This is a genomic window from Agrobacterium sp. P15N1-A, assembly GCF_044626815.1.
In the GTDB taxonomy this organism is placed as follows: Bacteria; Pseudomonadota; Alphaproteobacteria; order Rhizobiales; family Rhizobiaceae; genus Agrobacterium; species Agrobacterium leguminum.
In genome coordinates, this window is the sequence record NZ_JBIUPF010000005.1 from 398,473 (window position 1) to 442,880 (window position 44,408).

41 protein-coding genes and 1 pseudogene (1 of these 42 running past the window's edge) are annotated in these 44,408 nt (G+C 59.9%); 14 read left to right on the forward strand and 28 right to left on the reverse strand.

Translation table 11 applies throughout. The annotated features are described in order from the left end of the window. Together ACIK7D_RS19220 and ACIK7D_RS19225 are read left to right on the forward strand one after the other, a co-directional pair. Positions 1-381 carry the end of an SUMF1/EgtB/PvdO family nonheme iron enzyme gene (locus ACIK7D_RS19220; RefSeq protein WP_400157099.1) on the forward strand. It extends 537 nt beyond the left edge of the window, so 381 of the gene's 918 nt are visible here — the last part of the coding sequence; its start codon lies beyond the left edge, outside the window; the stop codon is at positions 379-381. Positions 382-530: 149 nt separating this feature from the next. After that, entirely contained in the window at positions 531-1,232 is a 702-nt protein-coding gene (locus ACIK7D_RS19225) for a Crp/Fnr family transcriptional regulator (RefSeq protein WP_400157100.1), read from the forward strand. A 33-nt stretch (positions 1,233-1,265) separates the two neighbouring features. On the opposite strand, the gene ACIK7D_RS19230 is transcribed toward ACIK7D_RS19225, so the two are convergent. The 11 genes from ACIK7D_RS19230 to ACIK7D_RS19280 all read right to left on the reverse strand — a co-directional run bounded on the left by ACIK7D_RS19230 (position 1,266) and on the right by ACIK7D_RS19280 (position 12,928). Continuing rightward, positions 1,266-1,661, reverse strand: a complete 396-nt coding sequence (locus ACIK7D_RS19230) for a c-type cytochrome (protein ID WP_400157101.1) — start codon at positions 1,659-1,661, stop codon at positions 1,266-1,268. A 69-nt stretch (positions 1,662-1,730) separates the two neighbouring features. After that, on the reverse strand, positions 1,731-2,291 hold the full coding sequence (locus ACIK7D_RS19235) for a gluconate 2-dehydrogenase subunit 3 family protein (protein WP_400157102.1): 561 nt from the start codon (positions 2,289-2,291) through the stop codon (positions 1,731-1,733). Next, positions 2,291-3,976 carry a GMC oxidoreductase gene (locus ACIK7D_RS19240; RefSeq protein WP_400157103.1) on the reverse strand — a complete coding sequence of 562 codons (1,686 nt, stop codon included), beginning with the start codon at positions 3,974-3,976 and terminating at the stop codon, positions 2,291-2,293. Before ACIK7D_RS19240 ends, ACIK7D_RS19235 begins: the two co-directional genes overlap by 1 nt. A gap of 148 nt (positions 3,977-4,124) precedes the next feature. Next, positions 4,125-4,979, reverse strand: a complete 855-nt coding sequence (locus tag ACIK7D_RS19245) for a sugar phosphate isomerase/epimerase (RefSeq protein ID WP_175422201.1) — start codon at positions 4,977-4,979, stop codon at positions 4,125-4,127. A 128-nt stretch (positions 4,980-5,107) separates the two neighbouring features. Then, entirely contained in the window at positions 5,108-6,277 is a 1,170-nt protein-coding gene (locus ACIK7D_RS19250) for a Gfo/Idh/MocA family protein (RefSeq protein WP_137005491.1), read from the reverse strand. An 11-nt stretch (positions 6,278-6,288) separates the two neighbouring features. Next, positions 6,289-7,338, reverse strand: coding sequence for a sugar phosphate isomerase/epimerase family protein (locus tag ACIK7D_RS19255; protein ID WP_400157104.1), 1,050 nt, complete (start codon positions 7,336-7,338; stop codon positions 6,289-6,291). A gap of 33 nt (positions 7,339-7,371) precedes the next feature. Next, positions 7,372-8,394 (reverse strand): LacI family DNA-binding transcriptional regulator, encoded by a 1,023-nt coding sequence (locus ACIK7D_RS19260; RefSeq protein WP_400157105.1) that lies wholly within the window; start codon positions 8,392-8,394, stop codon positions 7,372-7,374. Positions 8,395-8,397: 3 nt separating this feature from the next. Beyond that, positions 8,398-9,366, reverse strand: a complete 969-nt coding sequence (locus tag ACIK7D_RS19265) for an ABC transporter permease (RefSeq protein WP_065117786.1) — start codon at positions 9,364-9,366, stop codon at positions 8,398-8,400. A 1-nt stretch (position 9,367) separates the two neighbouring features. After that, complete coding sequence (locus ACIK7D_RS19270; protein ID WP_400157106.1) at positions 9,368-10,312, reverse strand: ABC transporter permease; 945 nt, start codon at positions 10,310-10,312, stop codon at positions 9,368-9,370. Then, positions 10,309-11,802 carry a sugar ABC transporter ATP-binding protein gene (locus tag ACIK7D_RS19275; protein ID WP_400157107.1) on the reverse strand — a complete coding sequence of 498 codons (1,494 nt, stop codon included), beginning with the start codon at positions 11,800-11,802 and terminating at the stop codon, positions 10,309-10,311. Before ACIK7D_RS19275 ends, ACIK7D_RS19270 begins: the two co-directional genes overlap by 4 nt. A 103-nt stretch (positions 11,803-11,905) precedes the next feature. After that, positions 11,906-12,928 carry a substrate-binding domain-containing protein gene (locus ACIK7D_RS19280; RefSeq protein WP_078053299.1) on the reverse strand — a complete coding sequence of 341 codons (1,023 nt, stop codon included), beginning with the start codon at positions 12,926-12,928 and terminating at the stop codon, positions 11,906-11,908. 305 nt (positions 12,929-13,233) lie between these two features. Here ACIK7D_RS19280 and ACIK7D_RS19285 point away from each other — a divergent pair, with 305 nt between their 5' ends. Beyond that, positions 13,234-13,629, forward strand: coding sequence for a cupin domain-containing protein (locus tag ACIK7D_RS19285; RefSeq protein WP_080820451.1), 396 nt, complete (start codon positions 13,234-13,236; stop codon positions 13,627-13,629). Positions 13,630-13,733: 104 nt separating this feature from the next. Here ACIK7D_RS19285 and ACIK7D_RS19290 read toward each other — a convergent pair whose 3' ends face one another. Further along, complete coding sequence (locus ACIK7D_RS19290; protein WP_400157108.1) at positions 13,734-14,633, reverse strand: LysR family transcriptional regulator; 900 nt, start codon at positions 14,631-14,633, stop codon at positions 13,734-13,736. 136 nt (positions 14,634-14,769) lie between these two features. On the opposite strand from ACIK7D_RS19290, the gene ACIK7D_RS19295 reads away from it, so the two are divergent. Further along, positions 14,770-15,543, forward strand: coding sequence for an SDR family oxidoreductase (locus ACIK7D_RS19295; RefSeq protein WP_400157109.1), 774 nt, complete (start codon positions 14,770-14,772; stop codon positions 15,541-15,543). 150 nt (positions 15,544-15,693) lie between these two features. Further along, positions 15,694-16,572 (forward strand): hypothetical protein, encoded by an 879-nt coding sequence (locus ACIK7D_RS19300; RefSeq protein ID WP_400157110.1) that lies wholly within the window; start codon positions 15,694-15,696, stop codon positions 16,570-16,572. A 15-nt stretch (positions 16,573-16,587) separates the two neighbouring features. Here the strand turns inward: ACIK7D_RS19300 and ACIK7D_RS19305 are convergent, their stop codons facing one another. Beyond that, positions 16,588-17,616, reverse strand: a complete 1,029-nt coding sequence (locus ACIK7D_RS19305; RefSeq protein ID WP_400157111.1) for a LacI family DNA-binding transcriptional regulator — start codon at positions 17,614-17,616, stop codon at positions 16,588-16,590. 139 nt (positions 17,617-17,755) lie between these two features. Here ACIK7D_RS19305 and ACIK7D_RS19310 point away from each other — a divergent pair, with 139 nt between their 5' ends. The 7 genes from ACIK7D_RS19310 to ACIK7D_RS19340 all read left to right on the forward strand — a co-directional run bounded on the left by ACIK7D_RS19310 (position 17,756) and on the right by ACIK7D_RS19340 (position 24,200). After that, on the forward strand, positions 17,756-18,790 hold the full coding sequence (locus ACIK7D_RS19310; protein ID WP_400157112.1) for a Gfo/Idh/MocA family protein: 1,035 nt from the start codon (positions 17,756-17,758) through the stop codon (positions 18,788-18,790). 12 nt (positions 18,791-18,802) lie between these two features. Next, entirely contained in the window at positions 18,803-19,705 is a 903-nt protein-coding gene (locus ACIK7D_RS19315; RefSeq protein WP_080820441.1) for a sugar phosphate isomerase/epimerase, read from the forward strand. Positions 19,706-19,767: 62 nt separating this feature from the next. Further along, on the forward strand, positions 19,768-21,000 hold the full coding sequence (locus ACIK7D_RS19320) for a sugar ABC transporter substrate-binding protein (protein ID WP_078053305.1): 1,233 nt from the start codon (positions 19,768-19,770) through the stop codon (positions 20,998-21,000). Positions 21,001-21,115: 115 nt separating this feature from the next. After that, positions 21,116-22,018, forward strand: a complete 903-nt coding sequence (locus tag ACIK7D_RS19325; RefSeq protein ID WP_003504594.1) for a carbohydrate ABC transporter permease — start codon at positions 21,116-21,118, stop codon at positions 22,016-22,018. After that, a complete protein-coding gene (locus ACIK7D_RS19330) occupies positions 22,015-22,842 on the forward strand; it encodes a carbohydrate ABC transporter permease (protein WP_400157113.1) in 828 nt (275 codons plus the stop codon). Before ACIK7D_RS19325 ends, ACIK7D_RS19330 begins: the two co-directional genes overlap by 4 nt. Further along, entirely contained in the window at positions 22,839-23,924 is a 1,086-nt protein-coding gene (locus tag ACIK7D_RS19335; RefSeq protein ID WP_400157114.1) for an ABC transporter ATP-binding protein, read from the forward strand. Before ACIK7D_RS19330 ends, ACIK7D_RS19335 begins: the two co-directional genes overlap by 4 nt. Positions 23,925-23,978: 54 nt before the next feature. Then, positions 23,979-24,200: a hypothetical protein gene (locus tag ACIK7D_RS19340; RefSeq protein ID WP_127756858.1), complete on the forward strand. Its 222-nt coding sequence runs from the start codon at positions 23,979-23,981 to the stop codon at positions 24,198-24,200. A gap of 19 nt (positions 24,201-24,219) precedes the next feature. On the opposite strand, the gene ACIK7D_RS19345 is transcribed toward ACIK7D_RS19340, so the two are convergent. The 8 genes from ACIK7D_RS19345 to ACIK7D_RS19380 form a co-directional block, all read right to left on the reverse strand. Continuing rightward, positions 24,220-24,846, reverse strand: a complete 627-nt coding sequence (locus ACIK7D_RS19345; RefSeq protein ID WP_400157115.1) for a dual specificity protein phosphatase family protein — start codon at positions 24,844-24,846, stop codon at positions 24,220-24,222. A gap of 48 nt (positions 24,847-24,894) precedes the next feature. Continuing rightward, entirely contained in the window at positions 24,895-25,809 is a 915-nt protein-coding gene (locus ACIK7D_RS19350) for an inositol monophosphatase family protein (RefSeq protein WP_164865415.1), read from the reverse strand. A 61-nt stretch (positions 25,810-25,870) separates the two neighbouring features. Beyond that, positions 25,871-26,992 (reverse strand): ABC transporter substrate-binding protein, encoded by a 1,122-nt coding sequence (locus ACIK7D_RS19355; RefSeq protein ID WP_137005474.1) that lies wholly within the window; start codon positions 26,990-26,992, stop codon positions 25,871-25,873. A 48-nt stretch (positions 26,993-27,040) separates the two neighbouring features. Beyond that, positions 27,041-28,189 (reverse strand): ABC transporter substrate-binding protein, encoded by a 1,149-nt coding sequence (locus ACIK7D_RS19360; protein ID WP_127756862.1) that lies wholly within the window; start codon positions 28,187-28,189, stop codon positions 27,041-27,043. A gap of 14 nt (positions 28,190-28,203) precedes the next feature. Beyond that, entirely contained in the window at positions 28,204-29,328 is a 1,125-nt protein-coding gene (locus tag ACIK7D_RS19365) for an ABC transporter substrate-binding protein (protein ID WP_400157116.1), read from the reverse strand. Positions 29,329-29,361: 33 nt separating this feature from the next. Next, a complete protein-coding gene (locus tag ACIK7D_RS19370; protein WP_003522023.1) occupies positions 29,362-30,495 on the reverse strand; it encodes an ABC transporter ATP-binding protein in 1,134 nt (377 codons plus the stop codon). Further along, the gene (locus tag ACIK7D_RS19375; protein WP_400157117.1) at positions 30,495-32,348 is read right to left on the reverse strand and encodes an ABC transporter permease; all 1,854 of its coding nucleotides are present in this window, start codon (positions 32,346-32,348) and stop codon (positions 30,495-30,497) included. The genes ACIK7D_RS19370 and ACIK7D_RS19375 overlap by 1 nt, the downstream gene beginning before the upstream one ends. A 294-nt stretch (positions 32,349-32,642) precedes the next feature. Next, entirely contained in the window at positions 32,643-32,837 is a 195-nt protein-coding gene (locus tag ACIK7D_RS19380; protein WP_400157118.1) for a hypothetical protein, read from the reverse strand. 24 nt (positions 32,838-32,861) lie between these two features. Here ACIK7D_RS19380 and ACIK7D_RS19385 point away from each other — a divergent pair, with 24 nt between their 5' ends. Next, positions 32,862-33,848, forward strand: coding sequence for a LacI family DNA-binding transcriptional regulator (locus tag ACIK7D_RS19385; RefSeq protein ID WP_020811113.1), 987 nt, complete (start codon positions 32,862-32,864; stop codon positions 33,846-33,848). Between the two features lie 48 nt (positions 33,849-33,896). On the opposite strand, the gene ACIK7D_RS19390 is transcribed toward ACIK7D_RS19385, so the two are convergent. The 4 genes and pseudogenes from ACIK7D_RS19390 to ACIK7D_RS19405 form a co-directional block, all read right to left on the reverse strand. Further along, positions 33,897-35,540 (reverse strand): Na/Pi cotransporter family protein, encoded by a 1,644-nt coding sequence (locus tag ACIK7D_RS19390; protein WP_080820422.1) that lies wholly within the window; start codon positions 35,538-35,540, stop codon positions 33,897-33,899. 85 nt (positions 35,541-35,625) lie between these two features. Beyond that, positions 35,626-37,308 (reverse strand): annotated as a pseudogene (locus ACIK7D_RS19395) (metallophosphoesterase family protein); the annotation flags it as partial. Then, complete coding sequence (locus ACIK7D_RS19400) at positions 37,302-37,910, reverse strand: dual specificity protein phosphatase (RefSeq protein ID WP_080820420.1); 609 nt, start codon at positions 37,908-37,910, stop codon at positions 37,302-37,304. The gene ACIK7D_RS19400 and the pseudogene ACIK7D_RS19395, both read right to left, overlap by 7 nt. A gap of 63 nt (positions 37,911-37,973) precedes the next feature. Next, positions 37,974-38,813: an inositol monophosphatase family protein gene (locus ACIK7D_RS19405; RefSeq protein ID WP_080820418.1), complete on the reverse strand. Its 840-nt coding sequence runs from the start codon at positions 38,811-38,813 to the stop codon at positions 37,974-37,976. 341 nt (positions 38,814-39,154) lie between these two features. On the opposite strand from ACIK7D_RS19405, the gene ACIK7D_RS19410 reads away from it, so the two are divergent. Next, positions 39,155-41,140: a putative bifunctional diguanylate cyclase/phosphodiesterase gene (locus ACIK7D_RS19410; RefSeq protein WP_400157119.1), complete on the forward strand. Its 1,986-nt coding sequence runs from the start codon at positions 39,155-39,157 to the stop codon at positions 41,138-41,140. 292 nt (positions 41,141-41,432) lie between these two features. Here ACIK7D_RS19410 and ACIK7D_RS19415 read toward each other — a convergent pair whose 3' ends face one another. The 3 genes from ACIK7D_RS19415 to ACIK7D_RS19425 all read right to left on the reverse strand — a co-directional run. Beyond that, positions 41,433-42,533, reverse strand: coding sequence for a hypothetical protein (locus ACIK7D_RS19415; protein ID WP_400157120.1), 1,101 nt, complete (start codon positions 42,531-42,533; stop codon positions 41,433-41,435). Further along, positions 42,530-44,098 (reverse strand): DUF4150 domain-containing protein, encoded by a 1,569-nt coding sequence (locus ACIK7D_RS19420; RefSeq protein WP_400157121.1) that lies wholly within the window; start codon positions 44,096-44,098, stop codon positions 42,530-42,532. The genes ACIK7D_RS19415 and ACIK7D_RS19420 overlap by 4 nt, the downstream gene beginning before the upstream one ends. Further along, positions 44,095-44,408, reverse strand: a 314-nt coding sequence (locus ACIK7D_RS19425) for a DUF2169 domain-containing protein (RefSeq protein ID WP_400157122.1), incomplete at its 5' end; no start/stop codon positions are given. The genes ACIK7D_RS19425 and ACIK7D_RS19420, both read right to left, overlap by 4 nt.

A 44,408-nucleotide genomic window follows, 5' to 3' on the forward strand; every position in this document is an offset into this window, starting at 1 on the left:
TTGCGCTGGCTGGCGGATTACGAGCGGCAGACCAGCCGCAAGGCCTCGGGCAACCCCGTTCCGCAATCCTATGGCAGCTTCGGCGAAAACGAATATGGCCTTGCCGATTTCGGCGGCAACGTCTGGGAATGGACATCGAGCTGCAGCCACCGTGTGACGCTCGGCAAGGATGGTGAGGCGATCGATAGCGTCGCCTCCTGCGGTATCCCGGTCGCTTCGGGAAAACACCGGGCGGCGATGAGCGCCTTCGTCAAAAACCCGAAAAGCGGCGGCTGCGCCGTTGGCGTACCGCCTGATAATCTCGGGTTCAGGCTCGTAAGAGACACACGCTGGTACGCGCCACTTCTCGAAAAGCTTCATGTCACCACCCTGTTTTCTTGATAATCGTCAATTAAAACAAGCGCTTGATTTATATCATTTGAACTTCTGCCGCCGGTGATAGTGCTGTATGCTGACAATACAGAAAAGGCCGATCCCCGATTGCCAATGCAATCACCTTGAGGATCGTCCGATCACCGGAGAGGGTGCAAGTGAAGATTGACCGAAGCGTCATCCGGTCGCTGGCCTTGTTTGCCAAGATGGCCGACGATGAGCTGGACGGACTGCTGACCCACGCCACATCCCGGCTGGTGCCGCCGGGCGAAGCCATTTTCGAGCAGGGCCAGTCGGCAACGCATTTTTTCCTGCTTATCCACGGCCGCCTGAAGGTGACGCAGGTGACGCATGACGGCCAGCAGATCATCGTGCGCGTGGTGCATCCCGGTGATCTCTTCGGTTTCGCAAGAGCCCTGCAACGGTCCGATTATCCCGGCACAGCCACGACGGCGGCCGAAAGCGTCATCCTGTCATGGCAGACGGACCTCTGGCCGCAATTCGTCGAACAGAACCCGCATCTTGCCGTCTCCGCCATGCAGACGATCGGCCAGCGTCTCGAGGAAGCCCATACGCGCATCCGCGAAATGTCGACGCAGGAAGTGGAGCGCCGCGTGGCCCATGCCGTACTGCGCCTTTCGCAGCAGGCGGGCCGCAAGGAGGAAGACGGCATCCGTATCGATTTCCCGATCTCGCGGCAGGATATCGCCGAAATGACCGGCACGACACTGCACACGGTCTCGCGCATCCTCAGCAGCTGGGAAACCAAGGGGCTAGTACAGGGCGGGCGGCAGAAGCTTCTCGTCTGCAATCTGCCGGGCCTTGCCCAGCTGGCGGAAGGCGAAACCAGCCAGGTGTAGCGCGCAGGCGCCTGCCGGGCACTCCCGCTGCTGTCACTCGCCCGACTTCGAAGCCGCGCTTTCAATATAGCCGATGAGATTGTCCAGATCTTCCGGCTTGCTGATTCCGGCCAGCGCCATCTTGTTTCCGGGTATTTTCTTTTTCGGCGCGCTCAGGAAATCCCGCAATTCTTCGGGCGTCCAGACAAGACCGTCCTCGCCCGCTTTTTTCATCGCTGCCGAATAATTATAGTCAGGCGCGCCGCCCGCTGCGCGGCCGATGATGCCGTTAAGCTGCGGGCCGACCCGGTTTTTCGCGCCCTCGCCGATGGCGTGGCAGGCGGAACAGCGCTTGAAGACCGCCTCCCCCTTGGCAACATCGCCTTCCGAAAGAGCGGGAATGGCGCTTGCAGTCAGCATTGCCGCCGCGATGATTATTGTCTTGCGCATCGTGTCATCCTTGTCTTGCCGCATAAATACGACCCGCCCGCAAAGCGGACGGGCCGGAGGTTGCTCTTTTCAGGTCGTGCCCCAGGCGGGCGTGCCCTTCTTATAGGGAACGCGATCTTCGAAACCGCCGGGAATTTCGTCATAAACGAGCACTTCCGTAGCGCCGATCTTCGAGGTGAAGAAACCAAGCAGCGTCAGCTGCTTGACGAGCGTGAAGGCGTGGGGCTTTGCCGGCGACTGTTCCGCCTTGGCCTGCTTGTCCAGCGCGGCAAGCAGCGCCTGCCGCTGTTTTGCCGTCAGCTCCAGAAAGCCCTTCTTGTGGTCGGTCTGGCTGCGCTTCTCGATATCGGAAATTGCCGAAAGGAAGAGCGTCCGTTGTTCGTCAGTGTAACAATCGGCCGCATAGACGGCCATGAATGCTCCCACTTCAGCATCCTTCGCACCCGGCGTGGAGGTGCGGGGAATGATGGTTTCCGCCACCTCGTCCATAAACCGGATTTCTTCCGCGGTGAAGACATGAGCACCACCGGCTGGTTTGGTAGCGTTTTCCGCAGCCGTCAGAATATCCGCGCCGATCAGCGGAAGGCCGGTGGCAATGGCTATCAGTTTCAGCAGTTCGCGTCTGTTCATCACAGGTTCCCCTTCTTGCGTTCGGAAACGGCAAAATCGGCCGCACGCGCCGTCAGCGCCATGTAGGTCAGGGACGGGTTGACGCAGGAGGCCGAAGTCATGCAGGCGCCATCGGTGACAAAGACGTTGGGCGCATCCCAAACCTGATTGTTGCCGTTGAGGACGGAGGTTTTCGGGTCGCGCCCCATGCGAGCAGTTCCCATTTCATGGATGCCCATGCCGGGGGCGTAACTACCCCGCGAGGGCTTGACGTTCTTGATACCAACCGCCTCGAACATCTCGACGGCGTCATTGACCATGTCTTCGCGCATATCGAGTTCGTTCTGCTTCATCTCGACATTCATTGACAGGACCGGCAGGCCCCACTTGTCCTTCTTCTCATGATCCAGTTTCACGCGGTTCTCATGATAGGGCAGCATTTCGCCGAAGGCGGTCATGCCGATGGTCCAGCCGCCCGGCTCGGTCAGGGCCTCCTTGTAGTCGGCGCCGATGTTGAGTTCGGCGATTTCCCGCTCCCAGCGCGAACGGCTGGCAGAACCCTGATAACCGAAGCCGCGCAGATATTTGCGCTTGTCGTCGCCGGTGTTGCGGAACCGAGGGATGTAGAACCCTGCCGGGCGGCGGCCCTTGAAGTAGAAGTCCTCGAAACCTTCCACCTGGCCGGTGGCGCCCATCCGGAAATGGTGGTCCATCACGTTGTGGCCGAGTTCGCCCGAGCTGCTTCCAAGTCCGCCTTCCCAGACATCGGTGGCCGAGTTCATCAGCACCCATGTCGAGTTCAGCGTCGAGGCGTTGAGGAAAATGATGTCGGCGGTATATTCATAGGTCAGGTTCGTCTCGGCATCGATGATCTCGACGCCACGCGCCTTCTTCTTGTCCTTGTCGTAGAGGATTTCCTTGACGATGGAGAAAGGCCTGAGCGTCAGATTGCCGGTGGCGACCGCCGCAGGCAGGGTCGAGGCCTGCGTGCTGAAATAACCACCGAAGGGACAGCCCAGCCGACACTTGTTGCGGAACTGACAGCGCGTGCGTTCCTGATCGGGAAGCTCCTGGGTAATGTTGGCGCAACGCGAATTGATGAGGTGGCGCGTACCATTGAACGCCTTCTTCAGCCGGCTTGCGACATCCTGCTCCACAAAATTGAGCGGAATGGGCGGCAGGAATTCGCCATCGGGAAGAATATCCAGCCCCTCACGGCTGCCGGAAATGCCGGCAAAACGCTCGACATAATCATACCAGGGAGAAACATCCTCATAGCGGATGGGCCAGTCAACGGCGATACCGTCTTTCGCATTGGCCTCGAAATCGGTCTGCGACCAGCGGTAGGTCTGGCGTCCCCAGAGCAGCGAGCGGCCGCCGACGTGATAGCCGCGGAACCAGTCGAAGCGCTTTTCTTCGACATAGGGCGTTTCCTGCTCATCGGCCCACATGCCGAGCGTCGCCTCTTCCAGCAGGTAATCGCGGCTGAGAACGGGGTATTTCGCCTTCATCTCCTGCGTGGCGCGGTTGCGGTGGGGATAATCCCAGGCTTCCTTGTCGGCATTCTGATAGTCGGTGACGTGCTCGATATTGCGGCCGCGCTCCAGCATCAGGACCTTCAGGCCCTTTTGCGTGAGTTCCTTTGCGGCCCAGCCTCCACTGATGCCCGAGCCGACAACAATCGCATCATAATGATTGTTTGCCATGATAACTCCTCCGATGTGACTTGGAAAAAACGACGAGACGAAGCACTTCCCGTCGCGGTGCGGCGGAAACTGGCCATGCGTCTGTCGAACCTCATGCGCCCCGGCGAAACCGGCCGCCGGGGAGCGGTTCTGGTTTTACTGGCAGTGATTACTGAAGGGTCGGAAGACGTTCATTGAGGAACGCATTGCCCTTGGTCACGACAGCTTCGGCATCGAGCGGAAGGTCGTGCTCAAGGATGAACCACTTGACGCCGGCCTGCTTGGCCGCCGGCAGAATTGCCTTCCAGTCGAGAACGCCGGTGCCGAGTGTGGCAAAGCCGCGCTCGTTTTCCGCCGTGCCCGCAGGCGCGTTATCCTTGGCATGGATGGCAAATACCCGGCCCTTCAAGGTGCCGAGGAACGCGGCCGGATCATTGCCGCTGCGCGCAACCCAGGCGACGTCGAGTTCGCTCTGCAATTTCGGACCGGCAGCATCGAGCAACAGTTCAAGCGCCGTCTTGCCGTCGAACTTGACCATTTCAAAATCATGGTTGTGATAGGACATGGCAAGGCCCGCCGCAGACAGCTTGTCCGCATAACCGCCAAGCTCCTTGCCGAAGGCAGTCCAGCCGGCGGCATCGGTCGGGCGCTGTTCGGGCTTCAGGAAAGGCACGGTCACGACAGGATTGCCGACGGCCTTCTGCTCGGTGATGACCTCATCGAGATTGCCGCGCAGCTTGTCGATCGGCACATGCGAGGAAATGACCTTGATCTTGTGCTTTTCCAGAAGCGTGTTCAGTTCGCTGGCGCTGACCTTCTGCATATCCACGGTTTCCACGGCGGAAACGCCGGCGCGGTTGAGGATGGCAAGCTGCTCCTCAAGCGTTCCCGCATTGCGCAATGTGTACATCTGCGCGGCAATCGGCAGCGTCTTGCTGTCATCGGCAAAAACCGGGTTTGCAATACCGGCCGCCAATGCGACGACGACTGCCATGCTTGCGAATTTTGACTTGAACGTTTTCAAACGCGTAACTCCCTTTCCGTTTGATCAATGTGACGACACGCCTGCCCTGCTTTTCCCGGCCTTCTGGCCGGGTCATGCCGGGCACCGCCTCCTGTGCCCTGCGTCGTCCGTCCTCGGTATGCGATGATCTAGATGTCGATCCCTACCCAGGACGAGGTCCGACTGGACCGGACGGCCGCATCGATGAATGCGAGACCCGCAAGGCCGTCCTCTATGCCGGGATAAATCACTTCCCCGGCGGCCGTTTTTCCCTCCCTCTTTGCGATGATTGCATCAGCGGCTTCGCGGTAGATCGTCGCAAAACCCTCGAGATATCCTTCCGGGTGCCCGGACGGCACGCGGCTGACACGGTTGGCGGCATCGCCTGCGCCTGCGCCGTTGCGGGTGATAAGCCGCTTAGGTTCGCCATAAGGCGTGAACCCCAGCTCGTCCGGCACCCGGTGGTGCCATTCAAGCCCGCCTTTATCGCCATAGACCCGCAGCGACAGCGCGTTTTCATTGCCGACCGCGATCTGGCTCGCCCAGAGCATGCCTTTTGCGCCGCTTGCATAACGAAGCAGAATATTGGCGCTGTCATCCAGCTGCCGGCCCGGAACGAACGACGTCAGATCGGCATAAAGGCTGCTTGGGATTTCACCCGTCACAAAGGCGGCGGCGTTGAAAGCGTGCGTGCCGATATCGCCGATTGCCCCGCCAGCGCCGGAACGGCTGGGGTCCGTGCGCCATTCCGCACCCTTTGCGCCGGTCTTTTCAACGGCTTCAGTCAGCCAGTCCTGCGCATATTCGGCCTGAACATGGCGCAGCTTGCCGATTTCGCCACTCGCCACCATTTCCCGCATCTGCCGCAGCATCGGGTAGCCGGTGTAATTATGCGTCAGAACGAACAGGCTGTCGGACGCCCTGACGATCTCGGCCAGCGCTTTTGCTTCCTCCAGCGTCGCGGTAACCGGCTTGTCGCAGATGACGTGGATGCCGGCTTCCAGAAAGGCCTTGGACGGGGCGAAATGCAGATGGTTCGGCGTGACGATGGCGACCGCCTCGATACCGTCCTCGCGTCCAGCCTCGGCCGCCGCCATGTCCTCGAACGAGGCATAGGAACGCTCCGGTGCAATGCCGAGCAGAGTTGCCGAAGCGGCTGCACGTGCGGGATCGGAGGAAAGCGCACCGGCCACCAGTTCGTAACGGTCATCCAGCCGGGCCGCGATGCGATGCACCGCACCGATAAAGGCGCCCTGACCACCGCCGACCATGCCGAGACGAATACGGCGGCTATCGAATTTTGCTATCGTGGAGGACATGAAGTTTCCTTTCAGAGACCGAGGAGGCGACGATTGGCGGCGTCATCGACGCCGCTTTTGGCGAAATCGTCGAAAGCCCGTTCGGTCACGCGGATGATATGGTTTTCAATGAAGGCGGCACCTTCACGCGCGCCGTCTTCCGGGTGCTTCAGCGCGCATTCCCACTCCAGCACCGCCCAGCCGTCGAAATCATATTGGGTAAGCTTGGAAAACACCGCGCCGAAATCGACACGCCCGTCGCCCAGCGAGCGGAACCGCCCCGGCCGGTCGACCCAGCTCTGATAACCGCCATAAACGCCGGAACGGCCGGTCGGATTGAACTCGGCATCCTTGACGTGAAAGGCACGGATACGCTCGTGGTAGATGTCGATGAAATCGAGATAATCCAGCGCCTGCAGGACGAAGTGGGAGGGATCGTAGAGGATGTTGGCGCGCGGGTGATTGCCGGTAGCCTCGAGGAAACGCTCGAAGGTGATGCCGTCATGCAGGTCCTCACCCGGATGCAGCTCGTAGCAGAGATCGATGCCATTCTCCTCGAAGGCATCGAGAATAGGTGCCCAGCGCTTGCCCAGCTCCGCAAAGGCCAGTTCGACAAGACCTGCAGGGCGCTGCGGCCAAGGGTAAACGAAGGGCCAGGCGAGTGCGCCAGAGAAGGTGGCGTGGCTCTTGAGGCCGAGATGCTGCGAGGCTTTCGCCGCATATTTCAGCTGGTTGACCGCCCATTCCTGCCGCGCCCTGGGTTTGCCGCGCAGTTCAGCGGGTGCAAAACCGTTGAACATTTCGTCATAGGCCGGGTGAACGGCGACAAGCTGGCCCTGAATATGGGTCGAAAGCTCCGTGATCTCGATACCCATTTCCGCCAGACGACCCTTGATATCGTCGCAATAGGTCTTGGATGCAGCGGCTTTCTCAAGATCGAAGAGCCTGGGATCGGTCGGCACCTGAATGCCCTTGTAACCGAGCGAAGCCGCCCATTGGCCGAGATTGTCGAGCGTGTGGAAGGGGGCTTTGTCCCCGACAAATTGCGCGAGGAAAATCGCCGGGCCTTTGATCGTCTTCATGTCCTTACACTCCTTGCATTCACAGTCTGGCCGCTACCGATGCGGCGGGCGGCAGGGCGCGACCGAGCCGCGCACCACCAGTTCCGTATCCAGCACGATGGTTTCAGCCGTGCGTTTTCCGTTCAATCTGTCCACCATCAGCGCCATGGCCCTGCGGCCCATTTCCTGGCGGGGCTGGCGCACCGTCGTCAGCGGCGGCTCAAACGCATTGGCGAAGATGATGTCGTCGAAGCCGATGACGGAGACGTCGGCCGGAACCGAAACCCCACGCGCCCGCAACTCGCTGATCGCGCCAATGGCCATCTGGTCGCTCGATGCGAAGATCGCGGTGAAGGCGGTGCCGCCTTCGAGAAGGCTGCCTATTGCCTGACGTCCGGCCTCGATGCTGTAATCGCCCGTCACCACCAGTTCGTCGGCATAAGCGATGCCGGCTTCGGCAAGTGCCGCGCGATAACCATCGAAACGCTCCTGCGCCAGACTTTCCGGGACCGGACCGGCCAGATGCACAATCCTTTGATGTCCCGCCTCGATGAGGTGGCGCATGGCGTTTTTGGAGGCGGCGCGGTTGTCCACCTTGACGGTCGGCAGCGCGAGGCCGGGTACCGTTTCCGACGCGATCACGATCGGCGGCAGCGCGTCGCCCTGATCGAGAAGCTCGGCGGGAAACTGGCCGGTCATCAGGATCAGGCCGTCGGCATGTTTCTGGCGCACCATGTCGATATGGGTCGCCACGCGGTTCTCGTCGTTGCGGGCATCGCCCATCAGCACCTTGAAGCCCGCTTCGCCCGCCGCTTCCTCAACGCCCTTGTAGATTTCGAGATAAAACGGGTTACCGATATCGCGAACGAGAAGGATGACGGTGTTGTTGGACTGACGCCTGAAGCTCGCGGCCTGGGCGTTGGGAACGAAATTCGCCTGCCGGACGGCGTCGAAAACCTTCTTGCGGGTTTCCGGGCGAACCTTGTCGGGTTGTTGCAGCGCCCGTGATACGGTCGCGATGGAAACGCCCGCGAGAGCTGCAACTTCCCTGATATTCGAACCTTGGTCTTTGCTCATCTGTCACACACGCAACTGCTTTTGGCGGCCATAAAGCAGCATCAGCGCTAGCAACGTGACACCGAATATGATCTGCCGTGCCCATACATCGAGGTTGAGCGTTATCAGTACGCTTTGCAGAATGGTGAGCGCAACTGCCCCGGCCATGGTTCCGACATATCCGCCCGCACCGCCGGCAAGCGAGGTGCCGCCGATGACGACCGCAATGATCGACGGAAGCACATATTGGTCACCGACGGAGATGAAGGACGTGCCGGTGTAACCGATGACGCACACCCCGGTTAGCCCGGCAAACAGGCCGGAAAGGCCATAAAGCAGCGTGCGGATCAAAGAGACGGGCAATCCGGTGAGCGTCGCCGCCCGCTCGTTGGAACCGATAGCATATATGGCGAAACCAAAGGCGGTGCGGCGCAGCACGAAGAGCATGATCGCGGCGATGCCAAGCCAGACGAACAACACGCCGGGAATACCGAAGATGAGCGGACGGTTGATGAAGCCTGCCAGCAGCGGCGCTGCCGCACCTGACGGAACACCCTGCGAATAGACGACCAACCCGCCCTGAATGACGGCCGTCATGCCAAGCGTCATGACCAGCGGCGGAATGCGCACGAAGGTGATGCCGAGGCCGTTGATGAGGCCGATCAGGAAGGGAATGCCGCCGGCAACGAGAATGGCAAGCGGAATGCCGGCATTCTGGCCGTTCATCATATTGCCGGCAAGGACGGCACCAAGCGAGATCATCGCGCCGACGGAAAGGTCGATGCCTTCGCGCCCGCCGAGGATCACGAGGTTCTGTCCCGCCGCGACGATGCCGAGAATGGCGGCAATCGTCAGCAGCCGCACGATCTGCGAGCCCTGTGCGAAGCCGGGCGACAACAATTCGCCGACCAGCAGCAGGAAGACCGATGCGCCAATGGCAATGGTCAGAGGATCGGTGAGAAGGGTTTTGATTTGCAAGCCGGGATTGGTCATATCAACGCCTCGTCACCAGAACACCGCCGGCCAGCGCCGTCAGCACGATCAAACCCTGCATCAGTGTCTGGTACTCGAAGGGCAGGCCCGCAAAGAAAATCACATTACCGATCATGCCGAGCACCAGTGCGCCGGCAATCGACCCTGTCGAGCTGCCGAAGCCACCGGAAAGCGCCGTGCCGCCCAGAACCACGGCAGAGATGGAAGACAGCGCCAGACTTGCGCCCAGCAAAGGGTCGCCCGAGGCGGTTTCGCCCGTCAGGCACAGCGCCGCCAGCGCCGAAAACAGACCGGAGATCATGTATGCGCCGATACGGATGCCGGAGAGGCGCAGGCCCGTCTGGAAGGCGCCGGTGCGATTGCCACCCACGGCAAGCAGATGCGTGTGGAAAGAAATGCGCGACACGATCAGCGTGAAGGCGATGCCCCCAATCAGCACCCACAGCACAAAGGGCAGGCCGATGAAGCTGCCGGAATAGGTCTGCCAATAGGCTTCCGGCACCGGAAGACCGGCCTGCGGCAGAACCCAGATCGCCAGCCCGGCGAAGATGATACCGGTCGCGAAAGTGGTGACGATAGGCTGGAAGCGCAGGCCGGAAATGAAGAGGCCATTGACCAGTCCACACAGCAGCCCGACAGCCGCACCCGCCGCCATGCCGGCGAAGACGGCGCCTGTCGTGCCGCCGAGTGCGGCGATGACGCTGACGGTAACGACATTGGCGAGCGCCACGATGCTGCCGACCGACAGATCGATATCGCCCGCCAGAATGACATAGGTCTGGCCGATGGCCACCAGGATCAGCGGCAGAAACGTCGTCAGGTTCGATTGCAGCACGGAAGGCTGAACGAAGGAAGGCTGCAGAAACGTGTTCACGGCGATGAGAAGCGCCAGTACGACGAGGGTGATGACCCATGGCTGCCTGCGCAGAAAACCGGAGGCGCTCATGCGGCATCTCCATAGGCGGCGCGGGTCATGTTTACGGATGTCATGTCGGCTCCGGTCAGTTCCGCAGAAATGCGTCCACCGTTGAACACAAGAATACGGTCGGCATATTCGAGGATTTCCGCATCCTCCGAGGAATAAAGAAGGATGGTCGCGCCAGCATCGGCCTGCTGCCGCATCAGGGCGAAGAGATCCGCTTTCGCGCCAAGATCGATGCCCTTGGTCGGATCGTCGAGCAGCAGCAGTTTCGGTGCTGTGGCGAGCCAGCGGGAGATGAAAATCTTCTGCTGGTTGCCGCCCGAAAGCGTGCCGATCGGCATATCGAGGCCGGCGAACTTCGTCTTCATGTCGTTCGCGACCTTCTGCACGCGCGGCTTCAGAGTCGCGGGACGGACCAGCCGCATCTTTTCGCGCACCATCAGCGCCGCGACGAGATTTTCGAAGATCGACCGGCCCTGAAGGGAAGCGTCACGGCCACGGTCGCCAGAGACATAGGCAAAACCACTATGAACCGCCTGCGAAGGCTTGCCGATGGTGATTTCACGACCCTCAAACCGGATTTGGCCGGTAGCAAATGGGTTGGCGCCGAAAAGGCCCTTCAGCAAGGCCGACTGGCCCTGCCCCTGCAGGCCGGCCAGACCGACGATTTCGCCCGGATAAGCTTCCAGAGAGACACCGCGAACGCCTTCACCTGCAACATCCGCCAGCTTCAGGCTCGGCGCAGCAGCCGAACGCCCGTTCTGACGGGCAGGAGCGGCCCGAACATCGCCGACCATGTCGTGCACGACGGCTTCACGGGTGGTGGCTGCGGTGTCGAGTTCGGAAATCGTCGCGCCGTTGCGCATCACGGTGATGCGGTCGCAGACGGCAAAGACCTCGTCGAGACGGTGGGAAATCATGATGGTGGATATACCGTCCGCCTTCTTGGCCCGGAGAATCTCGAAAAAGCGCTGGGACTGGCGGCCATCGAGCGCCGCCGTCGCCTCGTCCATGATCATCAGGCTGGCATTCTGGGCGAAGACCTTGAGGATTTCGACCAGCTGGCGCTGATCGGGCGGCAGATTGCCGACAATCGCATCTGGATCCAGCCCTTCGCCAGCCACGCCGTCAAACAGCGCGATTAGTCTCGCCGCTTCGGCTTTTAGAGCTTTACCGTCAACAAAGATGCCGCGTTTCGGCTCGCGGCCGAGAAAGATATTGTCGGCGACGGAAAGCTGCGGAATGAGGCTCAGCTCCTGATAAAACAGGGCGATGCCGGCATTTTCTGCGTCACGTGGGCTTTTGAAGCGTACTTCCGCACCGTTGAATCTGATCGTGCCGCTGGTTGGCGCGACCGCGCCCGCAACGATCTTGCAAAGCGTGCTCTTGCCGCAGCCATTTGCGCCCAGCAGCGCGTGAATTTCACCGCGACCGACGGTCAGCCTGCCGGCGGAAAGCGCGCGCACGGCGCCAAAATTCTTCGTTATGCCGGCCGCTTCCAAAGCGTTCGCCATCGCAAGTCCCCGAATAATGCTTGTCACAGGCGGATGGCCAAGGCCCTTTCCGCACTCGAAATTGTGGTTCGGGCCGGCGTTCGCCGCCAGCCCGAGACTGGTTTTACTTGAAGAACTCACCGGCCTGCTCCGGCGTCACGGTTGCCGTGACGGACCAGTAGCCAGGCTTGCCATCGGCGGCCTTGATGTTGTCGGCAAGGTTGTCGTTGCTGACGAAGGGGATCGGAATATAGATGGCGTTACCATAAGTGCCGCCGAAAATGCCGTCCTTGAATTCCTTGCCCTGCAGCTTCAGGACCGCGACGTTGAGCGCGCTGGCCATGACACCGGGAGGATTGACCGAAGCGCCGGAATTGAACTTTTCCTTTTCCCAGCGGGTCATGAAGTCCTTGCGGATTTCACCTGTTGCGGCAATGTCCTTGGTCTTGCCGGCCGCTTCGATTGCACGCCATGCGCCGTCCGCCATGCCGTCCTGCACCCAGACGCCGCTGATGTCGGGATAGGTGGCGAGCAGGTTCTGCATTGCCTGCTGGCCCTGCGCCTGATCCCAGCTCGCATTGGCTTCGTTCAGCACCTTGATGTCAGGGTATTTCTTGAACACTTCGCGGTAACCGGCGACGCGGGCTTCGTTGGCGGGGTTGCCGGCGATGCCGTTGATGGCGACCACGCTTCCCTTGCCCTTCAGCGCATCCGCAAGCCATTGCGCGGACTGTGCCGCCCAGGCCTTCTGGTCGATGCCGACATAAATCGCATCCTTCGAAGACACTTCGGCGTCGGTTGCGATAACGAGAATGTTGCGCGCCTTGGCCTGAGCGAAGATCGGATCGAAGGCCGTCGGGCTGCCGGGGTTGATGAGGATCGCATCAACGCCCTGGTTCATGAAATTGCGGATATGACCGATCTGCCCCTGCACATCGACATTACCGCTCTGAACGACAACCTCAACCTTGACGCCCTTTTCGCCCCACGCTTTCGCAGCAGCCTGAGCCTCTTCGATCATCTGCGTGCGCCATTCGCTGCCGACGAAAGAATTGGAAAGACCGATCTTGAAGCTCTGCTCCTGGGCATGCGCCGACGTGCCCGCCGCCAGCACCATCGCGGCAGCAGCCATCAAATGTCTAAACATGAAATTTGCTCCTCCAAGCACGGTTTTTAACAAATGAAACCGTTTACATCGGCAAATGTAACCGTTTTCATAAATGAGTCAATCCCAAGAATGTTTTTTATCAAAGAGCGTGGAACGGTGGCAGATGAGCGGTTCCGACCTGCGGAAAAGACATGAAAAAATCGAGACATGGGCCGGAACCAGCGCGGCAGGGAGTTTCGGAAAACGTCCTTCGCCGGCAGATCATATCGGTTTTCATTTCACTGTGGACAATGGGAGGATTCCCGCTTCAAATCGCCTCGAGTCAGCCATCAGGAGAACGACTAATGGAAATATTGCGCGCAGGAACACGGGCATCGGCGAAAGGCCCCGAGGCATGGTTCACGGGACAGGTCCGCATCGATCCCCTCTTCAACCCCTTTGATGCCGAGCGGGTTCAGGGCGCTCAGGTCACCTTCGAACCCGGCGCTCGCACCGCCTGGCACACCCATCCCCTTGGCCAGACCCTGATTGTGGTTTCCGGCCTCGGGCGGGCGCAGCGCGAAGGCGGCCCGGTGGAGGAAATCCGTCCCGGTGATGTCATATGGTTCGCACCGGGCGAAAGGCACTGGCACGGTGCCGCACCCGATGTCGCCATGACCCATATTGCACTTCAGGAGGTCAAGGACGGCAAGGTTGTGGACTGGATGGAACAGGTGACGGATGACCAATATGGCGGCTGACGCGGATGTGCCGGCGTGGCGGATGAATAGCCCGTAACAGTGCGGCAGCGTCGACCGGTGACGAAACATCCGCAACCAATGGCGGAGGCCTGCAAACCGCGACGCTACAGAAGCCGTCGTCGCAGCAGGGCCTCCAGCCATTCCGCAAACACCTGCAGCCGCCGCGACAGATGCTGTCGATGGGGATAAAGCAACGTCATCGGCATCGACTCAGCCCGATGGGCCGGCATGACCTCGATGAGTTCGCCGCTTTCCAGATGTGGTCTGACGTCGTAAGCCGGTATCTGGATCAAGCCGAGACCGGCAAGACAGCAGGCGATATAGGCCTCGGCATTGTTGACGGTGACGCGGCCGCGCATGGAAAGCGAATGCAGCGTCTCGCCTTCGACCCATTCCCAGTTTTCCACCCGCCCGCTGGAGGGCGACGCGTAATTGACCGCCCAATGGCAGGAAAGATCGTGGGGCGTTTTCGGCGTTCCATGACGCGTCAGATAGGAGGGGCTTGCGACATTGATCAACGGCAACTTGCCGATCGGCCGCGCGATCAGGCCGGAATCGCTGAGCGGTCCGACGCGCAGCACGCAATCGATATTGTCTTCCACCAGATCGACAGCGCGGTCGGTAACGCCGAGGCCTATGTCGATCTGCGGATAAAGGTCGAGAAATTCCGGCAGCGCCGGTGCGATGACCAGCCGCCCGATCCGGCCCGGGACGTCGATCCGCAACCGGCCCGAAGGCTGCGCCGCCGTCTGCCGGAAGAGATTTTCCGCATCTTCGACATCGGCGATCAGCCGCTGGCAGCGCTCGTAAAAGGCCGAACCATCCTCGGTTGGCGAGACCTTGCGCGTCGTGCGGTTCAGCAGCCGCGCACCGACACGCCCTTCCAGTTCCTGCACCGCCGCCGAAACCGAAGAACGCGGTATGCCGAGCGTATCGGCGGCCCGCGTGAAACTCGCGCAGTCAACGACGCGTGTGAAGATACGGAACAGGTCGATACGGTCCAACCGAAAACACCCTATTGTGCGGCTTTTCTGACAAGTTATGTCAGAATAAGCACCTTTATCGCGCAAAGCTAGACGATATCCTGCTGCAACGAAAGCGGCCGCCAGTTGGCCGAGCACGGCAAAAGGAGGCCGACCCATGACAGACCATTCCCTCAAGGGCAAAACCGTCATCATCGCCGGCGGCGCGAAAAATCTCGGTGGATTGATTGCCCGCGATTTTGCCGGCCAGGGCGCCCGCGCCATCGCCATCCATTATAACAGCCCCGCAACCAGGGCGGATGCTGAGGCAACGGTGGCCGACGTGAAGGCGGCCGGCGCTGAGGCTGTCGCACTTCAGGCCGATCTCACCACGGCAGGTGCGGTCGAAAAGCTGTTTGCCGATACCGTCGCCGCCATCGGCCGCCCGGATATTGCCATCAATACCGTCGGCAAGGTGCTGAAAAAGCCGATCCTCGACACATCGGAAGCCGAATATGACGAAATGACTGCCGTTAACGCCAAATCGGCCTTCTTTTTCCTCCAGCAGGCCGGTCGCCGCGTCAGCGATAACGGCAAGATCTGCACCCTCGTGACATCGCTCCTGGGCGCCTTCACGCCGTTTTACGCCAGCTATGCCGGCACCAAGGCCCCGGTGGAACATTTTACCCGCGCGGCGGCCAAGGAGTTTGGCGAACGCGGCATATCCGTGACGGCAATCGGCCCCGGACCGATGGACACGCCATTCTTCTACGGTCAGGAAACGCCGGAGGCGCAGGCCTATCACAAGAGCGCCGCCGCTCTTTCCGGCTTCTCCAAAACCGGTCTCACCGATATCGAGGACATCGTTCCCTATATCCGCTTCCTCGTCACGGATGGCTGGTGGATGACCGGCCAGACCATTCTGGTCAATGGCGGTTACACCACGAAATAGTCGCTGCCGGATGGCACCCGGCTCAGGCCAGCGGCTCGTTTCGGGTCGCAAAACCGCGATGCAAAAAAGTATCGAACACCATATGGCCTGAATTATATATGCCGGTGTAAAACCCCCTGATCCTGTTGATGGAAACCTTGGGGGTATCAGATGAATTCCGGGCGTCGTGGCGTTCTCGCATTTCTGGGCGGCCTTGTACTGGCAAGGCCGTCTCTCGGCGCAGCATCGGGCAAGCCTGCGGCCTTTGCCGAATCCCGTTCCGAATACAAACCCCGGCATATCCTCTGTTTTCTTGGTGCGGAAAATGGGCTGGCGGCGCTGCAGAAGAGCGCCCGCGCCGCCATCGATGATTTTGCTCCCGATTTCAGCCTGGATGACGATTATTCACAGGATGAGGCGGACGACCGAATGGAACGCTCGTTCAATGTCTGCTGGGATCGCGTCGACCCCGACGCCTACCAGCCGGAGGATGAGGCAGCCGTCGCCGCGCACGGCTCGGTTCTTTATATACTCGGCCCATCCATGGATGCCGAAACAGCCGTGAAGACATCCGCAAAGGCCCTCGGATTCGTACAGCACATGCTCGATCACGGCGCTAGCGCGGTGAAGGGTGAAAGTGCGGGCGTCGCCCATGGCGCAAGGCGCTGGAGGCAGCTTTACGAGCAGTCGCGCGGCGAGGCAGCCGCCGGTGACGGGATGGCGCTTGCCAGAACCTGCCGCCTGGCTTTCGCACGCCGCCCCATAGGAGACGATGCCGAAGGCATGACGAGCGTCGGGTTTCACCTGATCGGCTTGCCCGATGTGCAGGTACGCTTCACCAAAAAAGACCAAGACCAGCCATCGACGAACGCCGAACAGCTGAAGATAGCCGCCTTGATAGACGATATCGCCGAGCAAATGGCGCGTGAAGGCGTTCAAGCCACCCTGAAGGGCCGTCGCGCCTCCCTCACCGACGACACACGGTATGAGGAGGACGAATATAAATTCAATCCTTTCGGCGTCGTGAGCGTTGACGGCCTCAAGCTTTGATACCCCTCTGTTGCTCTATGGGGCGGGGTCGCTCTCGCCGGCAACCAGAAGCATGGGCCATACGCAATGGCGGGCCTGATCGGGGTAAAACGGCGCGTAGGCCGGCATGGTCGATAGCAGCGTCTGGGCCACCGTGACGCCGAGATCATGCAGGGACATGCGGAAACTGGTCAGCCGTGGCTCCAGAAACTGGCCGCGCGGGCCATCGCGGAAGCCGATGACGGCGAGATCGCGCCCCGGTTTCAGGCCCACTTCCGCAAGCCGGCGATAAAGACCGACCGCCATCAGTTCGTAGATCAGCACGATCGCCGTTGGCCGGGGCCGCATCTGCAGCCACTCGCTGGCGGCGTGATAACCGCCCTGCTCGCTCGATTTCGCACGGATGACCAGCGAGGAATCGTAAGCGATGCCATTGTCTTCCAGCGCACGCCTGTATCCTTCCAGAAAAACATAACCGAGATTGATATCGCTGTCGGGCACCGCCACCGCAATCGAACGATGCCCGGCAACGGCAAGGCGGTCGACCGCGTTTTTCGCGACGCCCTCGAAATCGAGGTCGATCCAGGCGTGAGTGTCGCTGGAAGCGGTCCGTCCGAGCGCCACGAAAGGCAGCCGGGTCTGCTTCAGGAAATCCACACGTTTGTCTATCCGTCGCGTCGCGGAAATGATCATCGCGTCCACCATGCGGCGCGCCACCATGCGCTTCAGATATTCATCCGGATCCTCTTCCCCCGGACATGGGAGAACGATGAGATCGAGATTATGCCCGGAAAACACGCTTTGCAGACCGTCCGTCACCCCCAGGAAGAAGTTGTCGGAGTTTTCAACGGTCTGCGCGTCGCTGCCGGTCATCAGGCCGATGACATTGGTGGTTCCCTGCCTGAGGCTGCGGCCGGACTGGTTGGCGACATAACCAAGCTTTTCCGCCGCTTCGAGAACACGCCGCCGCGTTTCTTCATTCACATCCGGCTTGCCGTTCAGGGCACGGGAAACAGTGCCTATCGATATCTCCAGATAATCGGCAAGCTGACGAATTCCTTTCATGCACTCCCCTCCCAGGCCCGGCGCGCAATCGACGCGCCCCTTAACGGTCTTGACATATCTAACATCATCGGCATAGTCTCGTAAACGTTTACGACGCTTTGCGCAAAGAGGAGTTTGCGAAAGAGTCCGGGGAGATGAGATGACATTCAATGCCGTTTTATGCGGGTGCGGAGCCATGGCCAAAGGCTGGCTGCGCGCCATTCATTCCACGCCGGAAATCGCCGGCGCGATCAGGATCGCCGGTCTGGTCGATCTGAACGAGAACACGGCCCGCGCGCTTGCCGAAGAATTCGCCCTCACCGACGCGGTCATCGGCACCGATCTCCGTGAGGTTCTCGCTAAAACGAAAGCCGACATCCTTTTTGATATCGTCATCCCGCAGGCGCGCTTCGCCGTGGTTGAGGCCGGTCTTGAGGCCGGGTGCCATGTGCTCAGTGAAAAGCCGCTTGCCGCCTCGATGGAGGAAGCCGGCACGCTGGTAGAACTGGCGAAAAAAGCGGGCAAAATTCATGCCGTGGTGCAAAATCGGCGGTTTGTGGCGGGTATCCGGCGGCTGCGCCGCGCGCTGGAAGACGGCGTCATCGGCGATTTGACGGCCATCCATTGCGATTTCTTCCTTGGGCCGCATTTCGGCGGCTTCCGCGAGGAGATGAAGAACGTCCTGCTTCTCGACATGGCGATCCACACTTTCGACGCAGCCCGTTTCGTCGCCAATGAAAAACCCCTCTCCGTCTTCTGCGTGGAAAAGAACCCGGCCGGCTCATGGTATGCCCATGGAGCAAGCGCCAACGCCATTTTCGAGTTTTCGAATGATGTCGTCTTCACCTATCGCGGCTCCTGGTGCGCCGAAGGCGAGCGGACCAGCTGGGAAGCACGCTGGCGGCTGATCGGCTCCAAGGGCATGATCCTCTGGGACGGGGAAGACAATTTCTCCGCATCCGTGGCCGGCGACCAACAGGGGCTTCTGCGGGGCTTTAGGACCGTAAACGTTTCCGAAGCCATTTCCGAGAAGGATACGCGCGGCCATGCCAGCGTCATTCTCTCGTTCCTTCAATCCATCCGCACGGGTGAGATGCCGGAAACGGCCTCCTTCGACAACATCAACAGCCTTGCCATGGTGATCGGCGCGATTGAAAGCGCCCGCCTCGGCCAGCGTGTTTCCATTGCAGCATAAGGACTGAAAGACGTGAGCAATCCGGCAACATCCATCCGCATCGGCACCATGGTCAGCGCCACCAAGGGACAGGCGGCTGAGCGCATCGGCCAGATCGCCGACCTCGGCTTTGAAAGCTTCGAGCCGTTCTTCTGGCAGACCACCAACGGTCAGGACCTTGCCGAACTCGGCAAGCGCTGCCGCGAGGCGATAGGCGAGCGCGACATCACCATCAGCACGCTCGGCATGTTCGGCAATCCGCTGGAAGAGACCGACATCGACCTTGAGACATTGCAGGGCTGGAAAGACTGCATCGACAATGCCCACCATTTCGGCGCGACCTGCGTTGCGGGGTTCACCGGCCGGCTGCGCGGCAAACCGCTGCCGGAGAGCCTTCCCCGATACAGGCAAATCTGGAGCGAGCTTGCAAAACGCGCCGCCGACAAGGGCGTGAAGATCGCTTTTGAAAACTGCGCCATGGACGGCAACTGGCAGACCGGCGACTGGAATATCGCGCACAATCCCGACGCATGGGAACTGATCTTCAACGAAACGCCGGACGAGCATATCGGCATCGAATGGGAACCCTGCCATCAGATGGTCTATCTGATCGACCCGCTGCCGCAGATCCGCAAATGGGCGGACAAGATTTTCCACGTGCATGGCAAGGACGCGACCATCCGCTGGGATGTCATTCGCGAGCACGGCATTTTCGGCAAGGAAAAATTCGTCTTCATGCGCACGCCGGGTTTCGGCGACAGCAACTGGACGGACATTATTTCCGAACTGCGCCTCGCCGGCTGGTCCGGCTCCATCGACATAGAAGGCTGGCATGACCCAGTCTATCGCGATGCGCTGGAAATGACCGGACAGGTGCATGGCCTGAATTATCTGAAAAAATGCCGCGGCGGCGATTTCGTCGTCGATCCGACATAACGGAAGCCTTTTGGGAGAAGGTTTTCGAAAATTGCAGAGACGATAACCAAGAGGAGGAGATTATGGGTATCGCGAAATGCATGATGGCCGGCGCGTTTCTGCTGGCGGGCGTATCCGCCGGCGCTATTGCGGCGCAGGCGGAAGATGTGACGTTGACCCTCTGGTCGCTGGATCGCGATATCCAGCCCGCGCCGAACCTCATCAAAGAGTTCAACGCGCTCAATAACGGCATCAAGATCGAATACAGGCAATTGCAGTTCGATGATGTGGTGAGCGAATCCATGCGCGCCTATTCCACTGGCAATGCGCCCGACATCATCGCCATAGACAACCCCAACCACGCCATGTTCGCCGCACGCGGCGCCTTTCTCGATGTGACCGACATGATCGCCAAGTCGGATGTCATCAAGACGGAGAATTATTTTCCGGGACCGCTGAAATCGGTGATGTGGGACGGCAAATATTTCGGCGTGCCGAAGGCGACGAATACGATTGCGCTTTATTACAACAAGGACCTGTTCAAGGCCGCAGGGCTCGACGCAGCAAAACCGCCGCAGACCTGGGACGAGCTGGTGGAAGCAGCCCGCAAGCTGACCGACCCCTCGAAGAACATCTATGGCATCAGCTTCAGCGCCAAGGCGAATGAAGAAGGCACCTTCCAGTTCCTGCCCTGGGCGCAGATGGCGGGCGCGACCTACAAGAACATCAATACCGAGGGCGCCGTCAAAGCGCTCGAAACGTGGAAGCTGATGCTGGATGAAAAGCTGGCATCGCCGGATACGCTGACGCGCAGTCAGTGGGACTCCACCGCCACCTTCAACGCCGGCAACGCCGCCATGGTCATTTCCGGCCCATGGGAAATCGACCGCATGCTGAAGGACGCCAAGTTCGACTGGGGTGTGGCCCTGCTGCCGGTGCCCACGCCGGACGCCCCCAGGTCTTCGGCCATGGGCGATTATAACTGGGCGATCTTCTCCAAGACGAAACATCCGGAAGAGGCCTTCAAGGCAATCGAGTTCTTCGCCTCAAAGGACAAGGACATGTTCAAGAACTTCGGCCAGTTGCCGGCGCGCTCGGATATTCCGGTTCCGCCCACCGGCAATGCGTTGAAGGATGAGGCGCTGAAGACCTTCGTGGAACAGCTGAAATATGCGCAGCCGCGCGGCCCCTCGCCCGAATGGCCGAAGATTTCCAAGGCGATTCAGGACGCCATTCAGGGTGCGCTTTCGGGGCAGATGACACCGAAAGCCGCGCTCGACCAGGCCGCTGAAAAGATAAAGCTGGTCGAAGGCTGATCTATCTGGGCGGGCGGCCGGATTTCTCCGGCCTCCACCCAAGGGGTTCCTCCCGGTGGGGCTGCCTGCCGCGACAAGCGGCGGCGGCCCCGACTGGAGCTTGCGAGGATGTTTCATGAAAAAACTGTTTTCCAGCGTCAGTGACGGTCGCGGTTTCGATATCGTCCTTGTCGCCTTTCCTTTGGGCTTCCTGTTCGTCATGGCGGGGCTGCCGCTCATCTACAACATCGTCATGAGCTTTCAGGAAGTCGACATGTTCAGCCTGGGCACCTTCGTGCGCCCCTTCGTCGGCTTCAAGAATTACATCGACCTGTTCCGGCAGCCGGAAACATTGCCGATCCTTTTCAACACCGTCACCTTTGTCGTGGCCTCGATTGCCGGGCAATTCGCCATCGGCTTCGGCCTGGCGCTGTTCTTCTGGGTCAATTTTCCCGGCGCCACCTGGCTGCGCGGCCTGTTTCTGGTGTCCTGGGTCATGCCCGGCCTCGTCGTCGGCGCGATCTGGAACTGGATCCTCTCGGGCGATTTCGGCGTGTTGAATTTCTTCCTGCGGGAAAGCGGCCTGATATCGGGCAATATCTTCTGGCGGTCGGATGCGAATTTTTCGCTCTGGGCGGTCGTCATCGCCAATATCTGGCTCGGCACCTCCTTCAACATGATCCTGCTTTCCGTGGGCCTCGCCTCCATTCCCGGCGATCTTTACGAGGCGGCGGAACTGGACGGCGCCAATGCCTGGCAGCGCTTCTACACCATCACCCTGCCGATGATGCGCTCCACCATCGGCGCGATCGTTTCGCTCGGCCTGATCTTCACGCTGCAGCAATTCGATCTTTTCGCCGCCATCACCGATGGCGGACCGAATAACAGCTCCAACGTGGCGCAATATTGGGCCTGGGACCTGTCCTTCCGGCAATATGATTTCGGCAAGGGCGCCACGATCTCCGTCATCATGATCGTTTTCGTCATGCTGGCCTCCATCGTTTATGTGCGCTCCACACGGCATGAGGTGCGCGGATGAGCATCACGACCCGCAACCGTCTGATGCTGGCCATCGCCATCGTGCTCGCCATCATCTACCTCTTCCCGCTTTACTGGATGTATCTGACCTCGCTCAAAAGCGGCTCGGAAATGTTCGCCAATCCGCCCGCCTTCTGGCCCACGGATTCGCAATGGCAGACCTATGCCTATGTCTGGAACAGCCGCAACATGGGCCGATACCTGTGGAATTCGGTGCTGATCGCTTCGAGCGCGGTGCTGCTGATTACCATTCTCGGCGTCGGCTGCGCCTATGTGCTGGCGCGCTATCGCAATGTCTGGGTGGATATCGGCCTGTTCCTCATCCTCATGCTGCAGGTTCTGCCGGCATCTCTGATGATCACGCCGATCTTCGTCGGCTTCTCGCAATTCGGGCTTCTGGATTATCCGCGCCTGTCGGTCATCCTCGCCATTGCGGCGAAAAGCATGCCCTTCTTCGTGGTGCTTGTGCGCGCCACCTTCATGGCCGTGCCGCAGGAACTGGAAGAGGCGGCGCTGGTGGATGGCAATTCCCGGGTCGGCGCGTTTTTCAACATCGTGCTGCCGCTTGCCAGAAACGGCATCCTCGTCAGCGCCATCCTCATCTTCATGCAGGCCTTCGGCGAGTTCGTCTATTCGAAATCGATGATCCAGGCGGCCGAATTGCAGCCGGCGAGTGTCGGCCTCAATTCCTTCATGGGCCCCAATACCAGCGAATGGAACAACATCATGGCCTATGCGACCATGTATGTGACGCCCATTCTCGCCCTCTTCATTCTCTTGCAGCGCCGCATCGTATCCGGCCTGACCTCAGGAGCGCTCAAATGACCCTTCAGATCGAACTTTCCGGCGTCAACAAATATTACGGCGCCTTTCATGCGCTGAAGAACATCAACCTTTCCATCGAGAAGGGCACCTTCGTCGCGCTTGTCGGCCCGTCGGGATGCGGCAAATCCACCCTTCTGCGCTCGCTCGCCGGGCTGGAAACCATATCGGCCGGCGACATGCGCATTGCCGGCACGCTCATGAACGGAGTGCCGCCGCGCAAGCGCGATGTGGCCATGGTGTTCCAGTCCTATGCGCTCTACCCGCATATGACCGTGGAGGAAAACCTCACCTATTCGCTGCGTATGCGCGGCGTGGCGAAGGCCGAGGCCCGCAAGGCGGCGGAAGAAGTCGCCGCGACGACCGGACTTTCAAAACTGATGAAGCGTTATCCACGCGAACTCTCCGGCGGCCAGCGCCAGCGTGTGGCCATGAGCCGTGCGATCATCCGCAACCCACAGGCCTTCCTGTTCGATGAGCCGCTTTCCAATCTCGATGCGGCGCTGCGCGTCCACATGCGCAAGGAAATCCGCGCGCTGCACGATCGCCTGCATGCCACTTCGGTCTACGTCACGCATGACCAGATCGAAGCGATGACCATGGCCGATCATGTCGTCGTCATGCGCGATGGGGTCATCGAGCAGCAGGGCACACCGCTGGAACTATACGACCGCCCGGTCAATCGTTTCGTTGCGGGCTTCATCGGCTCGCCGGCCATGAATTTCATTCCGGCGACCGTCAGCCCGGATGGCGCGTCCCTTCAGCTCAGCTTCGGCGAAAGCGAGCCGCAACAATCGATCGGGAATCCGGCCTCCCTGCCGCCCGGCAAAGATGTGATCGTCGGTATCAGGCCGGAACATATCCGGCCGGCCGCAGCAGACAGGGCGGCATTGACGCTGCCGGTTTCCGCCGTGGAAACGACCGGTTCGGCCACCTTTCTCACAACGGGAACCGCCATCGAACTGGTCATCGCGGTGCAGGGACGCAGCGCAGTCAAGGCCGGTGAAACGATCGGCCTCGACATCGACCCGTCCGATATGCATTTGTTCGATGCGGAAACGGGCGTCGGCCTCCTGACCCGTTGAGCGGCGGTTTTGCCGGCTGTTTCCTCCGCCGGCAAACACGAAGCGTGGAGTCGAATGACCATAAACGGGAAAACAGTATTCTTTATCGGCGCGGCCATCCTCGCCGGTCTCGTCGTCATCCAGCTCAAGGATGTCCACATCGCCATCGGGGAACGCGCCATGGGAGGTTACGACGGTTCGAGCAACCCGGAAGCGGCCTCCCGCGCCGAGCGGGAAGCAAAAGAGGCAGCCGCACGTGCCGAGGCTGCGGCAAACGCGCTGGAACCGCAAAACTGACCAGACAGTCTTCCGCCTTTCAATGCGCGGCGTCGATCATGGCAATCCAGCCGGCGGCCCGGCGGGCAGCATCCGCAAGCACGGGTTTCGGCGCCTTGTACCATTCGTTCTCCGGCAATTCGCGTTTCAGGCGAACGAAGCCGATGGCGTCATCCAGCGTCGGAAACTCCGTTGGCAGCGTGCGATGCAGGAAAAGCGCAACGACGGCGACGGAACGCGAACGGCCGCCCCGGCAATTTATGAGCACGTTGCCACGCTCCCGCCGGGGATAGGAGGGCTTGTCGGGCAATATCTGCTCCAGCGCCGCTCGCAGGATATAATGGGCCGCAACCATCTGGGTATCGGGATTTCCGCTCCCGTCGATCAGGCCGATCTTATAATAGCGGATTTCGCCCGGCCCATAGACGCTGCCTTCGTGGTCGGAAACGACCTGTGACTGCTCCACGAAATTGAAATCCAGATTGACGGCGCAATTGACGACGGTGGTAATGCCGTTCTGGCGTAGAAGATTGAGGTCGCTCGCCCCCTCCTTACCGGAAATGAAGAGATCGACGCTGTAAAGCGGATGCTGCTCATAGATGCGGCTGAGCTTCGGCAGCTCGCCTGTTTCTTGCTCACGGAATGGGGTCGGTCGCGATTGCGGCATGTCATGTCTCCATCGGCGTCTATACGGCCGCCGTCATCTATTGCGTCTTCAGGCCTTCGCGGCCGACTGGTTCAGTTGCATCGCTGCATTGGCGATGCGGCTTTCGGATATGGATCGCGCCACCCGCTGCAATGTCGGATAGCTGCCCCCCTCACCCGTGGCGATATAGCCCGGGCAAAGGAAATCGGCGGAACCTTCCGCCACCTTTCCGAGGGTCAGCGGCTCATAGGTTCCGCCGGCGTTTTTGAGAATGAGAATGGCGGCGGCCACATCCCACGCATTGACGCCGAAACCGGCGGCCGCATCCGTCCAGCCGGCCGCGACATGGGCAATGCTGAGCGCAGCGCTGCCGGGTCGGCGCAATGTCGAAAAGGTCTCGGCGAGAGTGCCGAAATTGGCGAGCGCCGCTTCCCGCCCATCCAGCCGGAAATCGCGCGAGACGGGATAGCCTGTGATGAGCGTCGCCCGCGTCTCATCTGCAACGCTGCGGGAATGCAGCCTTTCGCCATCAAGATAGGAGGTTTTGAGATCGGCGGAAAACATCTGGTCCGCCACGGAATCGTAAACCGCCCCGGCGACGGCTTCTCCATCGATGACGGCAGCGATGGACACGCACCAGAAAGCAAGGCCGCGGGCGAAATTTGCCGTGCCGTCTATGGGATCGACATACCATTGCACCTCACCGCTACCGATCTGGCCGCCCTCCTCGCCCATGATCGCCGAATTGGGCTCCCGTTCGAGAATGACGGCGCGGATGGCAGCCTCGGCGCGCTTGTCATGGATGGTCACGATATCGTGGAGATCGACCTTGTAATCCACCGCCATATCCGACCGAAACGCCGCCAGCAGCGGATCGCGCACGGCACGCGCCGCTGTTTCAGCGATCTTCATCAACCGCACAGAGCGGGAAAACGCATCCTCGTCTCCAGGTTTCCGTTCGCTCAATGAGGTCTGCATCGGCATGTCCAGTCCGTTCGTTCGCAAAGAGGAGGAGGCGGCGCGGCACGGGCTGCGCCAGCCGGGGTTATTTCGTATAGTTGACGCGCCAGAAATCCTGCCATTCCTCGCGGCGGTCGAAATCATCGAGACCGGTGGCGGAATCGTAGCCCATCAGCCGGTCAGCGACCTTCATCAGCCCCGAAGGCTCGTCATCCGGCATCTTGATGTCGGTATTGGTCGGCAGCTTGCCGTCCTTCATCTGCGGGGCGATGCCCTCTTCCGTCAGGACGTAATGGATAAAGAGCTTGGCCGTGTTCGGGCTTCTGGTCTTGGAGGCCATCAGGCCGAGCTTGATATAGGTCCAGCCGACCCAGGGATCGAGATCGGTGCAGAGGCCGAGCTTGTAGCCCTTGTCGGCATTGTCGCGAAATTTGGCCGAACTCAGCAGGCCGAAGAAGGGCTGCTTCTGACCCGGCGCGCCCACCGCCTCCGCCACCGGGTCGTCGCCATCCGTGGCGAGCGGACCATTCGCGGCCAGCGCCTTGATCCAGGCGGCTGCCGCACCCTTTTCCTCCATCTCCTTGCCGGAATGGGCCTTGTAGGCTGCCGCCACCTTTTCATTGCCGTGGGCTTCAAGCTGGTTGAACCAGTCCGTATAGGTGCTCTTGCTGAGCGGATCGACCATGGCGACCTTGCCTTTCCATTTCGGCTCGGTCAGTTCCCAGATATTCGTCACCGGGCATTTGCCATAGGCTTCGGTATTATAGGCCCAGACGTTGGCATTGGTGGAAATGGCCAGCGGGTTTTGAAACTGCGCCGGGATTTTAGAGGCCATGTCGCCCGGCAGATAATTCTCGACGAAACCTGCCGGCAGAAGCTGGGCGAGCGCCGAAGGCGCATCGGTGATCAGCACCACATCGCCCTGCACATTGTTCGACTGGCTTTCGCGGATAATCATCTCCAGCTGGCTATTGGCGGAAACCTTCACTCCCGTCGCCTTCAGCCCGTATTTGGCGCTGAATTTATCGGCCATCTCAACGATCTTGCCGGTGCTGTCATAGATGTTGATCGGCTTCTCCTGCTTCGCAGCCGCAAGAACAGCATCGAGATCGAAAGTCTCTTCAGCCGTGGCAGTCAGTGCGGAAACGCCCATAATCGCTGCAGCTGCGGCCATGGCCGAGGCGGTTCTCAAATTGGTTCTTCGCATCGTTTCCCTCCCAAGGAAAAGACAGGCGGGCTCGCACCCGCCTTCCGTTTATTTTTTGTAGTTCACACGCCAGAAATCCTGCCAGCCTTCGCGCTTGTCGAGGTCGTCGGCCGCCGTTGCGGCGTCGAAAGCCATCAGCTCATCGAGATGATTGGCGACCTTCGAGGGCTCATCCGCCGGCAGTGCTATTTTCATATTGCCGGAGAGTTTACCGTCAGCGGTCTGCGGCGCGATGCCTTCTTCCGTCATCAGGTAATGCAGGAAAAGCTTCGCCGCATTCGGGCTTTTCGTTTGCCCGGCAATCAGCCCGAAACCGGGATAAAGAAAGCCGGAAAAGGGCTTTACGCCGCTGCAAAGACCGAGCTTCAACCCCTTGGCCTCGTTGTCACGATACTTCGCCACCGAAGTGATGACGAAGAAAGGATCGGCCTGCCCCGGCGCACCGGCCGCATCCGCCACCGAACTCGAATCCGTCAGCAGCGGTGCATTTTCGGCAAAGGCTTTCACCCAGGCCGCGGTTGCGCTTTTTTCGCCCGTTTCCAGCTTCCTGCCGTAAAGGTCCTCATAGGCCCTGGCGACATCGGCATCGTGATGGGTTTCGATCTGGTTGAACCAGTCGGCATAAAGCGGCTTGTCGAAGAGATCGAGCATGGCGAGCTTGCCCTTCCACTTCGGCTCCGTCAGCTGCCAGATGTTGGTGACCGGGCATGCGTCGTATTTCTCGGTATTGTAGGTCCAGACATGCGGATCCGAGACGACCACGAGCGGATCGCGCAGCTTTTGCGGAATATCGCCTTCGAGATCGGGCGGCGTCCAGCTGGTGGCGATGCCTTCCGGCAAAAGCTCGCCCATGGCGGAGGCGACATCGGTTGCCACGCTGACATCACCGACGACATTGCCCGCCCGATGTTCGCGGATCATCAACTCGACCTGCGTTGCCTCATTCACCTTCTTGCCGCTCGCCTGCACGCCGTATTTGGCGGTGAAGGCCTGTGCCGTATCGACGATCTTGCCGGTCACCGCATAAACCGTGATCGGCTTTTCCTTCTTCGCGGCGTCGATGAGCGCATCGAGATTGAAGGCATCCTGCGCATGGGCGGCCCCGCTGAGCGCCAGCGAAAAGCCGAAGCAAAGTACGGAGGCTGTCCTCCGCCGTCTGCGCTCATTGCCATTCTTGTTCTGAGTAGTGATCGTCACCAGATGGTCCCCCGTTATTTTTTGTAGTTCACACGCCAGAAGTCCTGCCAGGTTTCACGCGCGTCCCAGTCTTCAAGGCTGGTCGCCATGCTGTAGGGCAGAATGTCATCGAGAACGGCGCCGATACCCGACGGCTCATCCGCAGGCAGGCTCACTTCTTTGTTGGTCGACATCTTGCCGTCGATCGCCTGCGGCGCGATGCCTTCGGCGGTCATGATGTAGTGAATGAAGAGCTTCGCCGCGTTCGGGCTGTTCGTGCCCTTGGTGATCAGCCCGACGCCCGGATAGAGCCAGCCGACCCAGGGTTTCAGCTCCTTGCAGAGGCCGAGTTTCATGCCCTTCTCGGCATTGTCGCGGAACTTCGCCGAGCTGATGAGGCCCATGAAGGGCTCCTTCTGGCCGGGAGCGCCTACGGCTTCGGCGGCGGCCGCATCGGCGTCGGTCAGCAGCGGAGCGTTGGCGGCAAGCGCCTTCACCCAGGCCGCAGTCGCGCTCTTTTCCCCGGTTTCGAGGTCCTTGCCGTGAAGCGCCTTATAGGCCGCCTTCACCTCGCCGTCGCCGTGGCTGGCCATCTGGTTGAACCAGTCGACGTAGGAGGCCTTGCCGAGCGGATCCTGCATCGCCACCTTGCCCTTCCACTTCGAGTCGGTCAGTTCCCAGATGTTGGAAACGGGGCATTTGTCGAAAAGCTCGCTGTTATAGGCCCAGACATTGGCGCTGGTGACGACGGTAAGCGGGTCCTGATATTCCGAGGGAATATTGCCGGCCATATCCGGCGGCAGCCAGCTTTCGACGAAACCGAGCGGAATAAGCTGCGCCATCGCCGCAGGCGCATCGCTGATGATCGAGACATCGCCCTGAATATTGTTGGCGCGCGCCTCGCGGATGATCATTTCCAGTTGGGCGGAGGCCTTCACTTTCGCGCCCTCTGCGCCGACACCATATTTTGCCGCGAAGTTCTTCGCCATTTCGACGATCTTGCCTGTGCTGTCATAGACGGTGATCGGCTTTTCCTTTTTCGCCGCCTCGATCAGGGCATTGAGGTCGAAAGGTTCTCCCGCCTTCGCCGCGCCGCCAAGCGTTGCGGCGATCGCCGTTGCGCATAACAGCCGGCTCAGGCACGTCATTGTCCGCTTCATACTGCTTCTCCTTCAGCCGTCTCGGCGGCGTTTTCAGTTGTAGGTGCTGTTGCGCAGAACGGCGTCCGCCTCGGTGATGCGCTGACCCCTCACGTCAAAGGCGTGCAGGGCCTCGGGCGGCACGTGGAAGAACACGCGGTCGCCGCTGTCGATACGCGGCAGAGAATGGGTGGTCAGGAACAGCGTATGGTTCTCGCTTCTGAGTTCGAGAATCCAGCTACCGCCGGTCGGCAGCACGCCGGTCACCGTCATCTCGCCGGAGAAGCTGCCCTGCGGCACATCCTCGGGCTTCATCGCATAACCCATCGCCTCTGGCCTCATGCCGATCGAGGCGATGCCGCGCAGTTGCGGATAACGCGTTGCGAAATAGGCTTCCGCCCTGTCGGCTATATCCGACACGCCGGGCTGGCCGAAGGTCAGGATATTGATCGGCGGGCTTCCTACGAATTCGGCGACGAAACGATTGGCCGGACGGTCATAGATATCGTTCGGCGTGCCCATCTGCTGCAGTGTGCCCTCGTTCATGACGGCGATGGTGGTGGCAAGCGTCATGGCTTCCCACTGGTCATGCGTCACGAAGACGATGGTGGTCTTGAACTCTTTATGCAGCCGCTTCAGCTCGGCGCGCATTTCTAGCCGCAGGCGGGCATCCAGATTGGAGAGCGGCTCATCGAGAAGCAGAACGCCCGGATTGACCGCAAGCATGCGGGCGAGCGCCACGCGCTGCTGCTGTCCGCCGGAAAGCTGCGACGGATAGCGGTCGCGATATTTGGCGATATCGAGCGCCTGCATGACGCGCTCCACCCGTGCTTCGCGCTCCGCTTTCGGCAGCTTGCGCAGGCGCAGACCGAAATCCGTATTGCGCTCGATGGTCAGATGCGGCCACAAAGCGTAGCTCTGGAAGACCAGACCCATTTCACGTTTTTCCGGCGGCACGAAGATGCCTTCGGTAACGGAATCGATCACCCGGTCGCCGACGCGGATTTCCCCGCCGGAGAGGTTTTCAAGGCCGGCGATCATGCGCAGCGTCGTGGTCTTGCCGCAGCCGGAAGGGCCGAGCAGACACATGAACTCGCCGTCGCGAATTTCGAGATCAAGATCGGAAACCGCATTTGCGGAGTTCACGCCATAGTTTTTCTGCGCACCGCGCAGGTTGATGGTAGGCATCAGCTTCCAAGTCCTTCTGCAAGATTTGTGCGGGTCATCTTCTGGGCCAACAGCGTGCCGAAATAGGCGATGGCGGCGATGATCAGCACCACGGCGTTGGCGGCCTGCGTGTAGTGATAGTCGACCAGCCGCAGCGAATAGGTGGTCAGAACATCCGTGCTTGGCACGGCGAGGATCACGAAGAGGCTTAAGCCCTTGATGCCCGAAATGAAGGGCAGGAGAACCCCGGTCACCAGCGATCCCTTCTGGATCGGGATAACGATGGAGATCATGCGGCGGAACCAGCCCGCGCCGGCGATCTGCGCCGCCTCTTCCGGATCCTTTCCAAGCTGCGTCATTGCTGAAATGCCGGCGCGCGAGGCATAGGGCATCTGGTCGGCAATCAGCGCCAGGATGAGGATCGTCACCGTGCCATAAAGCGCCGGCATCGGCCCGCGCGGAACGGCAAAGAGCGACAGATAGGCGGCGGCAAAAGCGATGCCGGGCACGAGATAAGGCAGGAACGTCACCTGTCGCAGATAGACCGACAGGGCCCGCACCGGTGTGCGGATGACGACATAACCGACAAGCAGGCCGAGAATACCGGATGTGAGCGAGGCAAGACCGACGATCATCATCGTGTTTTTCGCGGCTGCCCACAGATCGGGGCTCAGGAGCACGCCGGTCTGCAAAGCCACCGTGTTGAGATTGCTGCCGATCCAGTAATCGAGCGTGAAGTTGTCGAACGTGAAGCGGGCCGGCATTTTCATGACGGTCGAAAGCGCCAGGGTCAGAAGCGGCAGACCGACGCTGAGGATGAAGATGGCAGCCGCAAAGCCGGTTGCCGGAAGCCGCATCTTGCCGAGACGGCTCTGCCGGTTCATCGAACCCTTCGAACCGATGGTCACGAAACGGCGGGCTTCGCGAACGAGGCGGGCGTCGATCATGAGCGTAATGATGCCGATGAGCATGATCGAGGCCGCAACGACGCCGGCAACGCCGGTCTGGCGCGAAGCAATGCTGCGGAACAGCGAGGTGGACAGGACCTCGAACTTCACGGGCAGCCCGAGAACATAGGGCACGCCGAACTCGCCGAGGCACTTCGCGAAGATCAGCACCATGGAAGAAAGCAGCGCCGGGCGCATCAGCGGCAGGATGACCTGCAACGCCACCTGATAACGATGGGCGCCGAGAATGCGGGCGGAATCTTCAAGCTGCGAGTCGAAGCGGCGAAGCGCCGAGCCGAACAGCAGGATGACGAAAGGCGTGTAGTGCAGGGCAAGGATAATGGTGATCGGGAAACGCCCATAAGCCACCCAATCCGGCGGAGTGAGGCCTATCGCCTCGAACCAGCCGGGCTGACCGCCAACGGTGCGATTTTTAAACAGCGTCGTCCAGGCAAGCGCAAAGGTCCAGGCCGGCAGCATATAGGGCACGATCAAGGCGGTGGCGAACCAGCGACGGCCGAACATATCCGTCCGGCTGATAAGCCAGGCGAGCACGGTGCCGATGACGAGCGAAAGCGCAATCGCCCCGAATGCCACGGTCAGCGTATTGAAGAGCGGACGCCAGAAAAGATCCGATGCGACGGGCGAAAAAAACGCCCTGTCGAGATAATAAAGCGTGAGATCGCCGACATCCTTGCCGAGACGCCGTTCGTGGCCGAACTGGACGCGGACGGCGTCGAGAATGATCGAAATGATCGGAACGACGATCAGATAGGTGAAAAGCAGCGCCGTCAGGACGCCGATCAGCGTCGTCGGTTCCCTGAGCGCGACCTTGAGACGATACCGCCAGGCCTGCCATGCCGAAGGCGCGGTCGCCGGGGGACTTCCCAGCGCCTCCGCCTTCGTCGATTCGCTTAAAAGAGCCATTATCTCTCCCCATATGGCCACGCAATTGCCGCCACACGCCGGCAAGCACCCGCCTTCGCGCGACCCTCAGAACAGGCGGCGCGTGCGTTGACCTTCAGCAATGCGTCAATGCTTCACAAGCGGGCGTCCAGCCCACAAATAACGATGATCCAGCTCCTCCCGAAAACATCGCCGGCAAGGCCGATGTAGAATAAAAATTCCATATCTTCCTTGACCTTGGAATGCATGATCCGTCTTAAAAGAAATTTTGTCAATGAAAAAATGCACACGTGATCACTAACTTATTTATTTGTTTTAAAATGGTTTTTTGTCAAAAAACTGTAATTTTTGAACGAGCTTGCGTGGGAAACGTTTTTCCCCTGCATGGCGACAATGGAACGGATGAGGCATTTTCCTGGAATGCAGGCGGCCTTTTCTCAGCCTTGCCGAGCGCGGGTGAAAAATTTCAATTGGAATAGCCGACATCATATGGCCTGTGATATCAGGCATAGGATTTCGCAACGGGGGAGTTGAATGGCGAGAGGGTTCGTGACGGCCGAAGAAGTGGCGAAAAAGGCCGGGGTTTCGCGCTCCGCCGTCTCGCGCACCTTCACACCCGGCGGCAGCGTATCGAAGGCCGTCCGGCGCAAGGTACTGAAAGCCGCGCAGGAACTCGGCTACCGTGTCAACCGGCTGGCGCAGGGCCTCAACAATGACCGCTCCAATCTCATCGGGGTCGTCGGCGCCAACCTCAGCTCTCCCTTCATTTCAAAGCAGCTCGATCTCCTCAGTATCGGCCTTCTGCGTCGTGGCCTGCAATGCCTGCTGCTGAATGCGGCGGATGCCCGCAAAGACATTGCGCCGCTGATCGAGCTTCTCTTCGAATTCCGTGCGCAGGCCATCGTCGTTCTCTCCGGCGAACCGCCGGCCTCGATCGTCGATGAATGCATCGCCAATGGCGTACGCCTCATTCTCATCAATCAGCGTCTTGATCGCACCGATACAAATATGGTGCTGAGCGACGATTCCCGCGGCGCCGATCTTGCCGCCATGCGGCTTGTGGAAGCGAAATGCAAAAAGGTCGCGGTCATTTCCAGCGGCAGCCAGACGCCGGCACAGTTGCGCCGCGCCGCCGCCTTTACCCAACGCATGACCATCGAAGGCATCGAGGTCGTTCCATGGTCCGGCGGGCCGACGAGCTATGACAGCGGTTATCAGGCCGGCTGCGAGTTGCTATCCGACAAGACGATAGACGGCGCTTTCTGCGTGACCGATCTGCTGGCGCTCGGTTTCATGGACGCCGCGCGGCTGGAAATGGGCCGCCGGGTGCCGGAAGATCTCTCGATTGTCGGCTTCGACGATATTCCGCAGGCGGGCTGGAAAAGCTACCAGCTGACCACCGTTGCCCAATCCTTCGACGCATTGACCGAGAAGGTTTTAACCGCGCTCGATAGCGATGAGCCGGAAACCCGGCTTCAGGTCGTACCCGTTTCCATGGTCGAGCGTATCACCGCGCGCTAGAGCAAATGCGTTCCGGGCATAAGCCGTCATGCGGCTTTACCATATCCCCTAACCGACCTGCTTGATGCGGCTTTCGATAAGAAGGCCGCTTTCATCGAGGATCGGATGGGCGACGGCGGCAATATGGGCGTTGATGCGTTTCAGATCGCGCAACATGTCGAGATGCACCGAGCTGGTCTGAATGCTGTCAGCCCGCCCGTCGCGCAGGCGCTGGAGATGGCGCTCCGACGACTGCTTTTCGAGGCGCCGCACATCTTCCTTCACCTCCACCAGCCGGCGTGCAAGCGCGGCATTGCGGGTTGCGAAGACGGATTGCGCCATGCGGATATTGTCGAGAGTGACGGTAAAAAGACGCTCAAGCTCGCTCTTGCCATCATCGGAAAACCGCAGTCCGAGATCGATCTTCTTGGCGATTTCCGGGCGGATGCCTTTCTCGATGATATCGCCGATATGTTCGAGATTGATGGCATATTCGACGATATCCATCGCACGCCTTTGGTCTTTCCCGCTCAAGCCGTCCTGCCCCACCTTCGAGACATAGACCTTAATGTCGTGCTGTATCCGGTCGACCCGGCCTTCCAGCGCGCTGATATCATTGAGTTTCGCAACGTCGCTGTCACGCATGGCTTCGCCCGCCTGCCGCAGCATGCGCTCGATCAGATCGCCGACCAGAAGAACCTCGCGGCTCGCGCCGGCAAGTGCGGCAACCGGCTGATCGAGATCGTGGCTGTCGAGATAGCTGCGATGGCTTTCGCTTTTCTCTTTTTCCGGAAGCAGCGCCGTCGTTACCCGCAGCAACAGCGGTGAGAGCGGCCAGGCGATGGCGGCGACGGCCAGGTTGAAGAAAAGATGCGCATCGACCGCGAGATTGGCGTGAGAAAAAGGCGACATCTCCAGCAGCGCAGCGCCATATCCGGCAAGAGGCAGCGCCGCGAGACAGCCGATTGCCCTGACGATGAGGTTGCCGACGGCCACCCGGCGCGCTGCAACCGGTGCTCTCAGCGTCGCCAGCACCGGCGGCACCGCGCCGCCGAGATTGGCGCCGAGCACCAGAACGATCACGAGGCTCGTTTCAACCCCGCCGCTTGCGGCAAGCGACAGGATAAGAACGACAATCGCCAGACTGGAGGAGGCGAGCGCGGCCAATACGGCGGAGAAGATCAGAGCCACCGGCCAGGCATTGCCGAGCATGCCGATGAAGAGACCGAGCGCCGGCGATTGCCTTATGGGATATGTCGCAGCCGAAAGAAGATGCAGCGAAAGCAGCATCAAGCCGACACCGGCGAGCGCCGCACCGGCCCCCTGCCGTTGCACCGATTTTCCGCGTGACAGGACAACACCGGCAAGGATGAGCATCGGCGACAGCCAGCCAAGCCCAAGCGCCACAATCCAGGCGGTCATCGCCGTGCCGACATTGGCCCCGAGCAACACGATCTGCGCCATGGCCGGCGCGATGAGGTCCTTTTCGACGAAGGAGGCGACCATCAACGCCGTGGCGGTCGAACTCTGCAAGGCGATTGTCGCCACGAGACCGGCGATGAAAGAACGAAACCCGCCCCGCGTGCCGGCCGCAAGGCCGATGCGGAGCCGGGCGCCGAAGGCGCGCGACATTCCGTCCTTGATTTGCCCAAGGCCGAAAAGCAGCAGCGCCACTGCGCCGAACAGATTGATGCTGACCACGACAGATTCCATCGGATCACCCCGCTTGTCATTCTCGCCGCCGGTCTGGGCTCAGACCCACCATGGCGGCCGCACTTGTTGCAAACACCTCAGTTCCAACCGCAATCCGTTCATGCTGCGGTGAGAGCCCAAGCTCCAGATCGCGCGGACTGCCTTCGGCACGCTCGAGAAACAGGCCGAGGGCTCCGAAGAAGATTTCAAGAAAGCTTTCGACCGAACCATCGTGGCGATCCGGCTCGCGGCCGAAGCGCTCCGCCAGCGTTCGATAAAGGGAAAGCCGTTGCGGCGCGATATGCGGCAGCGCCAGACCGGCACCCTGGCGCAGGCAATACCAGTCGGCAATCAGCTCGAACATCGGCAGGTCCAGAGACAGGACAGCAACATCAGAGGAGGATCGGCCTTCTTCTCCAAGCAGGTCGAGAACCTCCCGAACGCTTTTATCGGCAATTGCCGTAACAACCTCGACCGGCCATTCCCTGGGGAAATAACGGTGCCTGATCAGCGCCTGCTTGTGGCCCAGCAGAAATTCACCGTAATTGCCGGCGGCAAAAGCCCGGTCGCTCGCCTCGCCCGCCAGTGCTGTCTCCTGCGCGTAACCGGCGCAAATGCGGCCATTGACCGGCAGAGCGGCCATCTCCACCGTCTCGACAAGGATTTCTTGCCGCGACGGGTGGATGACCTTGAAGGCGGGCGGAAAGGCAACGAGCGACGGCACGGCGATATTGGTGAGCGAATTTTCGCCCTCCCCGCGCCGGGTCACGCCTTCCACGTGCAGGTGCCCGCTGAAATGGACGGAAAGCCCGGCCTGTAACAGCGCATCCTCCACCGCCTTGCGCGGCGTGCGGCGCACGACATTGGTTTCACCGAACAGAGCGCCTTCCGCACCGCTTGCGCCATCGAAAGGATCGAGCGCCGGATAGTGGGAAAAGCCGAGCAATGTCTTGCCGTGCAGCTCCGCCCTGCGGCGCACATCAGCGATCCAGTCGATGAGGAAGGGCTTGCAGCGCAAAAGCGCATTCCAGCCACCGGAGGTGCTGTCGATGAAAGCCGCCTCCTCGCCGGCTTCGAACTCACCATCGAGCGGCTCGAAAATATTGGCGTCGATCATCAGCAGCCACAGGCCCGGCTCCGGCTCGACCAGATAGGAGGCATCCATCAGGCGGTAAACATTGCGCCCATCGGGTGAGCGCACCGCGTACAGCCGGTCCTCCGGCGCATCGGAAACACCGAAAGGGGTTTCCCAATGCAGATAATCCGGCTGGCGGAAATAACCGAAAGCCGCCATCGGGCCAAGGCCCGCAGGATAGCCTTGGCAATACATCCCGTCGCTCACGACGACGCGCTCATCGGCCCGCCGGGCATCGCTTGAAACGGAAAGGCATTTGCCGTTCTCCGTCAGGAACTCCTTGGTATGGTGCCGGCCGCGCGGGCCGAAAATATCGTGGTTTCCGGGCAATGCGTAGAAGGCCGTGCCGTGGGCGTCGCTGTGGCGTTGCAGGATGTTCTTCAGCGTTTCGGTCGTCACGCGCTGGCCATCATCGGTATAGTCGCCAAGCAGCACCACATGGCGAATGCCGCGCTGCCGCACTTCTTCCAGCGCCGCATGCAATGCATCGGCGCTCTCGTTGAAAACCCGGGTGGATTCACGCGTATCCGACCAGCTGCGCATGGTGATGCGCTGGCCATCGATTTCGATGCCGGGAAATCCGAAATCGGCTGCCGTGTCATGGAAATGCGCGTCTGCGATGACGGCAACGGAGGGAAGCGTGCGTGTCAGCATGGTTGAGCGGTCTTTCTGCCCTCGACCATGTCGATCCAGTCGGAAGCACGGCGGGCGGCGGCGTAAAGCATCGGTTTCGGCGTTTCGAACCATTCGTCAGGCCGCAATTCCCGTTTCGTGCGGATCACGGCCAGCGCATCGTCGAGGGTCGGATAGAGATCCGGCTGCTGCTTGTGCAGGAAAAGCGCCACCAGTGAGACGGAACGGCTGCGGCCGCTGCGGCAATTGACGAGCACATTGCCGCCATCTGCAAAGGGATAGGTTTCCCGCTTCGGCATGGTCTGGCGAAGCGCGCCGTCGAGAATGTAATAGGCGCCCAGCATCATGGTGTCGGGGCTGCCCTCGCCATCGATAAGGCCGAGCTTGTAATAACGGATATCGCCATAACCCACGGCGCGCCTGTCGCCCTCTTCCGCCACCGCCGGCACGAGATTGATATCCAGATTGACGGCGCAATTGACGACGGTGGTGATGCCATGCCGGCGAAGGAGCCCGAGATCGCTCGCACCATCGCTGCCGCCAATGTAAAGCGCGGCATTGTGCAGACCGAGCCCTTCCGCAATCAGGCTGATTGCGGGCCGGGCATAAACGGGTCCATCCATTTCATTCCTCCACATGCACGAAGCACGAGGCCCCCCTCTGCGAAAGGGCCTCCGCCCCCTAAATCACGCCGATGCCGCCCGCGGACGATCGGACAGCTGCCGCGCGGCCAGCGCTATATTCGATGCCTGGCTGACGCCTTTGGCAACTCCGGCGGCTGCGGCCAGCACGGGCCCGCCATCCCGAAGACTGCCGATCTCCAGAAAAGGGCACACATCGCCGCCAGCTTCGCTGACGAGTAGCAGCCCCGCAAGACAATCCCATGAATTCATGTGCAATTCGAGATAGCCATCGGAACGGCCGTCAGCCACATAGGCAAGCGCCAGCGCGCCGGAGCCGGCGCGGCGGACATTGGCGCCCATATCGAGCAGGTTCCGGACGACATCGAGATAGGTCGTATTCGCGATACGGGTGGACCACCCCATCTCGATCGAAGCCGCATCGAAGCGCTCCGTTTCCGCAGTTCGGATCGGTTGCCCGTTGCGCGTCGCTCCCTCACCGCGACGGGCGAAATAAAGCTCGCCAAGGGCGGGACTATAGATCGCCCCGATTTCGGTCTGGCCGCTTTCGACATAGGCGATGGAGATGCAGAAATGCGGAATGCCACGGGCAAAATTGGCGGTGCCGTCGATGGGATCCACCACCCAGACGCGCTCACCGATCTCGCCGCCGCCCTCTTCCCCGAAAAAACTGTCTTCCGGGAAAGCGGCCATGATCGCGCCGCGAATATGCGCTTCGGAGGCGGCATCCGTCACCGTCAGAAAGTCCTGCGGCCCCTTCATCGAAAAGCTGCGCGTCGCCTCGCCCTGAAAACCTTTCAGCACCAGTTCGCCGGCGGAAAGAATAACGCTGCGGCACAATTCGGCACGCGCCGCCAGTGTATCGGGATAGTGGATCGAATCCATGCGCAGGAACCATTTCTCAAAGTTTGAACACGCGTTCATATTGCACGCGTGTTCAAACTTTTCAAGGGGCCTTGAAAAGGAGTTGATGGACATTGGAGGAGGGCGGGCCGATCAGGCCAATGGAATGGATTCGTCGCAACACGTGGCATGAAGCAAAGGGTTGCTTCACCACTACCAATATCCCCGCAGGAAACATTTAATACTGAAAACATTGGAATGTTGCGAAACGCAGTGCCTGCATCTTGCGGTTGATGTAGTTGTCTCTCGGTTAACCCTGTGTATTTCCAATGATGTAACGGGAATTATGTTACAAATGCCGCTCTGTACTTGAAGAGCCATGAATGAAAATACTGACCGCCACACAGAAACTGCAGGACTTCATGTCCGTCCGGTCCGACAATCCTGATCTGCTGAAAGCACAGTACCGCGCTTTCACCCGACAGATGCCGATGATGTATTTCATCCTGCTTTCAAGCACATGGGCGCTTGCCGTGACGCATATGCGATTGGCGCCGCTTTGGCTCACCGTTGGTGTTCCCGCCCTCTTCACACTCGGCTGCACGCTCAGGGTCGCCTTCTGGTGGAGGACGCGCGGCATGGATCCCGAACCGCGGGTGGCGCATGCAGCCCTTCGGCGCACCAATCGCCTCGCTGCCGGCATCGCCATGGCATTCACGCTCTGGTCTTTCCTGCTGGTGCCCTATGGGGATGCCTATACGCAATCCCACGTCGCCTTCTATATGGCGATTACCGTCATTTCCTGCATTTTCTGTCTGATGTATGTGCGCTCGGCCGCCTTCACGGTGACGCTCATCGTCAATGGCGCCTTCATCGCCTTTTTTCTGGCATCGCGGCAACCGACCTTTGTTGCCATCGCCATCAACGTGCTGCTGGTCTGCACCGGCATGATGTCCATTCTGCTGACCAACTACCGCAATTTCGAGCGCATGGTCATTTCACAACAGCGCACGGAAGCGCTGAGCAACGAAAACCTGCTGCTTGCCAATATCGACAGCCTGACGGAACTGCCCAACCGCCGCGCCTTTTTCGCCCATCTTGAAGCCGAGCTCGAAAAAGCCAGGGCCAACGGAACCCGGCTGGCGCTGGGTGTCATCGATCTGGACGGGTTCAAGCCCGTCAACGATCTTTACGGACACTCCGTGGGAGACAGGCTGCTTGTCAATGTCAGCAAACGCCTCACCGCCAATCTGAAAGCCAGCAGGGCCTTTCGGCTGGGCGGTGACGAATTCGCCATCGTCGCCCCGATCATACCGGATGACGCGCAACTCGTCGCAAATGCCAATGCGATCTCCGAGCAGTTGAGGGCGCCTTACCATATGCCGGAAGGCACCGTGCATGTTTCCGCTTCCATGGGAATTGCCGTGTTTCCGAACCTCGCCTCCACGCTTGAACAGCTTTTCGACAGGGCGGATTATGCCCTTTACCACGCCAAGAAAACCCGGCGTGGCGACGCTGTTCTGTTCGATGCGGAGCACGAAAAGCAGATCAATATCGAAGCCCGCATCGAGCACCTGCTTAAACAGCGGGATATGGAAAACGAGCTTTCGGTCGTTTTCCAGCCGATCGTCGATATACGCGACGGAAGGACGGCAGGGTTTGAAGCGCTGGCGCGCTGGCATAGCCCGGTTCTTGGATATGTGCCGCCTTGCCAGTTCTTCCCCATCGCCGAGCGAGCCGGCATCGTCGGTTCGCTGACGCGGCCGCTTCTCAAGATGGCGCTCGCCTCCGCCGCCAAATGGGAGCCTTCCCTGCGCCTGTCGTTCAACCTTTCGGCGCAGGACCTCAATTCCCATGAGGGCGTGCTTTCCCTGCTCGGCATCATCGAAAACAGCAGCTTCGATGCGCGGCGGCTGGACCTTGAAATTACCGAGACGGCTTTTGCCCATGATTTCGAACAGGTCAGGCAATCGGTCGAAATGCTGCGGCGTCTCGGCTGCGGCATATCGCTGGACGATTTCGGCACCGGCTATTCCAGCCTGACGCGACTGCATGCATTGCCGCTGACCAAGATCAAGATCGACCGCAGCTTCGTCACGGACCTGCACGAAAAACCGGCCAGCTACAAAATCGTAAAATCTCTTCTCACCCTCAGCCGCGACATGGGACTGGAATGCGTGGTGGAAGGGGTGGAAACACAAGCCGAGCTTACCGCACTCGAAGGCCTCGGCGCCACGCTGGTGCAGGGCTATGTCTATGCGCCGCCGCTTCGGGAAGAGGATGTCAGTGCGTTTCTCTCGGGACAGGCGAGTCCCAAACATCGCACCAAATCCATAGCTCTCAAAAATCCAAACAAGGCTTGGTGGTAAGCTCCGATGCCCTCTCCAATTAAAACTTCCCCAGCGCCGGAATAGACATCACCGATGAGCCAACCTGAGTCAGGGATACATCAAGCGCCAAAGAGATGATACGGGCCTCATCAAGGACATGCAGCCTATTGCAGCGTCCCGGTGGCCCATGTGTCTCGGTATTGTGGTTCGCCGCTGTAGTTGTCGGGGGAGGCTCATGCCATTTCCCTCCCGGTCCACGTTGCTGCGATTTTAGAAGGCCTCAGGCAGACCGCCGCACCAATAACATTCGAAGCCTTCGGAAGCTCGCAACTCAGAGATCTGGGTGTTCTATCCGCTCCCAAGCCGCACCATCGAAGCGGAAAACATCTTTCGATGCGACGACCCAAAGCACGTTTTCGATCACCTGCGCAAAAAACGGACCATTGTCGATAGATTCGTTATCATCACGATTGCTCAAGCGCGGAAGAGGAGGATCAAATCTGCCAAAACGTCCTGTCTTGGGGTCATACTCATAAAGACCGCCGGGACGAACGCTCGCCGCCATGACGAGTTTTTCCCGATACGGAGTGATCATGTGAAAGAGATTATGCTGCTGCCGTAATGCGACAGGCGAAAATCCCCGTGTGTGACTTCCGTGTATGAGAACACCTTCTCTCCCACATATCCAGACGCTCTCAGGATTCTCGATGTAAATTCCGGTCAAAGCGGCTACCGGAATTGGAATTTTCAGTTCGTGCAACTCATGACCATCCCAGAAACAAAGGACCGGTTTGGTACCGGGTCCCTCCTCCCCGCAAAGATAGATGGCTTCTTCCGACAACCCGTTTATGTCAAAGAACAGTATATCGCGGGAGGCTGGATTGAGGGCCGACTGAGTGACCCATTCCTGCCATTCCGGAGAAAGAAATTCCGGCTCTTTTTCAGGCTTTGCTTCCTCCTGCGCATTTGGGTTCAGCAACAATTTATCGGTCAGGAGACGCCAATCATTGTTCCCCTTGCGAACATAGATTTGCCCCCCCTCTCCGCAGGCATATAGGTGTTGCCCGATCTCGCGGATGCGAGTGAGACGCCCATAGCCTTTCGAATCGTCACTCCAACTACCGGCTCCCTGAATTTTCTCTTGAAAATTCTCCTTCCAGTAGGTGTGATAAACGTCACCCTCCGACGACAGCAAAACGAAATAACCATCTGGCGTAGCGTGCTCAGCGCTATGATACACAGTCATGCTTTGAATATGGAAACCGAAGTCGGAATACGTCCAGTCCTGCGGCGGCACGTCGTCACGATCATACCGATAAAATCGGCCATCAGGATCGAAAGGCTCAGCATTGTCTCTCGTTGCGACAACGGCGAGCGTTTTGCCCGACCTCGCATATGCTCTCGTAAAATCGATAGGCAGCTTGGTTTTCATGGTTTTCTGGTCGCTCCTTCAACAGCTCCAGACTTCAAAGCCGATATGGTTTCTTCAGGAAGGGGAGGATATTGTTTAGCTCGTAAAAGCTGGAACGGATTTTTTCCAGCATATTGGGTCGTCAGGGCTGCCATAATCTCTTTTGCACAATCGGGCCTCACGCTTATCATAGCCTGGGCCGACGCCTGAACTACTTTATGTAAGGGCGCCGTAAAAGGTGGCGTTGAATTTCTACCGGCATTTTCGATCGCCTTGTCCGCCAGATGACCACCCCAGTGCTCGGTTTGCTCTACCCGGGCATTGCCAATAACACATATAGCCATACCATCATTAAGGTTGGGCATATTCGGAATGCGCTTATCGGCCTCCTCTCTCGCGCCATAACGAAGCGTCCAGTCCGGAACTATATGGTGAGCCTGCATGCCGTACTGACCGCAGACGCTCTTCATCTTGCCGTAACGGTCGACCTGACACTTCTTGCGGTATTCGTCCCGATCGGAGACACGTACGGTTTCGCTCTGGGGTAATGCCTGTGGCCGACTTTCTGGTTCCTCACGCACTCGCTGCCGATGCCGACGGAGCTCCTCCATCGCCCAATCCCGCATCTCCCAGCTGTCATGTCCGGCGTCGACACCCTCGTCGAACATTTCTTTGATCCGCCGCTCCTGATCGTCCCGTGGGACGACGTCAGACAGATTTGCACCATTATCGGGGATAAGGACGCTTGATAATATCCCGATGACATTTAGGCGGCGGGCCCAAATGCCCACCCTCGCGAGACGGCCAACTTTTGCAAGATCGCTCACAACCCTGTGAGGCGGGGTACGATACCACTGAGGCGCTCGGGCGGGTCCCGGGGTTATCACCCTTCCCGGACCACGAGGAACAGTCTGGGGGACAGTCGGCCTTGTCGCCGGCATTCCTCCGCGAAGTGCTTGCGCAGAGTTTTGAGCAGCCCCAGTCGTCGCTGCGGCAGCCGATCCCGCATAAGCGTATTTCTCGCCCTCTTTAAACGGCTCGGGCGACGCATCGCTGATAACCCGGCCTTCGTCCGACCCGTCCTGCCATCGGAGCGATCCCCGCACCGGATCATCGTCCTTGGGAGGGTCATAGATCTGCGTGCTGCGGACGAAGATCGCCTCACCCTGGGTATTCCTGTTGTTCATATAAAAACGATCGAGGTGGCGAATGACATGCGAGCCTTCAGCACGCACCTGATCAGCGTGACCGATGGGTTCGCAGATGCTTTCCACCGTACCGGATTTTACCCCCTTGCGGCTGCCGGGCGCATCGCCGTGCACATGTGTCGTGCACGAACGCATCACCATTGCCTTTTTGCCGGTGAACCGAACAGACGGCGTATAGTTTTTATCATGGCCGCAAAAATCCACGACCGGATAGGGAATAGGCACTACCGACGAGCCAACCGGTGTCAGGCATACATCAGGTGCCAAAGAGACGATGCGCGCCTCATCGATGTCACGCAGTCCCTCACGCGGTGTGCCCGTGGTCCATGTGCCGGGATATTCGGGCTCTCCGATATAATTGTCGCGGGGGATGCTCATGCTGTCTCCCTCTCGGTCAGAGCCGCTTCGGTTTCGGGCGACTTCAGACGAACGCGCGTCAGGGTGAGTTTTGTTTCACCGGCATCGGGAAGAGGAAACCTGATGCGCCAGGTCAGAAGCACCCGTCCGTCATTGCGCCAGTCGAATTGCACGCCATCGAGCTTCAGCACGTGCCATTCGTCGCGATCTTCGCGAGAGCAATGGACACCGAGGGTAAGGCCAGGCAACGAGCCTTTCGCGACCGGATGCTCAGAACTCAGATTAACGAGCTCGTAGTTCTCGTCACCCTTGAGGTGAGGCGTCGCGATGA

Excerpts from the sequence above, each read along its gene's own strand:
- ACIK7D_RS19230 (WP_400157101.1), bottom strand. The coding sequence starts at position 1,661 with ATGCGCAAGACAATAATCATCGCGGCGGCAATGCTGACTGCAAGCGCC.
- ACIK7D_RS19235 (WP_400157102.1), bottom strand. The coding sequence starts at position 2,291 with ATGAACAGACGCGAACTGCTGAAACTGATAGCCATTGCCACCGGCCTT.
- ACIK7D_RS19240 (WP_400157103.1), bottom strand. The coding sequence starts at position 3,976 with ATGGCAAACAATCATTATGATGCGATTGTTGTCGGCTCGGGCATCAGT.
- ACIK7D_RS19250 (WP_137005491.1), bottom strand. The coding sequence starts at position 6,277 with ATGTCCTCCACGATAGCAAAATTCGATAGCCGCCGTATTCGTCTCGGC.
- ACIK7D_RS19255 (WP_400157104.1), bottom strand. The coding sequence starts at position 7,338 with ATGAAGACGATCAAAGGCCCGGCGATTTTCCTCGCGCAATTTGTCGGG.
- ACIK7D_RS19260 (WP_400157105.1), bottom strand. The coding sequence starts at position 8,394 with ATGAGCAAAGACCAAGGTTCGAATATCAGGGAAGTTGCAGCTCTCGCG.
- ACIK7D_RS19265 (WP_065117786.1), bottom strand. The coding sequence starts at position 9,366 with ATGACCAATCCCGGCTTGCAAATCAAAACCCTTCTCACCGATCCTCTG.
- ACIK7D_RS19270 (WP_400157106.1), bottom strand. The coding sequence starts at position 10,312 with ATGAGCGCCTCCGGTTTTCTGCGCAGGCAGCCATGGGTCATCACCCTC.
- ACIK7D_RS19275 (WP_400157107.1), bottom strand. The coding sequence starts at position 11,802 with ATGGCGAACGCTTTGGAAGCGGCCGGCATAACGAAGAATTTTGGCGCC.
- ACIK7D_RS19280 (WP_078053299.1), bottom strand. The coding sequence starts at position 12,928 with ATGTTTAGACATTTGATGGCTGCTGCCGCGATGGTGCTGGCGGCGGGC.
- ACIK7D_RS19285 (WP_080820451.1), top strand. The coding sequence starts at position 13,234 with ATGGAAATATTGCGCGCAGGAACACGGGCATCGGCGAAAGGCCCCGAG.
- ACIK7D_RS19295 (WP_400157109.1), top strand. The coding sequence starts at position 14,770 with ATGACAGACCATTCCCTCAAGGGCAAAACCGTCATCATCGCCGGCGGC.
- ACIK7D_RS19300 (WP_400157110.1), top strand. The coding sequence starts at position 15,694 with ATGAATTCCGGGCGTCGTGGCGTTCTCGCATTTCTGGGCGGCCTTGTA.
- ACIK7D_RS19305 (WP_400157111.1), bottom strand. The coding sequence starts at position 17,616 with ATGAAAGGAATTCGTCAGCTTGCCGATTATCTGGAGATATCGATAGGC.
- ACIK7D_RS19310 (WP_400157112.1), top strand. The coding sequence starts at position 17,756 with ATGACATTCAATGCCGTTTTATGCGGGTGCGGAGCCATGGCCAAAGGC.
- ACIK7D_RS19320 (WP_078053305.1), top strand. The coding sequence starts at position 19,768 with ATGGGTATCGCGAAATGCATGATGGCCGGCGCGTTTCTGCTGGCGGGC.
- ACIK7D_RS19325 (WP_003504594.1), top strand. The coding sequence starts at position 21,116 with ATGAAAAAACTGTTTTCCAGCGTCAGTGACGGTCGCGGTTTCGATATC.
- ACIK7D_RS19330 (WP_400157113.1), top strand. The coding sequence starts at position 22,015 with ATGAGCATCACGACCCGCAACCGTCTGATGCTGGCCATCGCCATCGTG.
- ACIK7D_RS19335 (WP_400157114.1), top strand. The coding sequence starts at position 22,839 with ATGACCCTTCAGATCGAACTTTCCGGCGTCAACAAATATTACGGCGCC.
- ACIK7D_RS19340 (WP_127756858.1), top strand. The coding sequence starts at position 23,979 with ATGACCATAAACGGGAAAACAGTATTCTTTATCGGCGCGGCCATCCTC.
- ACIK7D_RS19345 (WP_400157115.1), bottom strand. The coding sequence starts at position 24,846 with ATGCCGCAATCGCGACCGACCCCATTCCGTGAGCAAGAAACAGGCGAG.
- ACIK7D_RS19350 (WP_164865415.1), bottom strand. The coding sequence starts at position 25,809 with ATGCCGATGCAGACCTCATTGAGCGAACGGAAACCTGGAGACGAGGAT.
- ACIK7D_RS19355 (WP_137005474.1), bottom strand. The coding sequence starts at position 26,992 with ATGCGAAGAACCAATTTGAGAACCGCCTCGGCCATGGCCGCAGCTGCA.
- ACIK7D_RS19365 (WP_400157116.1), bottom strand. The coding sequence starts at position 29,328 with ATGAAGCGGACAATGACGTGCCTGAGCCGGCTGTTATGCGCAACGGCG.
- ACIK7D_RS19370 (WP_003522023.1), bottom strand. The coding sequence starts at position 30,495 with ATGCCTACCATCAACCTGCGCGGTGCGCAGAAAAACTATGGCGTGAAC.
- ACIK7D_RS19375 (WP_400157117.1), bottom strand. The coding sequence starts at position 32,348 with ATGGCTCTTTTAAGCGAATCGACGAAGGCGGAGGCGCTGGGAAGTCCC.
- ACIK7D_RS19380 (WP_400157118.1), bottom strand. The coding sequence starts at position 32,837 with ATGCCTGATATCACAGGCCATATGATGTCGGCTATTCCAATTGAAATT.
- ACIK7D_RS19385 (WP_020811113.1), top strand. The coding sequence starts at position 32,862 with ATGGCGAGAGGGTTCGTGACGGCCGAAGAAGTGGCGAAAAAGGCCGGG.
- ACIK7D_RS19390 (WP_080820422.1), bottom strand. The coding sequence starts at position 35,540 with ATGGAATCTGTCGTGGTCAGCATCAATCTGTTCGGCGCAGTGGCGCTG.
- ACIK7D_RS19400 (WP_080820420.1), bottom strand. The coding sequence starts at position 37,910 with ATGGATGGACCCGTTTATGCCCGGCCCGCAATCAGCCTGATTGCGGAA.
- ACIK7D_RS19405 (WP_080820418.1), bottom strand. The coding sequence starts at position 38,813 with ATGGATTCGATCCACTATCCCGATACACTGGCGGCGCGTGCCGAATTG.
- ACIK7D_RS19410 (WP_400157119.1), top strand. The coding sequence starts at position 39,155 with ATGAAAATACTGACCGCCACACAGAAACTGCAGGACTTCATGTCCGTC.
- ACIK7D_RS19415 (WP_400157120.1), bottom strand. The coding sequence starts at position 42,533 with ATGAAAACCAAGCTGCCTATCGATTTTACGAGAGCATATGCGAGGTCG.
- ACIK7D_RS19420 (WP_400157121.1), bottom strand. The coding sequence starts at position 44,098 with ATGAGCATCCCCCGCGACAATTATATCGGAGAGCCCGAATATCCCGGC.